The organism is Cohnella sp. LGH (assembly GCF_017671885.1).
Taxonomy (GTDB): Bacteria; Bacillota; Bacilli; order Paenibacillales; family Paenibacillaceae; genus Cohnella; species Cohnella phaseoli.
In genome coordinates, this window is sequence record NZ_CP072117.1 from 5702511 (window position 1) to 5760181 (window position 57671).

A 57671-nucleotide genomic window follows, 5' to 3' on the forward strand; every position below is an offset into this window, starting at 1 on the left:
CTAACCGCAGCGTTTAGTGAAAATTGCGGCCAATTGGTCGTGGGGGAAGAAACCGTCGATTCGGCGATTTTGACCGTTTTGGCCAGTGAATCCCACAAGGTCAACTTAAGCGCTTCTCCGCTTGCCATTTGAGATCTGTCAAAATACATTTGAATCGTGTTAATGGAAGAGACATTCGGTCCGGTACGGAAAGTTTGTCCGAGCGGCTGCAGAGGCGTGACATATTCGCCGGCCATCGGTCGAAAACCGAAAAGCCCCTCCGCGGAGCTCGGAAGCAAATTCGCGTAAACCATATGCGCAGGATCTTTCGCTTTCAGCCGTTCCTGGGCCTCCTGCAAGCGCACCATCAGATCGACCGTCGGTTCGTCCTTCAGGTTGTAGCCGAGCAACGCGGGGTGAGATTGATAAAAACCGACAAGCGTATCGAGATAAGCGTCGGGCGTTCTGCCCCCCTGGCCGTATGCGGAAGCCAACTGCGAATAACGAATTTCGAAATAAAGGTCTTTAGCCTGCGGCACACCGTTCAAATAAGCTTGACCGCCCGGATAAGAATCGTTCGGACTGGCGGCGATGAGTGCGCCTTCCTTGGAAGTGTTCGTTTGCAGTTCCATGTAATAGGTTTTATTCGCGTCAATATTCGTATACGACGCATACGTCGGATTCAAGTTCGGCGCGATCTGGAATTCTATGAGATCGTTGTCGAGCGGTCCCGTTACCGCGTCGCAGCCGACCGTATTTACTTTACTCGGACTATCGTATACGCAAAGCTTCAATTTAACGTTGCTCGGCAACGTCGATTGATCTACCTTAAGCGCGACATGTTCCAGATACCATCCCGTTCCCGACGCGGGCGACGCGAAGGTCTGCCCGATGGTGCGATCGGATCGTGCCCTCCACCCGTCGCCGGCGATCGTTTGCACGGCCAGCTCGCTCTTCAGCTCCAAGCCAAAGTCGTGAACGAGAAGCTTCAGCCCGTGAGCCGCGGCATACTGTAACGCCCGCTCGTTCGAGGCATGCGATACGACGTTGTTGGTGCCGACGATGAACGTCGCGTTCAGGTTTGCGATGTCGGCGTACGCGGCATCGTTGGTTTCTGCCGGCTCCGGCGGGTAAAAAATGCCGATCGGAAACGGGGAAACCGTTGCAGAGTTGGCTGAAGCCTTGTTCAAGCCGACACCAATAGAGCAGGAAAGGGCTAACGTACAGATAATCGACATTGCGGCCATCTTGAACTTTTTCACAAGAATCATCTCCTTATTAATAGACACGATAATCTACGGATGAATCTTTACCCTTTCAAGCCGCCGGTCGTAAAGCCGGAAACGAGCTTATTCTGGAACAGAATGAAAACAAGCAGAATCGGGATGACGGAAAGCGTCAGCGCCGCGAACAGCGTCGTCCAATCCGCCGCATACTGCTGCTTCACCGTCATGTCGTACAAACCAACGGAAATCGTGTACAGCTTGGCATCTTGCAGAAACATGAACGGGAGAAAATAATCATTCCAGATGGACACCATCGTCACCAAGCTGACGGCGGCAATGCTAGGCCCGCTCAACGGCAGCATGATGCGAAAGAAAATTTGCCAATGGCTCGCTCCGTCGATGAAAGCGGCTTCCGCATATTCCCAAGAGATCCCCCTATAAAAACCGTATAAAATGATGAAGTTCATACTCAGGCCGCCCGAATACAAGATCAGCAGCCCGATATGGCTATTGAACAGATGCAGATCGATCATCAGCTTATATAGCGCGGCGAGCGATCCGATCTGCGGGATGAGAAACGAGCTGACGGCGAAGAAGAAGATAGCGCCTCTTCCGGTAAACTTGTATTTGGCCACCGTGTAGGAGGACATCGCCGAGAACATGACGGCCAAAAACGTGCCTCCGGCCGTAATGAACAAGCTGTTAAAAAAATAAGTGCCGAGACCGCTTTCCTGCCATGCCTTGGCGTAATTGGACCAGAGCAGCTTTTCCGGCCAGGACCATACGTTCGCGTAAAACTCCGGGTTCGATTTGAAGGCGTTGATCGCCATCCACAAAAACGGGTACAGAATGGTCGCGGCATAGGTGAAAAGCACGATTTGAAGCAGCAGAGCGTTGCCTTTTTGCGGGAATGTTTTCATGATGATCGCCTCCTGGTTCAGTATTCGACGACTTCTTTGCGATCAAGCGCATACTTGACTGCATAGGTAATCCCGAAGCCGACGAGGATTAACACGATGCCAAGGGCCGAGGCAAGCCCGTAATCGCTCTTCTGAATCAGAACCGTAATTTGCAGCGCCACTGTATTGGTCGTCGAATTCGGTCCGCCGCCGGTCAACAGCTTGGATTGCAGGAAGATCGTAAAAGCGGAGCTTGTACCGATTAAGATGAGCGCCGAAATGTTCGGCCAGATCATAGGAACGATCACTTGAACGAGCTCCTTTCTTTTCGAGAGCCCCTCCAGTTTTCCCACCTCGAAAATATCCTGCGGAATCCGCGCAATCGCTCCCATGATCATCGTGGCGTAGAACCCGATTCCCGCCCACACGCAGTAGAAAAAAACGGTTGGAAGCGCCGTTCCTGTCTCCCCTAACCAGGAGCGTTGCCAGTTCTCCAAGCCGATCCATCCAAGCAGCGGATTGACGATTCCGATGATGGGATTCGTCGCGAATGAAAACACCATGGTCATGATAACGATCGAGATGATCGTCGGCAAGAAAAACACGGCGCGGTAAAACGAATGAAATCGTACTTTTTGCGATAACACGTAACCGACAGCTACGGATAAAGGCAATAGAACGAGAACGTTCAGCGGAATCCACAGCAGCGTATTTTGAACCGCATATCGGTAAACCGGATCCTCGCCGATCAGGTTGAATATTTTTTCGTAATTGGCGAAATTGACCCAGTCGATTTTCCCGGTATAGACGTTCCAGCGTTGAAAGGAATAAACGATCGTTTGATAATTGACGTATACGGTAAAGACAAGGAAATGCAATACCGGATAGGCCAGCATCGTAAAGATGAACAGCTTCTGTTTCCGCTTCATGCAGTCGTTCCTCCAAATAAGGCTGCTTCCAGTCCCTGCTTCGGAACTGGAGGCAGCATTTGCTTCGGGATGTCGGTTAGCTGGCTAAGCTCACTTCATTCCCAACTCTTCGGCGTATTCGTTCCATTTTTCTTTGGCGAATGCATAATCGTCATTAAACTGTTGTTCCGCGGTTTTGGTTCCGGTCGAAATGTTGCCGTTGAACTCGCCGGAAGGGTAAATCCCCCCAAACTTCGCGTACATCGGGCTATCGGAGTTGAACGTAAACGGCGTCGAGCTTTGCATGATATCCACGACGCTTTGGGTGAATTCGCTTACCTCTACTCCGTCCATGTCGTACTTGAACGGACGAAGGGCGCCGGTCAACTCGGTAAATTTCTTGTTCATTTGCTTCGTCGCGGCAAACCGGACGAATTCTTTAGCCAGATCCATTTCCTTCGCTTTAGCCGGGATGACGGTAATGTCGCCGCCTACCATACTGAAAGCGATATTCGTTTCTTTGGCGTTGTCGACAAGCGGAACCGGCATCATTTTCATGCGGAATCCGCTCGGAATCGATGATTTCATTTCGTTTTCGAGCCAATGGCCGTTCGGAATCATGGCAGCCTTGCCGGACAGGAACAGCATTTGCGCTTCCGTATGATTGACCGCCTCGGAGCCTTTCAGCACCCAACCGTTTTTGAACAGCGCTTCGTATTGCTCGAGCGCCTGCTTCTTCGCCGGATTGTTAAGCGGCTCGGGCGACTCCATCTTCAGAAGCTCGTTCAAGTAATCAAAGCCCCCGGCCTGCAGAATCATCGGCGTCACCATGAAGGTCATATAGCCTCCGGGAATTTTACCGGGGTAAACGATCGGCGCGATGCCTTTTTCCTTCATTTTATCCGCAAGCTGGGCGAAATCCTTCCATGTCTTCGGTACCTCCCATCCGTTCTCTTCGAACATGCCCGCGTTGTACACCATGCCAAGAAGGCCGTCCGACCACGGAAACGCGTATATTTTATCTTTGCCCTCCGCGAATTTTTGAGCTTCCACGTTCATCGAATCCTTGAACTTGCCTCCGTCAAGGCTGTCCCCATTGTAGATGTCGGACAAATCGGCCAACATACCTTTGCCCGCCCAAATCTGCCATTTGTCCGAGTGAATGAGGAAGGCCACGTCCGGCAGATTGTTGCTCGATTCGAAGCGCGGATCAAGCTTGTCCATGATGGCCGCATCGCCTTCCAGTTCAACGGTGACATCTGGGTGCACCTTCTCGAACTCTTTCTTTAATTCCAGGAACCAGGCGTCTCCGTACCCGCCCTTGAAGAAAGCCACTTTCAGCGTTCTAGGAGCGGAACCGGACGATTGCTGCGGTTTTCCCGACTCGCTACTCGAAGCGGTTCCGCCGGCTTCGCCCGCATTCCCGCCGCCGCATCCGGCTAGCAACGAGATAAGCATGACCGCAATAAGGAATCGAAAAGCGTAATTCGGTTTTTTGTTTTTTGAGTTCATCTTTGGTTGGCACCTCACTGTTGATTTTTGAAGCGGTTACATGAGTGACTGTAAACCTTCTCTGTTTTCCCCCTTGGGTTACAATTATGAATTCAGATACCAGATGAAATTTGCAATATTCCATTCCATCTGTCACTCATTATAGGCTATAAAATGAAGAAAAAAATACGAGGAATAAACCTTATTTTTGCATTATTTAAACTTATAATTATTTGTTCTTCGCGCAAATTGATCGACTTCCATTAACAAGAAAGAGGATGTCCCGATAGTCATAAAAGATGACTAGAGACATCCCCTGATCTTATGTTCACGACTTCCTATCCCAGCAAATGATCGATAATATAGCGATCCAGTTCCTCGTAATCGCCGTCCTCTTGCCTTGCCGCAATTTCCGCTGTATTTAACGAGCGCACTTTGTCCGCCAGCCGTTCGGCGACGAACAGGGAGTTCGCCAGATGCTTGCACGCCTTCTCGTCGGATTGCGTCCGCAAAGCCTTGACGTCGAGGCCGACGTATTCGCCGCCGCTGCCGTATCCGCTTTCCATCAACACGCGCACTTGATTAAACGCCTGCCGCAGGTTCACCGAACCGAAAGGACGATCCTGGTCAAACTTCAAGCCGTTCTGATCGTTCAGATGAACGCCCCACAGCTTCCGATGCGCGAGAGCAAACGCCATGTCGTCCGCCGGATCGAGTCCGGCCAGCAAGGAATGCGCCGATTCGATCAGCACTCCGACGCGGCTCGGATCGGCTGTCGCGTACCCTAAAGCAAGCGCATGGCCCACGGTCGGCACGAACGACTTGTCGACGGGTTCATTCGGCTTCGGCTCGATCATGATGCGGATTTGTTTGTCCGCCTCCAACATCCGGTTGATCGCTTCGGTCAAATAGTGAAGAGATCGGGTGGTCGATTTGTTCTCGGGAACAAAGTTGCCTTCCCGCGCAAGCCACAATACGATGTTGTTCGTGCCCAATTCGTTGGCCACTTCAATCGCCTTTTTGCTTCTCTCATCCGCATAATCGCGCAGCTGCTTCAGATTAGCCGTATACGCGCCGTCCCTTGTTCGCGCATCCTCCCACAACCTCGGCGCGACAAATTCCGGCACCAGCCCGGCGTCGTCCAACTGACGCTTAAGCTCCTTCGCTTTCGTCCGCAGGCTGCGGCTGTCGCACTCGTTCAAGTCGGGCACAGCGTCATCGTCATGCAGTTGGATCGCGTCGAACCCGATCTCTTTCATCAATTCCAGCTTGCGGGCAAACGGAACCTCGGCGCGAACGGGCGGGCCGAACGTATCTGCGCCGGTATGAATATTCCAAGGCCCTACCGAATAACGAAAAGTTGCTGTCATGTTCCATCAATTCCTTCCCATGGCTTTGTGGATCGCCTTAATGGCGTCGTCGCAATCTTCATCTGTCAAGCTTTGGTGCAAGCTGATCGATACCGCCCGGCTCAGCCAATCGAGCGTATTAGGACACATATCCGGCGAATACTCGACATTGCCCGTATAACTGGCGCAATTCCATGGCGTATCGCGTTCCGATGCTCCTTGCTTTTCCATAATATAAGTCCAGTTCTTGTAAATATGCCGATCGGCAAAACCATTATTGTGGATGGTCCCGTTCGGTATTCCTTCCTCGGCAAGGCGTTTCGAGAAGCGCTCCGCCGTCGCCGCATCCGGCAAAAAGAAATTCAGGCTGTACGATACGTCTCCGTCCGGATCGGGAATGCGCTGCAATTGAAGCTCCGGAATATCGGCGATGCCGGCGGCGATCCTCTTCTTCACGCGCTGCAGCCTAGAGACGAGAGAATCGATCCGCTCCGATTGCGCCAGGCCAAGCGCCGCATTGATTTCGCTCATCCGATAATTTTCTCCGGGGAACAGCTTCACATCGGGATATTGATTCAGCCCCCAGAATCCGTAAGCAGAGTCGTGATAAATGCTGGCTCTGGCGTAAATGATATCGTGATTCGTGGCGATCATTCCGCCTTCGCCGGCCGTAACCAGCTTATACTGCTGAAAGCTGAAGCATCCCGCATCGCCGATCGAGCCAAGCGCTCTTCCCTTATATGTGCCTCCGTTCGCCTGGGCAACGTCTTCGATGACGAGCAAGCGATGTCGGCGCGCAACTTCCATGATTTCATCCATTTGGCAGGGGATGCCCTTCATGTGGACCGGTATGATCGCCTTCGTATGAGGCGTAATCGCCGCCTCCAGCGCTTGCGGGTCCATCGTTAACGTGTCGTCCACCTCGACGATGACCGGTACGGCCCGTGCAATCAAAACTGCGGACGCAGTGGCAATGTACGTATAGGCGGGTACGATCACTTCATCGCCCGGGCCGATTCCCGCGCCGATCATGGCGGCAATTAAAGCGGAAGTACCCGCATTCACCGCCAAGCAATGACTGACGTTCAGCCGGTCGCGATACAGCTTCTCCAGCCTGGCCGCATCCGACTCCTCCTGACTGCCGTGAAACCGGAAGCTCCGCTTCTTGTCGATCACCCGCAGCACGTATTCCCTTTCCCGGTCGTCGAATTCCTCCGAGCTTACGAAGACCGGCACCCAAGGCTTCGTTCGCACAGGTGACGATTGATGATTCGTTGTCATGGTTGTAATCCTCCTCGTTCCATTTGTTCGTCAATCCCGAATCGGGATGCCCAGCTTGCTTTCCACAAAATCGCGGCAAATTTCCAGACTGCGGTACGGCGTGCTGGTCGATTGGTCGATTTCCACCGTTACCCACCCGGTGTAGCCGATCTCGGTTAACGCCTCGATCACCGAATGGAAGTCGATCTGACCCAGCCCCAACTCGCAAAATACCGGCAGCGCCTCGTTGCCCATCAGCATCGGGAAATCCTCGCGCGTCGCCCCCTCCGGCGTCAAATCCTTCAGATGGACATAGGCGACCCGCTCCCTGTAGCGCCGGATGACCGCTGCCGGATCGATTCCCGCCCCGGTCAAGTGCGCCGTATCGGGAGCCAGGAACACCGCTTCAGGATCGCACAGCTCCATAAGCGCATCCAGCTCATCCCCGTCCTGCAGCTCCGTCCACAGATGCGGATGAAGGCAGGATTTAACCCCCAACTCCAGCGTACGTTTGGCCGCTTCGTTAATCGTATCGGCCGCGATCTTCAACTCCTCCCGCGTTGCCTTGCCCAACCGGGGGGCTCCAGGACCGAATACGAGATGCCCTGCCCCGCAACCTGCGATTACCCGGGCCAATCGAACGTTGTAATCGATAATGCTTTGTCGCTGGGCGGCATCGGTGAACCTGCGGCCGTTAATACCGGAAGCTCCGCCGTACAAGGCGCTCATGACAAGTCCGTAACGCTGCAAAATCTCCCGCAGTTCGTCGGTACGATCTTCATACTCCAGCGCGAACGACGGCCAAGGTTCGATCGCCCGATAGCCTAATTGCGCCGCCTCTTCCATAGCCTGCAGATGACGGTCGCCCCACGTAATCGCATGAACCGCAATTTTTCCTTGAAAGTTAATCTGATTCATTTTCATTTCCTCCTCTATTTCGCTAGCGCTTTCAGCAGATCGTTGCATGCCGCCGCGAATGGCCCGCAAGCCTGATCGCTGTAAGGCGTAGTGGATATTTCGTAACCGCCAAGTCCGTCATGAAACGCTTCATAAGTCGGCAAATAGCCGGTGTAGCCGTTAGCCACGCAGGAAAGCAGCGTAGTCTGAAACGGAGAGCTTTGCCGAATCGGGCCGACGTAACCGTTAAAAATTTCGCCGGATACCGCCAGCAGCGCCAGGTCTCCGATCCGTACGCCGAGCAGCGCGACATCCATCTCGGTACGATGGTACTCATGCGCGGCCGGCAGCGAAACATTCGTCTGCAGCGTCTGTACAATTTTCACCGGAACGAGAGCTTGCGAAAGTTCGTCGATTTTGTCATAGATGCGCGACGTATATTTCTCTCCGAAATGGACCGGCGCGCTATGCGTATGCGTGGCATGTACCGTGACGCACGATTCCGCCGTTTAGGCCGCTTCCGCCCATGATCGTCTCGTACCTGCCGGCAGCGTATTGGCAAACCCTCTGTAAATCAACCGCCGGCATACAGATCGTCCAAAATATCCGTTGCCGGGTCGGCGACATAGAGCTCCGGGTCGTAGCCTTGCAAAGGAACCGTCTCTTCCGGGGTAATCTTAACCTTGCCGAATGATGCCCTCAGCGTATCGTCCAACGCATCCACTCTCCAGATTTTCGTAATAAGTTAATTTATATTATGAATTATATCATGTGATTTGGTATTTGAAAATTCATTTTTTAAATAATTTATCATAAAAAAGCGAGAGAGAACTGCTTTTCAGACGCAATCCCCTCTCAAATAATTAAATTAATAAATTAATACGTTCAAAAAAGTGTATAATAGAAGGTATCGCTAGGGTTTCGGAAAGGATTTTAAACTATGACACTGAATTCTTCAGAAAAACAAATACTAGAGTTGATCAGCTTCGGACAAGGACGATCTCGTAAAAAAATCGCCGAAACGTTGAATCTAACGCAAGGAACGATTACAAACGTAACTAAAAACTTTTTGGAACAGGGCTTAATCGTGGAAGGCGAACGGGTTAGCAGCGGAATGGGGAGAAAAGAAGTGCTTTTATATGCCCATCCGCACAAATTTACTTATATGGGGATCGATATCGGCGGACATTCCGTTCGTTTCTCCTTGGGCAATAACGGATTGGAGCTGCTGCATACGCACGAATGTCTGATGGTGGATTTGACTCCCGAGGAAGAGCGCGGAGAGGCGCTGCTGCGCAAAATAGATGAGTTTCTAGCCTTATGCGGAACGGACGCAGCCGCCATCGATGCCATCGGCATCGGCATTACGGGCATCGTTGACGCCGCGCAGCAGACTGTGTTGAATATGCCGAACGCCGAACATTGGGACAATCTCAACCTCGTTTCCCTGCTGAACGAACGGTACCGTTGCCCCGTATTTCTCGATGAGAGCGGACGTACGATGGCGCTAGCCGAACAAATGTCGGGCGAGGCCCGCGACATCGGCGATTTCATCGTTGTTCAGGTGGGCTACGGCATCGCTGCAGGCATCATGATCGATGGCCGGCCGCTTCGGGGCGTCAACAATGCGGCCGGACTGCTCGGTCACATTACAGCCGACCCGAACGGGCCGCGCTGCTCATGCGGCAACTATGGCTGTCTGGAAAATATTTTGACGTTCCCCATGCTGAGAAACGAATTTATCCTAAGAGGCGGCTCCGGCACCCTTGCAGACGCTTATCGGCTCAACGACAAAGTCGCCCTCGATGTGTGCCTTGAAGCCGGCCAAGCCTTGGGCATTGCCTTAAGCAATGTCGTTAATCTGTTCAATCCGGAAACGATCTATATCGGCGGACCGATGTTCGATGTCATGCCGCTGCTGCTGGACGAGACGAAGCGGACCATTACGCTTCGAGCCAACCGCTTCTCGACCTTGACGCTCAAGCTGGAACGAACGTCTTTCGGTTCCCGGCAAGGTCTCATCGGGGCGCTGGCTTTAGCGAAAATTCGCCTGATTCAAGGCTTGTAGCGGGCACCTCAGCAAAAACAGCCCCGGCCATAAATTGACCGGGGTTCGCGCTCAATTAGAAACGCCTTGCTGTCTGATGAGCTGACAGGGACAAGGTGAGCTATACTGCCCCAGCTCGATCATCCCTATTCATTCATACTCTGCCGAAATCGTCCCGCATCCGTTGAATAATGCAAAACGTTGAAAACAATAGTTTAAGGCTGCTCGCATTGGCTTTGTCGGCTTTATGCCTTTCTCGTACCAGATGTTTTTCACGATAAGCGTCCCGGTTTTTCGCTCTGCCGTGACCTCGGCTCGTCCGATAAAGCTCTCTCCGTACAATAGAGGCAGCACGTAATAGCCGAATTTCCGTTTCAATGCGGGCGTGTAAATCTCCCAGGTGTAATCGAAGCCAAACAGTTCGTTGATCAGCTTTCTGTCCCATATCAAGTTATCTAGCGGGGCAATCAGCTGGCAGCGCAATTTCGGCGCCGGATTTTGCAGGACGGCTTCAACAAGGGGCAGATCCTCTGCTCGGCAATAAAGCCTATCCTTCATTTGCTCTACGGCAACAGCAACAATGCGGCCCTCGTGCAGCAGCTGGCGGAAAACCTCGTTGCGCTGCCCCGATTTCAATCCCCATATGTTCAACCACGCATCGGATGCGCGATTCCACAACAAGCCAACAGCGCCGATGCGACGCAGTACCCGCCACTTATGATGCTCAAGCTCATCCGTCAGCGGCTCCGGCGCATTCAGTAGATTAGGCTGTATGTATTTCCCGGCGATATCGTAATATTTGCGCGTTCCTTTTTTGCGCTGGATGATTAACTCGCCCGTCGAGTACATCTGCTCCAGCACCGACCTCGTTGAATTGTTTCCGCTGCTCCAATGAATCGCCGATTGCCAAGCGAAATTCCCCTCTAATTTGAGATCGTCCGAGCTTAGCGCGCCATGATTTTGAATGTGAGCTCGCACTTGCTCCGTCAAATCTTCCATTTCGGGATAGCGCTCGGCATGTCGCCTTGCGGCCTGCCTGTACCGTTCAAAATACGGCCATTCCTCGACAGGGATAATAGCCAGATTCTTGTCGGGATAATCGACCAGCAATCGATCTGTATATAGCAACTCGTCGAGCATGCTCTTGGTAAATCCTTTGATTCGCGACTGCAGCACCAGCTCGGCGTTTTTTCCGCAAACATCGATGGGATCGAATTGAATACAGCCGACTTGCCGTATATAATCCAATACTCCCTGCTTTCCGGTAAATCGATACTCACCCAACAGCCCGTGCTTCAATAGCAGAAATTGCCGCGCCTGGCGGTTCGTCAATTGAATCATGTACGCATCGGCTCCTTAACGAGATACACAAAAAACAAACGTATGTTCCTGTATTATTTTACCATTGATTGGAGTATAAAAACAAGAGTTAATGTACCTACGTCTAACGTTCCTTGAAACACCCAATTTCAGGATGCTACAGTTAGATAGTGCATGATCTAATTAGGGAAGGAAGGCAGATAAGATGGCAATAAGAGGGTATTACTTTGCATTGGAGGACAAGCTTGTGCAGCAGATCGCTGCAGGCGACATCGCCTTGAAGAGCTTGAAAATAGACAACTATCCGGGACTGAGCATTGATAGAACTTGGGAAGCGATCCACTACTTGCTCTGTGGAGATATTGCCGATGGAGAGCCTCCTCTTGGCTATGTCGTTCCGCTGTCGTCGGACAAAAGCGTCGATTTCGGCTCATTCGGAGCGTTTCCCTTGCGCGCCGATCAAGTTGCTGCAGCGCATCAGGCCATAGCTGAGCTGGATGAAGCGCAGCTCCGTTTGCGGTATGATTTCAAAACCATGGTCAAGGAAGAGGTTTATCCGCTTGAAGATGGCATGGTTTCGGATGAGGACGAGGAGCCGTTCTTTGCTTTTATGCTCCAGTATTTTAATGAAATCCGGCGCTTCTACAGCCAAACCGCAGCCGAGGGCAAAGGGCTCGTCTTCTATATTTACTAAAAGATCTTTTATTTTAGTCAACCGTCGATCGACAAAAAGCCGCTCCTCCATCCATGGGAAGAGCGGCTTTTTATTAGAACTTCTACCTGATCCCGCGCGTAGGAATCGCCGACCTGACAGGCGTAGCGAGACTCTCGTTGCCTTTGTTATCCACTGCCGTAACCTTATAGTAGTGCGTCTGGCCGATAGCGGCAGTCGTATCCGTGAACGCCGTGCCGCCGACCTTGGCGCCAATCGTCACGAATGTGCCGTTCGCAGCGTCCGAGCGCCACACATTGTAGCCTGCCGCGCTGCTGACCGCGCTCCAGCTCAGCACCACCCTCCCGCTGCTCGGCTCGGTATCCGCCTGGAAATTTCCCGGTGCGGCAAGAAGTACCAGATTCGGGTTGATCGGAATGACGACATTCGGGTTGATCGGCGTAATGATATCGCGAATTCCGGTCTTCTCCAGTTTAGCCGCCTGCACCCGGGAATCCTTACTTTCAAAATCCAGGTTATTCACCGCTGTCACCTTGTAGTAGTACGTTCTGCCATTTTCAACCGCTGTGTCTGTGAACGTCGTACCGCTAACTACAGAACCTATCGTTTCATAAACCCCGTCTGATGCATTTGCACGCTTTACATAATAACCTGTCGCGCCCTGCACCTGGCTCCAACTTAGGACAACTTTCCCGCTGTATGGCTCCGCGATGAAGTTGTCGGGAGCAGGAGGTTTAATCAGTTGGATGGACTCCGGTATTTCCCTAATGAGGATATCCGGGTTGATTCGCAAGTCAAGATCCGTCAGCTTACCTTTATCCACCCAGGCCCAGTTGCTCAGACCGCTCTCCCCATTAGAATCTACAGCCGTGACAACGTAGAGATAGCTCTCATTCCATTGGGCGTTCGTATCCGTGAACTTGGCATCCGTCAGGTTCTTAGCAAGTATCATCAAACCGCCATTTACCTTATCGCTTCGCCTCACGTTATACGTAATCCCGTTGTGTTCCATCTGAAGTCCCAGCGGGCCGCCGCTATTGTCCGCAAAACGCATTCCATCCAGACGATCCCATTGGAGCGCAACCCCCGACCCGTCTCTTTTTGCCTTCAGACCGGTAGGCCGCGGCGGCGGTAGATCGACGATCTTAACCGGCAACACCTGGGTTGCTCCCTCGCCATGTTGATTCACAGCAACAACTTGATAATAGTACGTTTTGCCCCTTGCAGTTGAGGTGTCCGTATAAGTGACAGTCTTAACGTTGGAACGCACAGTCTTGAACGGACCTCCCGGAGCGTCCGCACGCTTCACCATGTAGCTCGTTGCATCCTTGGCGGCACTCCAATTTAGCTGAACGTTGATGCGATCGGTGATCGTTATGGCCAACTGCGGCGGATAAAAGATTTCACGTATGAGCTGAGCCTTCAAATTCCCTGGCGCCGGCGGCGGAGGACAGAGCAGCTCATGTTCAAATAACGGATAGTTTAAGTTGATCAATGTTTTACTGAGTTTCCCTTTGGCTACCCACACATCATAACCTGCGATCACATCCAGCTTGAGAAAGGCGTCCACCCGAATTTCATCGCATCGCCCTTGTTCATAATAGCGATAGAAGCCTGCCTTGATTCCCGGATACAGCTCGAGACCGGCATAAGCAATATCTAATAGGGTCAGCGTCAATTGCACATCCGGACCTGCGGCAAGACTGGCATTCAACTTGGAATTCACATCAAGCGTTGCCGTGTTCGTCGTCTTGTTGATCGGTTGGAAGCCTTTGCTCGACGATAAGGAGAAGCCTTGCTCCAGATGAAAGCGATCTTCGAATTTGATTTCGAGCGAAGCTTTGAAGTCAGGCTCAATCTTCAAAAAGAGCTGCCCTTTAATAAACACGCCCGTAAAGACAGGTACATAGTACGGAGTCGTCAAAGGAATGTACACGGGCTTGGTTATCGCTTTGTTCGCTCTTACATTCACGTTCGTTGTAACGTCCCCGGTTAATACCAATTTTGCATAGAAATCCAGATCCACATCAAACCAATCTACATCCACATCAAGTCCGATATCCGCATCGACGCCCAAGTTGCAAAAGTTCATCCGCGCATCCATGGCAAATCCATCGTATTTCACATTATCCATCTTGATCATGAAGCAGGGCAGCTTCAGCGCCACATCCTGTGCGGAAGCAAGCTTCGCGGTTGAATCCGGTACGTTCGTAATAATTTGAATCGAAGGATCAGCCGGGGTAAGCAGCTTCGGATCAATCGCCTCGGTCGTATGCACATCCAGCTTGGAGAAAACCTCTCGAACTTTGGGCACGGACGTTGTCACGACTAGCTCGCCATCCTCCTTGCGAACGGACACGACCTTCTTCGCAATACCGCCGAAAAATTCATCATTCGGAGGCAGGACGAACACATCGCCAACGTTCAATATCAAATCCGGATCGTGGATGACCCATGTATTGTCATCTTTTCTCGCATACTTTTTGCTTTTGCTCATCTTCACTTCCGGCAAGTATTCGACGATTTTACGCGTATCTCCCGAGTTCGACGATGACGATGACGCTGACGGTTGCTCCGGTGAATAATGAAGCGCGCGCACAGCCATAGTCGCCGCTTCCGCCCGCGTAGATTTGTTACCGCCTTTGAACGTGCCATCCGGGTAGCCTCTAATAATTCCCGTTCGCAGCGCGGCTTCGATCAGGTCGCGATGGCTCTTGAGCTCTCCCTGATCCTTCAATTCGCCGAGCATCTTCTCTTCCGTCTGCGGCGCAAGCTGGAGCGCTCTCACAATCCAGATCGCCATCTCGCGACGCGTAATCGGCAGGCTCGGCTTGAAGCCGTCCGAGTATTCCTCGACAATCAGAATGCCCTGCTTTACCCCCGCAGCAATGTAAGGGGCAGACCAACGTTTCTGCTCCACATCGCGAAACGGAACCTCCCTGGGACCCGTCGGAAGCTTTCTTAAATCAACGAGTATTTTCAGAAACTGTTCCCGCGTTACATCGCCATTCGGCCGAAAGGTTCCATCCTCGAAGCCCGAAACCATGCTTTGTGCCGCAAGCTCCATAATATCTTTGTACGCCCAATGAGACTGAATGTCCTTGAACGTAACGGTTTGAACTTTACCCTGGCTGTCGTTTACCGCAGCTTCGGCAACATATGGTGGGAACATGCTGAACAGCATCAGGAAAATAGACGCCCAGAGGATAACTTTATTGAATCTCACTCTCCGCAAGTCTCTCACCCTTCCCGGTCATGATCAATATTAAGATATCATTGTCGGGAAGGGTGACGATACTATCCGAAAGTCGTAATTCAGTAGTAGTGTTGGACTCCGTGATTCCGATTATTGCTCGAAATATCGTACAAAACCGGCGACTTCTCCCCCCGAACGCTGCTTCCTGTACGATTTATTGTACAAAAAAGCTCAAGACACTCGCTTTATCCGATCTTTTGTACGACATTCAGTACAAAATCAATCACGCTACCCTAAACCAAGTCCGGACTCTGTGTTGAACCCAAATATTCGTACCGATAGATTTTACCTGAGGTTCCTGACGGTATCGCCCGAAACTTCCCTTTATCTACAAGACTGCGGCAATACTTGATGACGGTTTCCTTAGTTAATTCGAGCTCTCGCGCAGCTTTCGAAGGAAGAACCGCTCGCTGGTGACGAATAGCTAGGCGCATCAGTTGTCGCTCTATTTTGCCGTAATTATTCGTATCTCTTCCCTGCACAGTAGCTGCCGCTAAATAAGGCGCCAATATACTTCGTAGCATGGCCAATACAAATTTCGGATTCTCCTTCAATTCATCCAAAGAAATCTCGACATAATGGAATCCTTGCGATTGCAAAAACAGAGCGCGATTCAAGTCCATACGATACTTGGTCCGATCTGTGCCATGCGTGCCATAATCCATAATCTCGAAAACAAAATATTGTCCGCCTACGACCCACATTAAATCTACAAAGTAAGATCTCCCTCGCCAATCTCCAACCTCGTATTCCGGATGCAAACCATTAAAATGTCCCATAAGCAACCACCAGATTTTTTCCACAAACAACTGGTTTCCAAATCCGTGTCCTCTTCTAAGCGCATCTTTCCGCTCGCCATGGCGCTTGGACAAATGCTTCTGTAACCACTTTTCATGCTCAACTTCAAAACTCAACATTACTCCCCCCCTTATCGGTCGATTAAAATAGAAAAGCCCCGTTTTCCCTCCATAACGGAAGGAATAACGGGGCGTGCTTCGCCACTATGCATTACCTGTGACGTTATTGTATGCCAGACCTGGACAATTTGGCAACCTTAACTTTTCCAATTGCAGGATTTGTACGGTTTTTCGTACAACGGTAAAGACTTTTGGCCTCGAATTCCGATTATTGCTCGAAATATCGTACAAAACCGGCGACTTCTCCCCCCGAACGCTGCTTCCTGTACGATTTATTGTACAAAAGGTCTATTCCACTCGCTTCATTACGCAGTTCAAACCGGCGTTTCCTGATGCGTTGTCACTGCTTTCATCCAATGCAGAGGTTCCCTCATCCAGCATAGCACTAAGGTATCGGGACATATGCTACTTGGAGCTCGAGCCCTCTCCCGGAAGCTGTGCCGCTTCCTTTTCTGATACTTCACTGTTGCTTTGATCAACTTCAAAAATATCAAGCAGGAACATAAAGATCGGAATCCCGATAATAAGTCCCCAGATCCCCATGAAATGCTGGGAGAAGATAAGAATAATAAAGGTGTAGAACATCGGCAGCTTTGTTTTATGAGCGTACAACTTAGGATTTAAGAAGTAGGTCTCCACTGCATGAATAAGCAAAATCATGACAATCGCCCAAATAACCGTTGAGGTACCGCCTATTTGGTAACCGATAATACTGATCGGAATGAAGGAAATAATCACACCGACTACCGGCACAAGGCTCAGTAAAAATACCATAATCATTAGAGCGAACAAATACGGGTAGCCCATAATCCACAGCCCGACAATCGTTAGAACCGTGTTGAATACGGCAATCATCAGTTGAACCTCAATCACTTTGCCGAAGGAAGAGGTGAATTTTTGGCCAAAGTATTTAAACTCATTGTAGGCCCAACTGATTTTGCTTTTGCTCAACTTTTCCGTAAAATTATTGACGGTATGCTTCTGGATTAAATAGAAGTAGCTCAATACGATAACAAATACAATAACCTCTGCCCATTTGCCAATCTTCAAAATATAGTTTAAGGCATGGCCCCCGTATTGCTCTAATTCCAGCTTGCCAAGCGTGGTGGAGACCAGCTCAGCCATTTCATCCGATTGAGGTGTATTTATGAATTTAATAATGGAAAAATATAAATCGGAAATTTGACTAATAAGCTTTGGAATATAATTTACAATTCCATATACGAGTCCAAATATTAATGCGGCATATAATATCGTATTAACGACATTAGGCGATATAGGAAACAACTTGGATATTTTCTTCGTAATGAAGCCCTCCAGGCGTCCCATGACGAAGGTAACAAGAAACAGCAGCAACAGTAAATTGAGCATGTCTCTTAAGCTGTACAGCAACAAAACGACAAGTAAAAGAAACAGGATTCTTCGTACTATACTGTTGGCAAAAAACTCCCGCAAAAAATTCATACGCTTCCCTCAATTAATTATATTTTTAGTAGCCATTGGCAGCCTAACAAAACTTCGGTTCAAGTTATTATATATGAAAAATTTCCGTATTCAAAACTGTCCGCACTAAACTGCATTCCAATTGTTAGACATTGGCTAACAGCTGGAGGGGCGTTTTTTTTTCCTCTTTCGTCCCCTTTCACTTCCTGCAATTGAATAAAGCCGCTCCCGACAACGTCTGCCAACGTCGTCGATAGCGGCTATTCTCAAATCCGATGCTAGCTGGATCAGGTCCGATTCCTTCAATCCTTATGCGAAATCCGTACTAGTCGGCTATACGAGCTACTAACCGTTCTACTATTGCCGCAGCCTCTGCACGGGTAACAACTCCTGAAGCAGCGAAGCGATTGTCGCCGCGACCTTGCAGTAGGCCCCCCTCGACTGCCGCCGAGATATAGCTCTTGGCCCATGGCGGTATGCTGTCATCATCCGCAAATCCGGTATTTTCGCGACCTCCGACAGACAATTTTGCCGCTTTCGCTAACACGGCTGCCATCTCGGCACGCGAGATTCCTGCAGTCGGACGGAAGCTGCCATCCGCATAGCCCGTGAGCCACCCGGCTTGAACGGCTTTGACTATACTGGACTTCGCCCATACTCCAATGCTCGCTTGATCGATAAAGCTGATCGCCTCCCCATGGCCTTGCGGCTGCAGCGCTCTATCCAGCATCGCAATAAGCTCTTGGCGACTGACCGATTGATCGGGTCGGAAGGTCTGATCGGAATATCCTTGTATAATTCCGAGCTGTACGGCCCGTTTGATCTCAGCCTGCGCCCAGTGCCCCTGTACATCGGCAAACTCCGGCATTATCGGCTGATTCGGCTCAGTCCCTTCCCTTTCTCCGTCGACAGCCAATACAGCGTATAGGCCAAGCTGCTCCAGTTCAGTTGAAATGAGGCCGTCCTTTACTGTGCCGCCTACCTGTATCCACTGCTTTTTCTCGTTATCCAAGCGCCAAATTGCCGCAGTCTGGCCCTTACCCAGCTTCTCCGAATCAAAGGCGAAGCTGACGACCCCCGGCTTCTGCAGTTGAACGAGCGGCTTGCTGCTTAATTCAAAAACGGGACTCAACGACTTCAGCGTCGCATCGGCCTTCCCTTCGGTTATCGTCAGCTGCGTTCCTGTTTTCGTTGAACCTGAGGGAAGTACAAGCTGAATCCGATTTCCCAAGCTAATCTTACCCGACTCGCCTGCAGGCAAATACAGTTCGCCTGTCGTGGAAATGTAGGCGCCCGCCGCAGAACCTCCAGTTGATGCAGGCGGATTATTAGTTGCCTTAGCTTCAATGGAAATCGTCACTACAGCTGTATGGGAATATTCATAACCGTCGTTGACGCGGAAGGTGAACGTATCCTCCCCGGATGCCGAAGCATTCGGCCTGTATTCGAATTCGCCCGTCAGGCTATCTATCATCGTCACGCTTCCTTGCGCGGCAGCATCTATGATCTCATAACGAAGAGTCGTGCCTTCATCATGCTCCGCTTGTAGGAATCCTTGAAGAACAGTACCTGCTACAGTTTGATAGGACGCCGATTGGGCAATCGGAGCCGTCCACGTCGCTTCATCGGCCATCCACTGCATCGTTCTGTACAAGCTTGGTTTTTTCTCAAGCCCGATGCCGGATGCCCACTCGATCCAGCCTTTTCTGCCGCTGCCGTCATTGTCATTAACCAGCAAAGAAAAATGGATACCGTCAGGCTGTTTATACTGAATTGGAGCAAGCTCGGACCATGGCAGCGCCAGTTCATACACCGTCAGCTTCTGCTCCTCCTCGCGCGTAATCTGTAATTGCCCGTTGGATACCGGCCCTCTCACTACCCCTGTCGGAGCATTCCAGCGATAGATTTGCGGCCCATTCGCCGTATCGGATACGCCGTACTCATACCATTCCGAAGCGCTTCCCGGTACGCCTTGTGCAATAGCAAATTGAATGCTGTCGTTTTTCCAAATATCCGCCCCTGCTGCCTGATAAGCATGCACATCATCCGTCACTTTTGCAGTTAAATAGAGATGATCCCGATCGAAATGAAACCAGAATTGCCCATCCAGATCCGTCGATCCCTTATAATCCGTCATTTTGACTGTGCCATTAGACAAATGAATAGTTGGCACGCCAGCCACTATACCTTCATCCGGTTTGCCGTCGACTTCAACGGTGCGTATGTGGATAGGGTTGAAATCAAAATTGCCTTGATATTCATAAGGCTCCGCCTCTTCGAAAATAACCTTCATCTGGACAGGGTAGCTTACCTCCCTATTCAGATTCTCTAACTCAATTTCTACGACAGCGGTGCTGTCCGGCGGGATCTGAACCCTGTCGCCCTGCAATCCTTGCTGGCTCCCGAGCTTCCATTCAACCCCGTTAATAACTAACGGCTTCTGCTTGGAGAAATTTTTAATTTGCAGCGCGACCGCTTTATTCTCCAAGTTAGCGGCCTTCAAAACGGGATAAACCTTTACCTCATAGGGGTGAAGAGATTGCGCGACATATTGCAGCTTGCCTATTCTTTGGCCCCCGTCCAGCAGGAAGCCCGTCAGAATCCGAGAACCGCTCTTCATAATTGCCGATTGCTGCAGCAGCATTACCTTAGACTGGCCGCTTGCCGCCTCCAACTCATAGCGATTCCCTTCAAATTCAAAGCCGACTTTAGCGGGAGCTGCGCCCGCATTGTTCATCTGCAGCGTTAAGGCAACCGGTTCCCCGGCAACTACAGAATCGCCATAGATAGAAAACATAGACGATTCGGCAATCCCCCGAATCGAGCCTTTAATATAATGAGGCTCGCCGGACAACGTTAAAAACACTTTTCCCTGGTAAGGCGAATAGGTCTCGGTATTGCCCATCATATCCGTAATTTGAATGGGAACGTCCGTATCGATTGCTGCCTGAAGCGGTTCATTGGACCAGACGACGCGCAGCTCTTCTCCGGACTTATTGAATTTATAGCTGAAAATATCGGTTCCGGCATATTCCTGTTCTACAAAATCCGCACCGATTAATTGTCTTGTCATCGTCGCATAGGAGGCATAAGACGGCTTTGGCGTAAATGCCCCTTTCTCATCCGCCCGATTGCGAAGCAGGCCAAGGTGATGCTCATAATAGTCCTCTTGCATGCCGTCATTCATGAGATCGTACCAGAATACCTTTTCTACGCCTTCCGCAAGAGCTTGCACATAAGTGCGGACGACATAATTCGCTTGCGAATTTTCCGGAATGCCTATGCTTGCTTTGGTCGGCCAGCCAATCTCCGTATACCATATGGGAATTTCCCGACCATTATTGTATTGGCGCATAAGCTCCTGCGTGCTGCGCACAGCTTGAACCATTCCATCCGGCGGACGTTGACTCTGATAAGGATGGATCGACATCGCATCCATATAGTTCAAGCCGCCCAGCTTAAACACTTCTTCAATCCAATCTAGAGGCGTTCCCGCTGTCGCCATACCGACTACCGTCACATCCGGATTGGCCGCCTTTATTTTCTCGTAAGTCGTTTTAAGCAGTTCATAATAGCTATCCGGTCTTGAGCCGGCAATGCCGTTGCCTCTGGAGCCAAAGCTGCCGTTAAATTCATTGTACACTTCGATAGATTTAATCCGATCGCCGTACAAATCCAAGAGAGCAACGCCGTAGTCGGCAAAGCCTTCGCGGCCTTCAGCCGTGTATGGCGTACTGTTCTGATCATAGAAAGGATTCGTATAATTCAATATAATAAACGGATTCAAATCATCCTCTTGCGTTCGCTTCATAAATGCATCCCGATTGGCCGGCTTGCGATATTTTCCCTGCTCGTACTCGAGCGACTCCCACGTGATCTCATCTCGGAAGCTTTTCGCCCCTGCGCGCCGAATCAGCTTGCTTAGCTCCGTGCTCCAGCCTTCCTTCGCCCATGCCAGATGCGTGGAAATGCCAAAAGGCGAATCCTCCGCCAACGTCGGGTCCTCCGCGGACAAACGCGCCAGAGACAGTTCCGTCTCGGCAATCGTTTGTCCATCCTTCTCCGCGTCGATCGTGACGGTATAATAGCCATAGCTCTGAAGCGGAATCGTCAAATCCAGCAAATGATTAGCAACGGTCTCGCTGCCGTCCAGCACCTTCTGCTCCAGATGATCGTATACGCTCCACTGAACGGTCGTCCCCTGTGTCGCGATCTGCAAGGCTACCGGCTCATAATCCAGATAAATATTGCCCAACTGCTTCTGTTGGACAGTCAGCTCTGGAAATTCAGAAGTCATCTCGACTTGATCCAGCCAAATATCCCCGCTCAACTTGCCGCCTATTAAGCTGGGCTGATCCATTAGCACCTCGACGCGCTGCACCGGATCATGCCACTTCTGATCGTTCGCGCCGCCGAAGGAGAAGTAATCCTTGCCTCCGTTGAATTTCAATAGTTCCACCTTGGACCATTGTCCGTTTGGCGTAAGGGGGACCTTCTGTTGATGCACCTGGCCTGAGCCGTCCTTAATACGCAGCGTTACCCACTGTGCATCCGACGTTTTAGCCCAAAACTCCAGCTTCTTCATAGAAACCGGCGGCAGGTCTCTCCCGAGCGAAAGGTATTTGCCTCCATTGCTGAAATTGCCGGAAAGCTTGCCGGAATAGGCGCCGGACTTGACCTCCGCAGTATCGCGAATGAAATCGCCGCTCGCCCCCGGAAACTCCATGCCAAAGGCAAGCTCCCATAAATCGATTGCCTGCTCGAAGCTTCCGATCTCGGTCTTCCATAGCTCCTGTTGCGGAACGGCCATAGCCTTAATCTCATCGATCCACACGGTGCCGCTCGTTTTCCCTCCCGTTAAACGAGATTTCTCCAAAAGAAACTCGATCCGGTCCGCAGGACCGTTCCAGACGCCCGGGGTTCCCGAGCCGAAGGACAGATAGCCTAAGCCGCGATCAAATGCCGTTACTTCGACCTTCTGCCAATCTTCCGTAGCTTGCAGTTCGATCGTCTGCTGATGGACTTGCCCCTTAGCGTCCCTTAAGCGGATCGTTATTTTATTAATATCCGAAGTTTTGATTTGAAAGGAAAAGCTCTTCATGTCTATGGGGATAAAGCTTCTCCCAAGAACGACAAATTTGCCTCCCGTGTCGAAATTGCCGATTAGCCGACCGGAGAAAGTACCTGTAAACGAAGCCGTCTCGTCCCTGGAATAGCCCCCTTGTGCGCCTACCCCATCGCCTAGTCCGAATTGCCATACCTCCTCCTCGCTCTCAAAATCGCTAATCAAGGTCTCTTCGAGCTGCTCGGACGCATATGCGGTCGCTCCCGATACGAATAGAAGTTTTGGCGTTGGAAACGCACATAGCAGAAATACGATCAGAGTGCTTGCTATCCACCTGTTTGCCATCATTTCATTCACACCCTCTCGTTTATTTTACCCCCCTTATTGTAAGCGCTAACTTTTTTCCTACCGATGATGACTTCTCCGCATTCTATGATCTATTCTCCGAACCTTCTGGGCAATCTTATGAGCGCCCTTAATCCGCCTTCCTCTCGCAGCTCATAGGATAAACCGTACGATAAGCCGAATCTCAATTGAATTCGCTTATTCACATTGCGAATGCCAAAGCCTTGGTCCGGATCGGCCTTGCCGGTTAGAATATCGCTCAGCTTCGACAAGTTCACAGATCGAAAGCCATTGTCCTCCACCGTAATTCGCACCTCGTCGGCAGCCTCTTTAATCCGAATGCAGACTTCCCCTTCTCCATCCATTTTGCCAATGCCGTGCAAGATGCTGTTTTCCACCAGCGGCTGAATTATTACTTTGGGCAGCAAACAATTTTCGACAGCGGGATCGACCTCCAGTCGAAACTGAAAGGAATGCTCGTATCTCTTTTCCTGCAAATGCAAGTATGCCTCTACATGCTCCCGCTCCTCGCGAATATGAATCAATTCCTTGCCGCGGCTTAACCCAATCCGCAGGACGGTAGACAAATCCCTTACCATCTCGGCTACCTCCGGCACTCCGCCTCGAATGCCGTACCAATATACGGAGTCCAACGTGTTGTACAGCAAATGCGGGGTTATTTGCGAATGAAGCAGAATCAGCTCCGATTCTTTTTGTTTGATCTCCATCACATATTTTTCTTTCACCAATTGATTCAAGCGTTCTGTCATGGCAAAGAAGGAGCTGTAGAACAAACCGATTTCATCCTTGCGCTCCCCCTCCTTGAATCTGGCCATCTTTTTGCCCGGCTCATACATGCGAGTGAAGGCGGCAAGCCGAGCCATTGGACGAACAATCGATTTACTGAAATAAAAAATAAACAGCAAAATGACCGCGAAATAGCACAGCGCCGTAATTTTAATAATGTCCTGCACAGCTGTATGCGAACCCAGTACCGATTTTAACGGAATTTCGTACACGAGTCGGTTCATGTACATTGGACTATCATGATAAACGTACATCGAGTCGTTCGTCATCCATACATTGGGCCGAAGTTCCTCTCCTTGCTCGGGAAAAGCAAAGCTGCGAAATTCGGAGTTCCCCCCTGCCAGCACCACTCCGTCTTGATCGACCAGGAACTTCCGCGACTGCTCGGGAAGATTGATCGCGTTAAGCGCTTCTTGAATAACCGTCTCAATTCCTGTGGCCACAAGGACATTCCGGGTTCTCTTGCCAGTGGTCAAGTCCGATACCGCCCTTAAATAAGCAAAGGTCTGCTTGGGAGAGATAGCAAAACCAAGCTGATTAATCGGCTGAACAATTCCCGCCCCGCCGGCGTTCAGGGCATTATCCAGCCACTTTCCGCCTTCCCGATCTAAAAAGAACACGCCTGAATCCGAAATATCGGGAGGCGGAACAAAATAATAATCCGCCGCGTCATGCTCCAATAGAAATAAAGAATACTTTTCTTTGACCGAATAATTCGCCAGCAAGTTCTCCGTAGCTACATATTGCTTAACGCGCTGCCTTTCCGAAATTGGACGAGGCGTATTCCATTGTTGAATCAGGCTTGAGCTCATCATGTTTACGATGTTCTGATCTATGGCATCCATCACCCGATCGATGGTCGCGTGATTCTGGATATTCAGTTCCACCAGCGCATTGCTTACCTGCTGTTTAATCGCTAGAGTAGCCTGATTGGAGGCCACCCAAAAAATAAGGAGCGCGGGGAGCAAAATAAATACGAGAACGAATAGAATCCCCTTCCCCGTCAGGGTCATCGATTTAGATTTTAATTTGCCCAACACATCCAACACCCCATTATCCGCGGACCGCATTCGGACTTTCTCCGTAATAACGTTTGAAGACTCTGCTGAAATGCTCGGGGGATTCGTACCCGACCTCGTCTGCGATTTCGTATCTTTTCTTCGATGTATTCAGCAGCAAATGTTTGGCCTCTTCCATTCGCAAGCGGGTGACGTATTCCCACACGGTCTCGTTGGCAATGCGTTTAAACAAAAAGCTCAAATAGTTCGGGCTTAGATAGACATGATCTGCAATATCCTGGATCTTCAATTCTTGATTCCGGAATTCCGCTCTTATATAAGCAATGGTTTGCTGTACGATCGCACGGTCATGATCGATCATCGAGGGGGACCATTTCGTCGCTTCGGAGGCCTTGCGATAGCTATCCGGAAGAGCCTGCAGCCCCATTTGAATCGGACTGATCCCCACAATGGCTTCCATATTCAAGTACTGCCCGATATTTTGAACGATGGTTTTGCCAACCATGTTCAGCTTTGAAATATTGTCCGCTTTGTTGGTCTCATAGTCATCCCATTCCAGCTGCAGAATCGTTACCACTTTATTGCCATAACTGTAAAATGAAATCGCATCCCAATTCGTTAGCGTTTCTTCAATGATATTGACTGCCGCATACTTCAATAAATTGCGATCGCGCAGCAGCATAATCGCTTCTCCTTCGATGCCCGCTCTTTCCCATTGCAGCTCTGTTACGAATACGGAGTAATACGGCCCGCTTAACGTAACGTCAATCTGCTCGCAAATAAATCGATAATCATCCGCATGCGCGAGCGAGCCCGAGATCATCTCATTCAAAAAATAAGTACGCAGGGAAGACACGCCGGTCATCGAAAACTTCAGCTTAAGCGAGTCCTCCGCTCGCAGCTTGTATTTTTCCGATCGTCTCGTTAGCTCCTTATTCACAACTTCTATCAGTTGACTCAGCAATACCGGTTTAATCAAATAATCGCGCGCTCCAAGACGAATACATTTCTGCGCGTAATCAAACTCGTCATGCGCGGAGATAACGACGACGGGCACATCCGGATTTTCCGATAAAATAGATTCCATCAGCACAATTCCGTTCATCCCGTCCATCTGAATATCGGTTAGCACTAAATCCACATTTTCCATCCGCAAATAATCAAGCGCTTCATAGCCGTTGGATGCCGTTAACACTTGCTCAATAGGCAGGTCGGACTTCTCTAGAAATTCTCTGATACCCTGACAAACGATCGCTTCATCGTCTACAACCAGGATCGTATGCATGCTGTTCCTCCCTATGTGATGGAGCTAGCTCCATAATTCCGACACGTAAATCACGGTGTTCATCTGCGAAGGTAAAGACGATTTTACGACTGTCGGGACTGAAGGACGGATGCGGATGGCCCGGATGGCGGTTCCAGCGGTTGACGCGGCAGAGCAGCCGCGACTTGCGCGTTGCAAGATCGACAAGCACAATCTCGCTGCCCTCCCCCTCATCAAGCAGCGTATCCGCGACCACGTAACGACCGTCCGGGCTCGGACAAGCATGCCAATAGCGATGTTCCCCGTTAATGAATTCAACCGAACGGCCGTCGCGACTTACGCGGCAAATGCCTACGGGCGCCGTTGGGCTATGCGAATATTTCACAAAATAAAGCCACTCGCCGTCATAGGACCACATCTCATGTCCGACATATTCGCCGTTCTCTCCTCCAGGCAGCCTCCGCTGCTCATAGAGATTGCAAGCTTCGCCGGTCTCTGTAGCAACAGACCAAATACGGTCGACAATGTGCTCGGTATTGCCCTCGTGGGCATAAAACAGCTGCTCCGGATAAACAGGGTTAATCATCGCATGATTAGCGATAGTATAAGGCTTTGCAAAATCCGGGCATATAACGGTTTGAACCTCCCCCGTCGCCGTATCTACCGTACCGATCGCATACCTCCCCGCTTCTTCCCAATAAACCCCGAGGCGTTTACCCTCGTTCGTAATCGATAGCGGCTCAAGAAAGGGGCACCCCTTCGGTTGCTTCGCGATAAGCTGTCGCACACCCGTCCTCAAATCCAGCGCCATAAGCTCTGCACCTGTACTGTAGCAGAAAACGTCGTTAGCCGACACTAATCCGTTATAGCATAGCATGTCTTCCTGGATCACTCTTGCAGAGCCGGTCGCGGAATCGATTTCCATTATCTTACCGGCCATAGTCGCAGGATCCACATCCGCTCCGATCAGGATAAAGCGGCTATCTGCACGCCAGGACATCACGGTAAAATAGGAATGAACCGTGTTGCTGCCCTTCCGTCCAAACCCGGTATAGACAAGTCCCGTTTCCAAGTCCGTTACTTCGCGTATTTCCAGCATACCTTTCCGCCCTCCGCAACAAATAGCAAAGCTATCTCCCTGCAGAACGTTCCTGCAAGAGAGATAGCTGCTGTTGCTTATTTTTGAATGGTCACCTTGGAAAGCACTTCATTATCGAAGTTTGCGGCGGCCTCGTCCAGCAAAGCTTTTACATCCGCCTTCTCATTCGTGAACACTTCTTGCATCACGTTCGTAATCGCTCCGTAAAACTCCTGCCCGTTATACGCCGGCTCGGGAATGCCGACCATGGCTTCAATGACCTTAGGGTCGAGCTTGTATACGTTGTCCGGATACTCGTTAAGCAGAGCTTCAAACTTTTGGCCGAATTCGGAATCGGCTTTGTAGTAGTAAGCGGCACTGCCGTACGCTTTAATCTGGCCTTTGGCTTTGCGGTCCTCCAGCACTGTTTTTAACACATCGATTTCGCTGTCCTTGAACATATCGAAGGTGATGAAGTCAAAAGCGGCCTGCTGCACTTCTAACGATTCTTGCGGATTTACGATCATATAATTGCCGCCCAGCACCCCAACATGCGGGCCGCCTTGTTCCATCGACGGCATAGGAAGAATCATCAGATCCTCTTTGTTCATGCCGCCGTTATTGACGGCATCCTCGATTTGCCCGCTTTCGCCAAGCACGATTGCCGCGCGTCCTTGCTTGAACAAGTTGTATACATCGCCATAATTTAACGCCCAGTTTTGCGGCAATGCATTGCCTTCCCATCTCAGCTTTTTCATAAACGTCATCGCTTTCACGCCTGCGTCGGAGTTAAACGTGGACACAACCTTATCGGCTTGCACCTCCTGCGCAGCGCCGCCCGCTTGATACAGAAAGTTCGTCCAGTTCCATCCGCCCTCGTTCCCTTTGGCCATGATCGCGAAGCCGGCAATTCCTTTGGCCGGATCGGCGGTCGCTTTCGCCGCCTCATAGAACTCGTCCCATGTCCAATCCAAGGAAGGAATAGGCACATTCTTCTCTTCAAACAGCTTCTTGTTAATGATGATGGAGGAAATGTAGGCATTTTTAGGAACTGCATATAACTTGCCGTCCACCGTAAACTGCGAGGTCAGCTTTTCATTAAAGTCATTGGCAAACTCGTATTTCTCCAGGAACGGATTCAAATCTGCCGCCCACCCATGACCAACTAGCGTACCGCCTTCCGTAGCCGGGACATAGAAGCCGGATGGTGCTTGGTGAGCCGCCATTTTGATGCCGATCTCGTCGGACTTGTACCACCAGTCGTTTTTAACCATTTTGACATGGGGATATTTCTCGCCAAAGCGTTTCATTTTATCCTCGTAGATCGGAATTTCCACTACATTATCGGACTTCGGAAATTGAACCGTCAGCGTAATCTCGTCTTTCTCCTTCTCGACAACCGGCGACGGGCTCGCGCTCGCGGAAGATTGCGTGGGTTGCCCCTCATTGCCATTCGTTCCTTTGTCGTTATTGCCGCCGCAAGCAGAGATCACTGTCATCATAGCGGCAATAGCCAGTATGCCCATTGCCTTTGCATTCTTTCTCACTTTCCTTGCCCCTTCCTCTATGCTTTAGTATTTACTGCAAACCAAGCATATCCTCATCGGCTTTGACGAACGATGATTTATTCAATGATTGTGATGATCAATTCTCCGTGCTTAACCTTTTATACCCGATAGATTCAAGCCGTGCATAATGTTTTTTTGGAAGATCAAAAAGAACAGAAGCGGCGGAATCATAATGATCGTCAACACGCTGAACTTAATATTCCAAGGAATAATGCTAGACTCGATGATGTTGCGGTAAACCATGGAAGCAATCGGATATTTCGCTTGTGTAGTCAGCACTAACGAAGGCCAATACCAATCATTCCAGGTCGATGTAAAAGCAAAAATAAGCAGCGTCGAGAACACGGGAATGGACAACGGAACGGCCATTTGGAAAAAGCAACGCACCTCCGAAGCTCCGTCGATTCGTGCCGCATCGAACAGCTCTTTGTGAATTCCGTCAAAAAAGCTCTTGAGCAGCATAATATGAAAAGCATTCGCGGCGGCCGGCAGCCAAAACGCCCAATAGGAATCGATCAGCCCCAAGCTTTTCAGGTTCAAAAAATTCGGGATTAAATAGGTAGCGCTTGGAATCATCAGAGTGCTCATAAAAAACAAAATAAGGCCTTTGCGAAACGGCAGCTTCATCTGGGAGAGGCTGAAGGAAGCCAGTCCGATCACAATTAGCGAAAAGATCGCATTCCCTGCAAATAACAGCAGCGTATTCGCAAAGCCCCGGGTTAAATTTACAAATTGCAGCCCTTCCTTATAATTGCTCCATTCCAACTGCTGCGGCAAGAAGCTAGGCGGAAAGGTGAAGATTTCCGCTCTGGTTTTAAAGGAGGAGAAAATGGTCGTGCCAAAGGGGTACAGCATCATAACCGCTAGAACAGCAAGTGCAAGCAGCATAATCGCGTAGCCGATCCGCACGCTTTTTTTGGTGTAATCAAAGGAGGACAGAATGCTCCGTTCTTCGCCTCTCATGCTTGCTTGCTCCTTCCTTGAATGGAATACATCACAATCGATAAAGTCGCCAATACAATGAACATCAGGACGCCCATCGCGGAAGCTCTGCCATAGTTGAGATTCGTGAACGCTTCATTAATAATCTGATACATATAGGTCAGCGTCGTATTGTTCGGTCCGCCTCCGGTTAAAGCCATATGCGTCAGGAAACCTTGCGAAGTCCCGATAAGCTGCAAAATAAACAATAAAACATAAAGATGGCGAATGCTTGGAATCGTAATGTAGCGAATGCGCTGCATGACGCCGGCGCCATCCATTTCGGCCGCTTCGTACAGGTCTTTCGGAATGCTCACAATCCCGGCCAAATAGATGAGCGCGGCTGTTCCAAAAGACTGCCACGTCTCCGCAATGACAATCGAAATTATAGCCATGCTTTTGTCCGTAAGCCACATGATCTGGTGCCCGCCAAACCATGACACGATCTGATTAGCCGGTCCTAGTGGATCATACAGCCATTGCCACATTCCGTATAAAACAACGGCAGGCACAATATTGGGCAAGTAGACCACTAAGCGCATAGTCCCTTTAAACCATCGCAGCTCCGAGATCGCAATAGATACGATGCTCGGCACCCAGAAGCCTATCAGCACGCACAACAGCATGTAGTAAAGCGTATTAAGAACCGACTTGGTCAGCACGCTGCTCGCAAAAATTTCACGGTAATTGGCCAAACCGACAAAGCTGTTGCCTCTAACAAAGTCGACATTCATAAAGCTGTAAAAAATCCCTTTAGCGATCGGCGTCCACAAAAACACGCAAAATACGGCAATCGCCGGAAGTAAGAAGACAAGCCCCCATCCGTATTCCTGCAGCGCTCTGCGCCATGAGCTAACGGTTGACCGGGAAGTTCGGGCATTATTCTGCTGTCGCATCGCAGCCGCCCCCTTCGTACATGGCCGCCGCCATTGTCAGTAAAATTAAGGTCAAACCTTGACCGTATTGCGATGGATAGCACGGAACGCTATTATAGGCAGCTATACTCTCCAGTACAGGCGTACCTCCGGATACCTGCAATACGGTCCCGTCAGCGGCAATATGGCTTATTATGCCTTGCAAAGCCTGTTCGACAGCTTGAAGATACTCATCCTTCAGCCATCCCAGTTGTATACCCGACAGCAATCCCGCTGCTATGCCGGCACTGCCCGAGGTTTCGCTATAGTAGTCAGGGCGATCCAATACCGTCGGCCATAGACCGTCCGCTCCTTGGTTTTCGACCAAGCCCTGGGCAAGTTTGGTGTATCTCTCCGTTATTGAGGCAGGTAGAGCGATGAGTTCGTCGATTTCCTTAGCGATCCATGGCGTAGCCAGCACAACCCATGCATTCGCTCTGGCCCAACGGGCGGCGGACATATGATGGCCTTCACCGCAATTCCAGCCGTGGAATAACAAGCCCGTAGCCTCATCCTGAAGCAGGCGCAAATGAAGCTCCAATTGCTTCGCCGCTTCTTCGGCATATTTCACCTGCCCAGTCACTCTAGCGAGCTTAGCCATAAACAGTACCGACATAAAGAGGGTATCAGCCCATACTTGCTCTGGAAACGCGGCGGCTTCCGTCACCGTATGCTCCAAGGCGCCTTCTCTCGTTCTTGGCGCTTCCCGCAACAGCCAATCTCCTACCGCGGCGGCCTTGTCCAAGTACCGCTTCTCTCCGGTAAGCTCATACAATGCTGGCAAAACGGTATAGGGTGCGACGGCGTTAATAACAAGCTCTCCTCCGGCCAAGCGCTCATTGCGTTCCATCCAATGGTGAACATACTGTACTGCTTCCGTTTGCTCCAACTGCTCTCCATAGTACATAATCGCGATCAAACCGACCCCCGGCACCCAATCCCAGCAGTCGATCGCCATTCCCCAATCCCCGGATCCATCCGTAGTCATCCTATTGTAAACAGATGCGGCGGCAGCTCGAATTTCTTCGTATTGTTGCTGATCTCTCATCGTCATCACTCCTTCTCTCAGTATAGAAGGACGGGGCATCGTTCCCCATGACGGCTCCTCCGCATTTTGTGATCAATCCTCTGGTTTAATGCTAACATGCACACATAATAGAAAAGCCCCGTTTTTCCCTCCATACCGGAAGGAATAACGGGGCGTGTTTTGCCACTTATGACGTTATTGTAATAAGGGAACATGATTCTCAAAAATATCCTGATTGCGAAACAGTTCAGCCGGGGTCCTATTGGCATACTTGCGGAACTCCCGGTTCATATGGGATTGATCATAATATCCGCTAGAGAGAGCCAGATCAACACTCGGGTTTACCCGCTCTTGCCTGATCATTCGAAATGCAAGCTGGAATCGCACAATGCTTCCATAATTTTTAGGCGTCAGTCCTACCTCTTCCTTAAAAACACGAATAAATCGTTCCGTACTCAGATTAGCCATGTCGGCGATCTCGGCAATAGAAGGCGCAGTCGCGGGGGAACGCTCGAACATTTGCAGCGCATAAGCTACGGCTGGATGTCCTTTCGGATCCCTCATTTTCTTCTCCAGACGTCGCAGCAAGTATTGCTCAACGATTTGAAACCTTTCCTCCGCAATTAAAGTCTCCTGCAGCTTTTCCCGTAAATCCGCCACTCGGGAAGATCGGCCCAAACCATACTCAAGAGGCATGTCGACATCCTTAAGCGAGCCTACCAAATCACCGAGAAAAGGCAGCGCTCCTCCCGGTTTGAATTGAATGCCCATACAGGATTCTTGACATACCGTGTCCAGGTAGTAGTAGGATGAGCGCGGACCGGCGATAATACTGCCGGGCAGAAGCATAGGACGCCCCATCCGATTCCCCCCATACACTCGGATCCGATCCTCTTTGAGATTAATAATCCATGCCAAAGAGGCATCGGGAAGTTTTAATTCAAACCGATGGCTGGGGTGGTAGCCTTCGCATATCCACAAATTATCAATCCATCGCTCTAAAATAGGTCCGGGTTTGCGAGCATAAAATTTCAAGCAATCCCCTCCTAGACTTAAAAGAATATCGATGCCAAGATTATACCAGCTAATCCTACGAAATGAAGATCAACTTTGTACAATACGTTCCGATTTGATAGGGCTATACTGATTAGGAAAAGATAAATCCACTAAAATTGAGGAGGACAGGCAATGACAACAAGCTATAGACCGCAAGGATATTCCACTGTTACACCGTATTTCATCGTTGCAGGAGCAGATCGATTTATTGAATTTCTTAAAAATTGCTTTGATGCCGAGGAGCTTGAGAAGCATACCCGGCCCGACGGAAGCATCCAACATGCCGCGCTTCGCATCGGAGACTCCATCGTAGAGATCGGCGGAGGAACGAATAAGGATTTTCCGCCGATGAAAAGTGCGACCCATCTCTTTGTGGAAGACGCGGACGAAGTGTACAACCGTGCTATGCAAGCAGGAGCGCGTTCCTTATACGAACCGCAAGATCACGATTATGGGGAACGCTCGGGAGGCGTGGAGGACCCTTTCGGAAACCATTGGTATATCGCCACGAATATTAGCAGGTAACGATAAAAATCCCTTCCTAACATCGAAGCTCTTGTTAGGAAGGGATCTTAAATTTTTTAAATCAAATCCGATGTTTGCAAAAGTCTTTGAATAATAGTTGCAACTTCAGCACGGGTGATGTGCGCTTTCGGCGCAAGCTTGGCTGCGCTTCGTCCAGATACAAGGCCGGCCTGCACGCTGTCTGCAACGCTGCTGAGTGCCCAGGCGGATACGTTGGACGCATCTTCAAACGGGCGAAGCGTTGCGTCTTCGGATTGAGCGGACAGCTTGGCCTTCAGTCCGGTAATCGTCATCGCTCTAGCGAGAATCGTCATGGCCTGTTCTCGAGTGAGCTTGTCGTTCGGTCGGAACGTGCCGTCCTCAAACCCTCCAATCAGCTGATACGCATAGGCCGTGTTAATCGCGCTGCTGAACCAATCCGACGTTTTCACGTCAGAGAACGCCGTTGCCCCCTTTTCCAGCTTCAATCCCAATCCGCGTACAACGATGGCTGCAAACTCGGCTCGGGTGATATCCCGATCGGGACTGAACAGATTGCCGCCCGTACCGTCAATGACCATCCGCGATCCCATATCGTTAACGGCAGCTTTCGCCCAGTGATTGGCGACATCCAGGAACTCGAGCGGATGCCACACGACGGAATAAGTGCTGTTGGTCAAGCTGTTGATCTGCGCGTAATACTGGCCATCGATGACCGTAATCTTGGTCGGTACGTGGCGAACCGTTCCATCCGGATCGACAACGACGCCTGTCGTAATCTTGTTCGGGTCGACTCCGGCCGGGATGGCGATCGTTCTCTCCACATAGGCGTTAAACTTCGATACTTCAACGCTCGTATTTCCGTATATGGCTCTAATCGTAAAATCCAGCGGCGGAACCATAATCGCGAACGTGCCTTTAACTGCCGCATTCTCCACAATCTTCGATGTTTCCGCGGTAGGCGCGGCGATTTCGATCTGTACCTTGATGTCTTGCAGGTCGATCGATTTGCCCAGTTTATCCGCGATATCGCCGATCTGGATTTGTTGTGCCGGAATCGTATAGGTCGCCTGATCCGTTTTGATCGCAACAACGGCTTGCTTGTTTTCCATGCTTTTAACCATCTGACCGTTGAGCTCGCCAATCACGACATCCGACTTCGTATGGACCGGAATCGTCACAACGGCTCCTTGCCCTTCCGCCGCAAGTTTATCCTCCAGTTTCTTCTGGTCGACGAGAATCGTCGTGACGCTCTGATCGTTTCGTTTGCTTGTTGCGGCGGTTCCGGCATTTTCTACTTTACCGTTTACCAGTATGTCTACACCCTTATGGGTTGTCTCCGGTGTCGCGGAAGCAGGGGGAGAAGAAGTACCGCTCTCTCCGCTTGATGACGACCTCGGTACGACGGAATTCGATTCTACAGAGGAGGAGCTTTTACCTGCTGCCGTAATCGCCTTTACCGTGAAGGTGTAGCTCGTCCCGTTGCTTAAACCCGTTACGACAATCGGACTTGACGAACCGTATACGACCACATTTCCCGGAGCTGCCGTCACCTCGTATCCCGTAATCGGATTTCCGCCGTCGTCAGTCGGAGGCGTAAACGTAACGGTAGCTCGTCCGTCCCCCGCAACTGCCGTCACATTCGTCGGCGCTTGCGGAACTTTGGCCGGAGTCGCGCTTGCCTCATTCGACATTGCGCTCAAGCCGCCTGCGTTGCCGGCCTTCACCGTAAAGTAATAGGTCGTACCGTTAATCAAGTTCTGAACGCTGTAGGTAGCAGACGTGACCGTCACCGCTTCGCTCTCGTTATATTGACCTGATGCCGTCGCAATATAGAGATTGTAATACGTCGCACCCGTTACCGTATTCCAATTGAGATTAACCTGACGATCGGCTCCGACAGCAACCAGGTTTTGCGGATTGGCAGGAGCGTTCGGCAAGTTGACGGATTGCATGACGGTAAAGGTGACAGGCGTCATCTGATCCGCCGCTACCGTAACCGTTGCCGTGTAGGTTCCTGCCGGCAAGCCGTCTCTTGCATGGATATCAAAGCTTGTCGATGCGCCACTTGTTAAAGAATTAGAGTCTAACTGGGTCATCATGAAATCATTGGCATTCGTACCGCTCACCATTACGGACAGGTTGTTCAAGCCGACGTTACCTGTATTCAAAATCGTGATAGATTTACTATCCTGCGTGCCTGAAACGTAACCTTGAGTAAGCGCCGTTAACGTCTGATTCCCGATTGCAGCGATGGAATAGACAGGAGCTTCGGTAACCGTAATGACGGCTTCTCCCTTCTTGCTGCTATCAAAATTCGAAGTAGCGGTAATCGTATAATTGTTCGGCGGTGCGTCCGCTGCAACCGTTACCTCGCCCGTGCTGCTCACTGCAACTTTTGCAGAGTTGCTGCTTGTCCACGTGACCGTCTCATCCGCATCTCCGGCCGCATCAACCGTGACATTTAATTGCTTGCTTGTTCCTTGCATTACAGTTTCCGTACTTGGGCTGACTGTAACACTCCTAATTTCCGGAGCGTGGGTCACCGTAATGACGGCTTCTCCCGTCTTGCTGCCATCAAAATTCGAAGTAGCGGTAATCGTATAATTGTTCGGCGTTGCATCCGCGGCAACCGTCACCTTGCCCGTGTTGTCTACCGCAACATTTACAGGGTCGCTGCTTGTCCACGTGACCGTCTCATCCGCGCCGCCAACGGCAGCTACCGTGACTCCCAGTTGTACGCTGTTTCCTTGTACCACATTCTCCGTGCTTGGATTGACGGTTACGCTGTTAATTGCCGGCGTTTCGACGACCGTGATCGTAGCTGTTCCTGTCTTGGTCCCATCAAAGTTCGAAGTGGCCGTAATCGTATAGTTGCCCAAATCCGTATCCGCCGCAACGGTTACTTTCCCTGTGCCGTCCACCGCCACATCCTCGTCGCTCGTTGACCATGTGACAGTCTTATCCGCTCCGCCCACGGCATTTACCTGGACTTCGAGTTGCTTCTCTCCTCCTCTAACCAGGTTCACACTGGCTGGAGTGACGGTTACGCCGTTAACTCTTGGCGGCACCGCAGTAACCGTAATGGCGGCCGTTCCATATTTGCTCCTGTCTACCGTCGAAGTTGCCGTAATCGTATACGATCCCGGAACAGCATCCTCTGCCACAGTTACTTCCCCTGTCTGGCTCACCGTCACCTTGCTGTCACTGCTTGTCCATTCGACCGTCTTTTCCGCTCCCCCAACCGCAGCTACTGTCGCCGTAAATTGTTCGCTTCCTCCTTGCTCCACGCTTGCCGTAGGCGGGTTGACGGTTACGCTGTTAATGGCAGGCGGCGCTGCCGTAACCGTAATCGTAGAGGTACCCCTTTTACTATTATCATACGTTGACGTTGCCGTGATCGTATAGGGTCCCGGAGCGGCATCCCCAGCAACGACAACTTTTCCTGTGGAGTCTACCGTTACCTTGTTGTTAACATCGCTGCTCTTCCATGTTACCGTCTTTGGTGCGCCCCCATTTTCACTGACGAAGAAACTAAGCTGTCTTTCTCCTCCTTGAACTATGCTTGCTGCATTTGGGCTCACCAGTACGCTATTAATGGAAGGGGCAACAACCCTAACCGTGGCAGTTGCAAACTTACTGCTATCTACCGTCGAAGTTGCCCTGACCTCATATTGTCCCGGCGTGGCATCCACCGCAGCGGTTATCTTCCCTGTCTGGTCCACCTGCACTTTATTGTTAACGTCGCTGCTCGTCCACGTTACCGTATTCGCTGCGCCGCCTTCGGTCAGCACAGTTGCACTAAGCTGATCGTATTTCCCTTGGAAAATGCCTACGGAAGTCGCACTGAGGGTTACGCTAATAATGGCAGGCGGCAACTGCTTCGCCACTCGAATTTGATTGACATTTCCGCTTTTCTCTTGCCATGCAACGAACAGTTGGTTGTTTAGCACGGCTACAGTTGGATATAGTGCAGCAACTTCAGGATTTTTGTTCAAGCCGTTAGGACCGTCTCCATCAGCGCTTGTCCACTTTGTACCGTCATATTTTTTAACTCGAATATGTTGGACTACTGTCGATGCTTTAACTTCGTGCCATATCGCAAATAAATGATTGTCGAATACAACTAATTCTACTTCAGCCGCTCTCAGTCCGACATCTCTGTTTAATCCATAAGGACCGCCGCCGTCAATGCTTGTCCAACCGGGATCGTCATACCTCTTCACTCGGATTTGGTAATCCAAGTAACCAATATTCTCTTCCCATCCCACATATAGTTTGCCGTTATAGATGGCTAATGAAGGTACAACTGCCTTTTTCAAAGGATTGATATTCAAACCGCCCGGGACTCCATTGTCCAGGCTCGTCCAACTTTCTCCGTCATACTTCTTGCCTCGAATGTTAAGAGCATCTGGATCTGAACTCGATTCAGCCCACATCACATACAAAGCGTCATTAGAGGCAACCATGCCAGGATAAGCAGCTGTACCAATGGTGTTCAATCCTGCTTTCCCTTCCTCCTCAGCACTCTCCCACTTTTCCCCATCATACTTCTTAATGCGAATTTTCCCATTTTCAGACCATGACGCATATAGAGCATCGCCAAAAACCGCTAGACTGGGGGCAAAAGCCCATTCTGCGGGATCTACGTTTAGTCCGTTCACATTTTCAGCGACATCCTCCCATAATATTCCTGAGTTGGTATATCTACTGATGCGAATTTTATCCGTGCCTTTATTTTCATAGGTACTCAGTTCTAACCAAGCCGCATAGACAGACCCGTTGAATACGGCAAGAGTAGGATGACCTGCCATTTTCGAGGGATCTATGTTAATGCCGTTCGGTCCGCTGATAGTCGTCCAAATAGAGCCATTATACTTCTTCGCGTGAATTTGATTAACCGCTACGCCATTGACTGTATTCGTTTCCTGCCAAGCTGCATAGATTTCATTATTAAATGCGACTATGGCAGGATCATTGGCTGCTCTAGTGGGATTCACATTCACCCCGGTTGCTTGGCCGCCATCTACAAAAGTAAAACCTCCAACCGACGCCGTCGCCGAAGCCATACTGCCTCCTTGGAATAATAAAGGCATCGTTAGCGCAATGGCGAGCAATAGATGAATGGTTTTTCGGATGCTATCGTGAGTTTTTCTTCTTCTCATTCCCGGGATCAATTGTCATCTTCCTTCCATGGTCGTAGTCGTATTTCCTATGTCCCGCATCTTCCGCCCATCATATCCGATCGCACCTTAAAAAAACCTTAAAAACCGACACGTTTCGCCACATAAGCAAAAGAGACTGTCCCATAAGCCAAGCAGCTTAAGATGATCGATAAAAAAAGAAGGGGTATGTACCTCCTGTAGATGCCTCATACGCTCCTGAAATCACCTTGTCACGGGTTTCCCCATTCAGATTTCGGGAGCGTATAGCATCGGAAGGAGGTACATACCCCTTTTTACATTTCGTATCGATTATCTTTCACAGCAACTTGTAGCGCTTATGGGACAGACAGCCCCTTCGTGAGGCAAGATGCGTCAGAGCCGGGAGACCGGAATGCGAATGGAGACTTCGGTCCCGCAGCCCGGCTCGCTCGCAATCTCCAGCGAAGTTCCGTATTCGTATTTCAATCGTTTGTTGATATTCTGCAAGCCGACGCCTTGCTGTTCCGCTCCGTCGGTTCGTTCAAGCAGCGTCCTCAAGCGCTCGGGCGAAATCCCGACGCCGTCGTCGGATACGACGAATTTCCACTGTCCGTCCGACTTCGCCACCGTCATCCTCACAGTTCCGCCCTCGATGCGATCGCCGACGCCATGACGAATGGCGTTTTCCACAAGCGGCTGCAGCAGCAGCGGCGGGATTCGCAGGCTATAAGCCGTCTCTTCGATCTCGTATTCGAAACGAATGCGATCCCTGAATCGGGCCCGTTCAATCTCCACATACGTTCGGATCAGACTGAACTCCTCCGCGAACCCGACACGATCCTCCGCGTTGCTGAAGCGGAAGCTTCCCCGCAAGTAATCCGCGAGCGCCGTAATCATCTTCCGCGCGCGCTCTGCGTCCGTATAGCTGGATGCAACAATGCTGTTTAACACATTGTACAAAAAATGAGGCTTGATCTGCGATTGCAGGAACGCCACCTCCATATGAACGGCTCGGGCCAACGACTCCTTCATGGCGAGCAAGCTGCCGATTCTGGCCTTCAGCTCCTCCAGGTCAAAAGGTTTCGGCAAATAATCGTTGGCGCCCGCCTGGAATGCCGCTACCTTATCCTGAGGTTGAATAGCTGCCGTGACCATCAGAACGGGAAGCTCCAGCAGCGAATAGCGTCTGCGGATCTCCTGGCACACCTCGTATCCCGACATTCCCGGCATCATCAAATCCAGAATGACGAGATCGATTCTGCCCGATTGGTCGATCTGCTCTAACGCCTCATATCCGTTTTTAACCGCGATGACGCGATAATCCAGCTTCTGCAGCGCATCCAATAAAACCTTCAGATTTACATACTGGTCGTCGACGATCAACACCGTACGTTTGCCATCGGCATTCGTCACATATGGCGTTGCAAAGGAATATTCATTTTTCTTGGACACGGCTGAAGACGCCGTCGAATAGGACAAGGACAGAGACGCTTCTCGCCGTTCTTCGGCAACGGGAAGCGTGAACGTAAAGCAGGTACCGGACCCAGGTGTGGAACTTACCGATAGCGTACCTCCTTGCAGTTCAACCAGTTGCTTCGCAATCGACAGCCCCAGTCCGAAGCTTCCCTGCCGCGCTCCCTCCGTCGATTTGAACGGCTCAAAAATATGCGACAAATCCTCCGGTTCGATTCCCACACCGGTGTCCCGCACCTTGATTTCGAGCATGCCTCCGCGTTCTTTCCCGTCAATGGCAATCGTGCCGTTATCCGTATGCTTGATGGCATTGTCCAGCAAATTCCCGATGATCTGACCCAGCCGAATTTCATCGGCATACGCATAAGACAGCCCCGCAGGCACCTCGTTGATCAGTCGAATTTCTTTTTCTGTACACAGGTAAGAATAGAAGCGCACTTGAATCTCCGCAACCGCGCGAACGTCGATCGGCGCCGGCTCGACTCTGAGCTCGCCCTGCTTCAGCTTGGACAAGTCCAGAATGTCGTAGACCAGCTGCGACAGCTTCCTCATAATGTCGGTCACGAGCTGCAGCTTCTCCCGTTGCCCGGCCGTTGGCGGATTCGCGACATCGTCCAGCAGGGACTGGGAGATATTCATTACGCCGTGCAGGGGCGTCTTGAATTCATGAGAGGTGCGGGCCAGAAAGTCGTCCTTCAGCTTGTCCGCTTGTAGCAATTTCCCGGATAGCTCCTCGATTTTCTTGAATGCGTTCGAAAACCGGAGGGACATCAGAAGCGCCAGCATCAGCAATACGAGAAAAGGCTCGACCGGCGCCAGCGAATAGATCGGCACGCCGAAATACACGTTCATATTCTGGTTCAGCACCAGTGCATTCAATGCCAGAGCCGCCACGGCCAAATACCAGCTGCCGGTCACTTTGTGCAACACCGCGTAGACAAACACGTACGTAGCGTACAGAAGCGCAAACGTCACATATAGCGATGTCAGCAGACGAAACGGTCCCGTCGTGATCTGGGAGGCGAAACCGAAATGCAGCAAGATCAAGACAGAACCCGCGATCAGGCCGCCTTGCGTGAGCCATTTGAAGGTATATGGCCGGAAAGCGGTATATACGTACAGGAAGAATCCCGCGCCTACGCCAACCGTCAATATCATCTGAATGCGAAAATAAAGCCAGAACGGAAACGCGCCGAACGCATCGAACAGTACTCTCTCGCCGCTGACGCTTGTAAACGCCGCGATAAATACGCAGACAAAGCCGAAGACAACCAGAGAGTGGTCATTTCTGCGTTGGGAGAACAACCCAAGGAAATACAGCCCCATAATTAGAAAAGCGGTTAAAGCGACCCAGTCATGGGCTGTCGCCCGGTCGCGCAGCTTGGCGATTTGCTCGGCCTTGCCGAAGTGAAGCGATTCGCCGATTCCGCTGTTCACCCGAAGTTCATAGTTGGCCACTTCGATAAGAATTTCGTTCCGGCCCGGCTTCAGTGTGAAGTAGCTGACGTATGGCTTGTTAAGGGCTTGATAATGCTCCTTCTCGTCCGGATTGCCGCTGGAGCCCACGACCTGGCCATTCACGATAAGCCGGTTGGAGATGAGAATCGCAGCCGTCTTTAAGCCGTACACTTCGCTTGCATCGTCGATCAGGAGTTCCAGTCTGTAGGTCGCCATGCCCAGCGTCTCCATTTGTTTGGACCACGACCCGGGAACCTGAATCATCTCGGGAGCCGCTTTCTCTACGGTGCCGGTTGCCGAGGAATTCTGTCGGGAGAGCAGCCGCTGGGGATAAAACTCCCATTGCCCGTCCAGCCGAACAACGCCTTCTTCATGGAATTTCCACCCGGTCAAATCGATAACTCCGTTGTCGGCAACAGGCATAGGTTTCTTGAGATGAGAGGAGTAAGTCAACAGCAGCCCGTAGGTTGCGAACAACAAAGCTATCGTGATAAACACCGCCGCTATTTTCCGACTCATAGGGAGGATCGCTCCGTCTTCTCCCTCGTTTGCCGGAACAGCCGCTGCGTTTCTTCCTCCAGCTCCGCGCCTAATTGAACGCGAACCGCGTGTTCTAGCTGCAGACAGACGCGATAAGCTTCATTGCGATTCCCCAGCTCCAGATGGAGTCGGATCAACTCGCGCCCGTCAAGCTCGGAATCCGGCGCTAGCGATATCAGCTTCTGCAAACTGTCGATAGCAAGCGCCGTCCGGCTCCGGCCTCGAAAATACGCATACCCTTGGCGTAGCGCCCGAATATACAAAGATTTGAGTTCCAGTTGTCTGGAGGTAGCCCAGCCGAAATCGCACCCTTCCATATATTCCCCCTTGTACAATCCTTTCAACTGATCGTAAAGAGAGTCGTCCATCCTGCCTTCAACCAGAACCTTGCCCAGCAGCCGCTCGAATTCGGATATGTCAACCGCAAGCCCGTCCAATTCTAAGGCAAAGCCTTGATCCGCTTTCCGAATTCGGATCGGGATCGCTCCTTCTACCAAGCTTTTTCGCAGATAGGAAAGGCAAGTATACAAATACGTCTTGGCCTTATTCACATCGTGACCCGGCCACAGCGCCTCGATAATCGTTGCGGCATTTACCGGCCTGCCTTCGTAATGAATCAGGAGCGCGCACAGCTCCCTTTCCTTTTTCGTTTTCCATGTCAGCGTTTGGCTCATTACGCCGGGCCATTTAATATGGAAGCCCCCCAAACAAAGAACGGTCGGGACAAAGCTTGCGCTCGGAGATAATGGGGCCGCAGGCTTGGGCAATGAATTTGGAATGCGCGCCATCGTGTTCTGCAGCCGCTCCTTCGTAAACGGCTTCAACAGGTAGTCGGTCGATTGAATTTCGAACGCTTCGACCGCATATTCCACATAAGCCGTTGTAAAGATAATCGGCATCAGAGGAAAGATCTTTCTTATTTGCCGAGCCGCCTCCGTCCCCTTCAGCCCCGGCATCTCGATATCCAGGAACACCGCGTCTGGCGCTGTACGGCCCAGCTCTTCTAACGCTTGAATCGGATTAATATACCTTCCCGCTATCTCAACGTTCCCGATTTGACCAAGCAAAATTTCCAACAAATCCAGCGCATCTTCTTCATCGTCGATCAGCATGACACGAATCATCGGCTTTTGTCTCCTTTACGTTTCATGCCATTGATAGATTGAATAAGTAGCTTCAATATATCTTCCTCCTGATACTATACTACAATCGAGATATCGAAGGTGGTAGGTTAAATTCGCTTGCATCTACAGTTACTGGAGGTTTTATAATGGTGACAAGAGGAGGTGCTTCAGATGGACGGAGCAACCTATACCATCGGTAAATTTGCAGAACTGAGCGGCATTCCCATACGAACGCTTCATTATTATGAGGAGGTTGGGCTATTGCGCCCGCGTCGCCTGCCAAGCGGACATCGGATTTATGGTACTACCGATCTGATCGACTTGCAGAAAATTATGGGATTGAAGTCGCTCGGGTTTTCTTTAGAGCGTATTCGCAGGTTTATCCATCATCCCGAATCGGAGATGAATTTGGCGGAATCACTGAAAATGCAGCAGCAAGCCCTGAAGTCTGCCCGTGCTGAACTGGACAAATCGTTGGAGATTGTAGGCAGAATGCTGACCCTCTTGCAGCGTGAAGGGGAACTGGAGGATGATATGATATTCCTCCTGCTTCGCAATATGTTAAGAGAGGACAAGCAGCGCGGATGGGTTGCCGAGCACTTGTCAGAAGAAACAGCGACGGCCTTGTTCGATATCTCTCAAGATGCCGCAGCCGAATTGGATCGCGAGACGCTCGCCTTTGCCCATGCGGTTAAGCGTTTGGCGGCAGGAGAGCCGGATACTGCTGAAGCCGAGGATATGTTAGGCTTCTATATCCAAAGGCTGCTGCGCGTCCTTGACGACAAGGCGATAACGAACTTTGCCCTTATTCCGGAGGAGGAGCATAAGCATTTGAACCAGTTGGTGGATATGCCGTTTGACGAACGGGAAATCGCCTGGCTGGATGCAGCCTTGGCTCACTATGCAAGCAAATACGGACTGCATGGGATAGATAGGGAGTGATGGTATGTATTCTACTTTGATTTTAGCATTGATCCTTGTCGCAATTTGCATGCCCGGCGTATGGCTAATGAGCAAACATGCAGCTACTAATCTTGTTGATAAACCCGATAACCGATTACCTAAACAATCTCTCTTTATCGTTATGTTCCTGCAAACCATAATCATCGTCAATTTGGCGGTATCGGCAGGGATTTATTTTGGCCGTAAGGCGGGACTAACAGATCCTTTTCTCGAAGGGCTCGGCAGTGGAAAACTGAACGTGACAAATTTGATTCAACAAGCGGGGATTGGCATAGTCGCCGGAATCATATGTGCTGTGGTATGGGTTGTGAGCTATTATGCCTTCATTCGACCTAGATTAGATACTGCTACCGTACTAGCCTCCGAGCAAGCCCGACAACAGCTCGGACTTGCGGCGCGAGTTGCTTCCGGCGGAATAACCGAAGAAATTATTTTCCGCTGGGGCTTGCTGAGCCTAACGATGTGGGCGGTTCTATGGATAACGACTTCTCAGACGATTGCATTCTGGATTTCCATTGTCATAACCGGCGTAATATTCGGCCTGGCTCACTTGCCTGGACATATTGCCCAAGGTTGTGTTCGTTCACCTTTGTTAATTGCCTCCACAGTACTCGGCAATCTATGGGTTTCGATAATATGCGGCTATCTCTTCTGGCAGTTCGGGATTATTGCGGCTATTATCGTCCACATGCTATTCCACATCATATGGTATCCATGGGAGCTTAGGTATAGAAACCGTTAGTCTATATTTATTTCGATGTACTTGAAAAACATCATTAGCCGGAGAGTGCATTTTCAATGGAACTGTTTGAAAACATCCTGCTCATTGTCTCTGTTTATATCTGGCTCTATCTGATATGGTCAAATTCTATATATCGTCCTCTAATCGGTTTAATTATCATGGGTTCTTTGCTTGGAGTACTGATTCTTCATTTGTTGTTCGAACAGTCGCGTTGGCTCATGCTGCCTGTATACGGGATAGTAGTTATGGTGATTATGCTTTACATTTCCAGAATTTGCAGCAGTGCCTCGCATCCCCCAAGACGACTAAGATCTATCCTATTTAGTCTACTTGCGTTGCTTGCGGGTATACTTTCTTGGTTATTTGCAGGTCTGCTGCCGCTATTTCAATTCTCCAAACCAAGCGGCCCCTACAATGTCGGCGTTGTCGATTACACTTGGACCGACCCCGATCGAACGTTCGCAAATAGAGCCAGCCGGCAACTGAATGTGCGCATTTGGTATCCAGCCGACGATCAGCCAACGAAGCCAGCTTCCTATATTCCTCAAGCTGAATTATTTATAAAAGCGGTAAAGAAGCAATATGGCATGTGGTCGCAGCTGTTTCGCAGCCATCGACGGCTCGAGATTCCCGCCCAGTATGCTGCCCCTTTTTATCCGAATGCCGACACAGTCCCTGTTGTTGTCTATTTGCACGGCAATCAGCTGGGCACCCGCTTTACAGGCACTTTCCAAGCGACTGAATTAGCGAGCCACGGCTACATCGTCATCGCGCTAGAACATCCGGGCACAGCATTCTTAAGCGTATTCGATGACGACAACTACATCGCATTTACTGATTTCTCCAAAAATTTACCCGACACCTTCAGCGCTCATAATACAGCTTCTATTCCGATTATTCGAGAGGTTCAGGCTGATGTTCAATTTGTCCTTCATTATCTTGACCATATTGCCCGCCACGAACCGGATTCGCTACTCGCCAATCGGATGGATCATAGCCGGATCGCTTTAGTTGGGCACTCTTTCGGCGGCGCCGCTGCAGCGCATATCCTGGCCAACACAACAATAGCCAAAGTCGCAGTCAATCTCGACGGCTATCTTTATGGCGAATATCCGGACGAGCCTCCGGAAAAGCCGCTGCTCATTTTAAATGGCGGCCTTCCGATCAAAGGCTTGGAGGAAACGATGACCGGACTGGAGGATGAACGCGCTTTACGCAACCGCCTGCTGGGCAAGAAGGGGCTTGAAGTAACTCTGCCGCAAGCAGGGCACTTGAGCTTCACGGATCTGCCCCTCTACTCGCCGCTATTGAAGCCGCTTGCTCCTGATGTTAAGGAGCAGCACCGCTTGATCAACGAGCAGACCTTGCGTTTTCTGCAGGAGCATCTATAGAACCGAATGAGGAGGAACGGGAATGGAAGCAGATAGGAAGGAACGGGCAGCGCGATTGTCTGCACTCATGGAGCATATTAAAGAGCAGGAAGCTTTTAATGGAGTAATATTAGTGGCCGATCAGGGCATTCCTCTTCTATGCGAAGCGATGGGGAACGCAGAATTTGGCAAGGATGGCTTGCGTCCGCTTACCACGGATTCGATGTTCGAGCTAGCTTCGGTCTCCAAACCGATTACGGCATTGGGCATCATACGCTTACAGCAGCTTGGCCAATTGGACTGGGACGAACCCGTGTCCAGATGGCTGCCCGAATTGCCCTATCCGGGTATTACAGTGCGCCACTTGTTGTCCCATACATCAGGGCTGCCGGATTATATAGAATTGTTCTCCAAAAAGTGGAATCCTGCACATTGTGCTGTCAATAGCGATGTTGTGGACATGCTCGTCGTTCATACCCCCGCCTCGCTGTTTGCGCCAAATGACAGTTGGATGTACAGCAATACAGGCTACATTATACTGGCTATCCTGATCGAACGGATCAGCGGTCAGTCCTATGCAAGCTTTTTGTCCGAGCAGATCTTTCAGCCTCTCGGCATGACGCGGACGCGAGTATACAATCGCCGGCTTGATCCGGGGCCGGTCCCTAAGGATTACGCCTGGGGCTACGTCTATCGACTGGAACGCGGCGGCTATGTGCTGCCGGATGATGTGCCGGAATTGAGTTATGTACACTATTTGGACGGTTTGCAGGGCGACGGAATGGTGAACAGTACGGTCGAGGATCTGTTGCGTCTGGATCGCGCGCTTTATGATGACAATTTTATAAATCCGCAGCTGCGAGAGGTCATGTTCGCACCCGTGCAGCTAAATAACGGAGAATACTTTGACTACGGATTTGGATGGCTGATCGAGCAACATCTTCAGCTCGGTAAAGTCATGTGGCACAACGGCGGCTGGCCGGGATACGCAGCCCTGTTTAAACGTTATGTTGATCATGATGCCACACTGATCCTCCTGCAAAATGGGGAACGGGAAATAGGGTATACAGAGCATTTGGTCCAGAGTATTGAACAAATCCTTGCCGGCGAGCCTGTTGAAGCGCCTCAACCGGCGGTTCTTCGCAAGATTGTCCCGCACTCGGCAGAAGAATTCGAACCGTATCCGGGCAGATACCGATTTTCCGACGAACCGGGCAAGTCGCTGATTGTGGAGGTTTACGTCAAGCACAGCCAACTTTATGTTCGACTGGATAACGGAATGATATTGTTGTTGCTGCCAATCGGCAATGGACGATTCTACGAACAGCAAACCGCGACCGAACTGGAATTCGTCGGAATCGAATCGGGTAAGAGCTCCCAATTGATCTGGTACGATCGCGAGAGCCGCAACGTAGCAGATCGAATACAAGAATACCCCGTGTAGTCTTGCCATCGGATAAGCTCAAGCACCGGTCGATAAAGCCCGGCGCTTGAGCGGTTTTATGCATGTAAATCGATGTGGCAATGTGAATGCCCGGCATTACAGATCGGATTTCTTCAGCTCCGCATATTTTTCACCCATTAATTTTGTTGCCCAATCATAGAATTCTGCCGTTGCATATTGTCGATAAACATGTTCTTGAGCAACGATCATTAACAAATAAAGATCATACCACAGAATTCTTCTTTTCTCCCTCTCTGTCAGTTGTTTAACTCCATAACCTCTTAGAAAGTCCGGCGATTGGGAATAGGATCTAAATCCAACCTCCATTAGCGGATCGCCCCACAGGCAACGTTCCCAATCGATTAATCCCGTTACCTTCCCATCATCTACAAAAACGTTGCCGTCCCATAGATCCCAGTGAACTAAACGAGGAGTTACGACGTCGAGAAATAGAGCTCTATCCTTCTCCAAATTTTCCAACAGCTCCTGCGAGGGGACCGAAAGATCGATATTTTCTTTAGCGGCATCCTCAATAACAGCCTTCAGCATATTACTGAATACGTCATGCCAGACTTCGCCCTGATATTTTTTTTGGCTAGGATAACCGAAGAAAGCGTTCTCCACCCCGTTGATTTCTTTCGTTAAGGATCCTACAGTAAAGAAAATATCGCTTAACTCTTGCGGCGTTACATTCGGGCGTTGAGAAGCCAGGCTTTTACCGGTCAGCTTTTCCATAAAAAAGAATGGAGCGCTGCACAACTTACACGACGGATCATAATATTCCACTTTCGGCAACGGAACGGTTGTTTTATGTGCCACTAATTGCATGCAACGAACTTCTGCGTCCATAATATTCTGCTCATGCGCCATCAATGTCACCGAAGGATGAGGCGCTATCTTTAGAATACTCTTTGTTCCATCCTGAAAGGAAACCTCATAGGCTATATTAAAATACCCTTCTGTCAGTTCTTTCAGATATTCAAGTTTCCTTTCTGGGAATGCATCCTGAACCATCTGCGAGAGTGTTGATTCGCTTTGCTTATTTTTTGTTAAGTTCGCCATATTTCCCACCCTTTATAGATATGAATCATCCCATTTTTTACTATTTAATATAGTATAATTTCAAAGCAGGAAAAAAGCTATTCAACCTTTCAAAATCTGTACATACATCTGTTATCAACCCAGGAAAGCCCTTTTATATCATTACCGTAAATGGGTTGGGGTACAAGTGTAATCCCTGTGGCGCAGTACAGTAACATCATTCTTTTTTATCCTTATCCTGTCTATCTTTCCTATCTATTTTATCTTTCTTATCTTTCTTATCTTTCTTATCTTTCTTATCTTTCTTATCCGTCTTATCCTTTTTATCTTTCTTATCCTTATCTTTTTTCCCCTTATCCCCTTTCATATTTTCTTTAGGACCGTTCCCTTTGCTTATTTGCCCAGTCGCAGGACGATTAAACTCGGAGATTGGAACACCCTCTAAAGCCAACGACATCATCTCTTTGAAAATTAAAGCCGGATATTGTCCACCTGATGTGGTCAAATAATGCTTGCTATCCGTATTGTCATAACCAAGCCAGACCGCCCCAACCAATTCCGGCGTATACCCGACAAACCAAGCATCTTTAGAGCCTCCGGTAATCCCTGCGAACGTTTTTTTTGCGGAAGCTGTGTCGTTCCCGTCTTTCCTGCCACCGGACGATTCATAGCCGCGTTCTTTCCTGTTCCTTCTCGCACAACATCGACCAAAAGCTCAGTCATGGCATGAGCATGTTCCGGCAACATCACCGCTACCGATTCAGGCTTGGCTTCAGCTAAAACTCGCCCATCCGTCGTAGTGATTTTGGTTATGGTATGGGCCGTAACCTTGGTCCCGAGATTCGGAAAAACACTGTAAGCTTGCGCCATTTGAAGCGGAGATAGCCCTTGCGAAAGACCTCCCAGCGCCAAACTTAAGTTATTATCTTCTTCGCTCAGTGGGATATCGAGCTTCTCAACAAACGTTTTTCCGGTTTGCAGACCGATCTCATTCAGTAACCAAACTGCCGGAATATTCCTCGAATGAATAACAGCATCCCGAAGCGATACCTGCCCTAAAGTTCGATGATCTGAATTATTCGGTTTATAACCGTTAATATCTAACGGACCATCGTACAGCATCGACTTCGCCTCATAGCCGTTTTCCAAAGCAGGCCCGTAGACCATCAGCGGTTTGAATGCCGAGCCTGGTTGTCTTACAAGCTGCGTCGCACGATTGAAGCCGCGAAATACATGCTCTCCCCGTTGCCCCACGATTCCACGAACTCCACCCGTAGAAGGGTCCATGATCACCGCTCCGCTCTGCACGAGTTGATCGGAGGCGCTTTCGGGAAACAGGGAATCGTTACGATACGTATCCTCCATCGCACGCTGAACGACCGGATCCAATTCTGTGTATATGAGAAGATTTCCGGCCAACAACTGGCGCTCGGTAAATCCGTACAATTCAATGGCTTCATCCATCACTTCATCTGTATATGAAGCGTATTGACCCAGTAAGCTATTTTGCTGATCCGAAGGAACTTCCTTAAGTACATGAACAGGCTCAACGATCGCTTGGTTAAACTCCTCATCCGAAATGAACCCTTCATCCCGCATTAAGCGTAGTACAAGGTCTCTTCGCTCCAATGCGAGTTCCTTATTCTTAAGCGGAGAATAACGACTGGGAGCTTTCGGTAATGCGGCTAATAAGGCGGATTCGGATAACGTCAAGTCCTTCGTCTCTTTGCCGAAATACCGCTTAGCGGCTCTCTGTATTCCCCATTGGCCTTCTCCAAAGTAAATTTGATTCAAGTACATTTCGAGAATCTGGTCTTTGTTATAAGTAGATTCGATCTTGAGGGCATAGGCCGCTTCAGTCAGCTTTCGCGAGAACGTTTTTTCCCCTGTTAGAAAAACGTTCTTGGCGAGCTGCTGAGTAATCGTGCTTCCCCCTTGTGCTGCGCCGCCTTCCTTCACGTTGCGGAATGCAGCTCGAATGATGCCGAAAGCGTCCACTCCAGTATGATCGTAATATCGCTTATCCTCTACGGCGACGATGGCTTGCTGCATATGTAGCGGAATTTGGTCGATCGATACGGACTCGATTTTGACGGAAACCATCTGGGAGCTCGGCTCGCCATTCTTATCTAGTAATTGAGTCGGTGCAAATACTGGAATGACAAGCTTCTCAATATCAAGAGAGCTGACCCAGTAGGCTGCGAAAGCCACAAGCGATATAAGTCCAAGATGGATTACAAGTATCCAAATCCGGAATCTCACAAGAAATTTAAAGAAACCAGAGAACGCCGCTACTTTGGACGCTCCGCGATTATTGCCTTGTTCCTTAGATAATGTTGTTTGTTCTGTCATAGATGTCTTCTCCAACTGTGGTAATAAGTATCATTAACCAGAAAAGATGGTTTCAAGTCTAAAATAATAATGAAAAAAACTCGCCTTATAGTCAAATGAAGATTTTCTCAAGAACACTGGAGCGGTCTGAAGCGCATGGACATGATAAGCTCCGGGAACCCCGATTAAAAAGCCGCTTCCGCCAACGTCTTCAAACGTCGGCCGGAAGCGGCTTTTCTCATATCCGATATTAGATTAGACCCGATTCCTTCAACAGGCGGCTGACGATGGCTGCGACCTCTGCCCGGGTCATATAGGCCTTCGGAGCAAGCGTCGTGCCGTTTCTTCCCGTCACGATGCCGGCCTGCACACTGTCGGCCACTCCGCTTCGCGCCCAACCGGACACGGACGAGTTGTCGGCGTAGTCTTTCAACAGGGTATCTACGGACTTCGCGGGAAGCTTCTCCTTCAATCCGGTTATCGCCATCGCTTTCGCAATGATCAGTAGGGCTTGTTCCCGCGTAATTTTGTCATTCGGACGGAACCTGCCGTCCTCGAAACCGTCGATCAGGCCGTATTCGTGAGCCGCTTTTACCGCGCCTGCATACCAGTCGGATGCCGCTACGTCGGCGAATGGCGTCGTGACTTTGTCCAGATTGAGCCCCAGTCCGCGAACGACAATCGCCGCAAACTCGGCTCTGGTGATGTCGCGGTCCGGGCTGAACGTGCCGCTGCCCGTCCCCTCGATCACCATACGCGAGCCCATATCGTTCACGATTTCTTGCGCCCAATGACCTTCCATATCGTGATAGGCAAGCGGATGCCATACGACCGAATACGAGCTGTTGGTCAAGCTGTTAATTCGAGCATAATACTTGCCGTTCTCGACGATGATCTTAGTTGGCACGTGGCGCACCGTACCGTTGGGTTCAATGACGACTCCCGTCGTAATCCGGTTCGGATCTCCCCCCTCTGGAATCGCGATCGTCCGTTCCACATAAGCGTTAAACTTCGCAATCTCGATGGTCTTATCGCCGTACGAGATTGTGATCTTAAAATCTACAGGCGGAGCAACCAGCGTGAAATCCCCTTTGGTACCGGCGCCTTCCGCCAGTTGTACCGTGCTTGCCGCGGATGCGGCAATTTCGACCCGTACCTTGATGTCCTTCAACGCCACAGAAGCGCCGATTTGTTTGGATATGGCCTCGATGTCGATTTGCAGCGCAGGTACGGTATAGGTCGCGCGATCCGTTCGGATTTCCAGGATCGCCTGCCGGTCCTCCATATTCTTGATCATTTGGCCGTTCAATTCCCCGATGACGACATCGGAATCGCCGCCGACCGGAATGGTTACGATCGCACGGTCTCCTACCGCGGCTAGACGCTTGTCCAGCTTGTCCGCGTCAATCGCAATCGTCGTCACTTTCCGATTGTTTATCGTAGTCGTCGTTGCCTTGCCTGCGCTCTCTGCTTTACCGTTGACGAGAATATCCGCATTGCTGTCCCCGGTTTCTGCGACTGGCCCCGTCGACGGTGCGGTTCCCGGTGATATCGATCCGCCTCCCGGTGAAGCGGAGTTCACAGTAACGTTCACCGTGCTCGTCGACGTCGAGCCAACGATGTCCACCCATTCCGAGCCGTTCCATCTTTGCTTCTGGAACGTTGCCGTGACAACGAAGCTTCCTGTCCCTGCAGTCAAGTACGACGAGACGTAGCCGTTGACGTCGTCGTTCCATTCGAACGCGCCGGACTTGGAATCTTCCGTGGACGTCCACGTCGTCGGAACGTATCGTTCGTCCCCGTTCACGGTTCCATCCGCCGCTTGCCGATCGCCTGTCGCGCTCAATGTAATGGTTGCTCCCGCCTTGACCGTCAAGGTATTCGCGGTTACGCTGTTGCTCGAAGGATTCGCCGCCGCGCCGTCTACGGTCAGCGTCGCCTCGGACGACGTTACTAACTCCCCGCTGCCGCTGACAACGACCCGATACCGTGCCCCGCTATTTGACGCCGACAGTTGGACGAGCGTCAACGTCGAATTCGTCGCGCCCGGCACATTCATAAAGCTGTCCAACAAAGCCGAATACACTTGCCACTGATAGGTCAGTCCCGTTCCCGTCGCCGAGACGCTGAAACTCGCGCTGCCATTGACTGCCGTCGTATCCGAAGGCTGAGCGGCAATCGACGGCAGGATCGGACCTTTGCGCAAAATCTGAATACGGCTGTTGTCCGTATCCGCAACATAGACATTGCCATAATTGTCTACCGCTATGCCGCGCGGATAATCAAATTGTCCTTCGTCGTCTCCCGACCTCCCCCACAACATCTGGAAATTCCCTTCGGAATCAAACTTCTGAACCCGACTGTTAAATGTATCGGCGACGAAGACATTCCCATCTCCATCCACGGCAACCCCGCCCGGTCTAAAGAATTGACCATCCATAAGGCCCATGCTTCCCCATTTTTTAACGAACTGACCGTTCGAGTCCCACTTTTGAATTTGATGATTTCCGGTGTCGGCGACATAGACATTGCCGGCGCTGTCTACGGCTATGCCAGAAGGATCACTGAATTGGCCGGCTCCGTTGCCCGGAACGTCGCCCCATGTTTCTTCAAGGCTGCCGTTTGCGTCATACACTTTGATTTGGGACAGATCTGAATCTGCGACATAGACTTTGCCGCTGACCTTGTCCAGAGCTACGCCGCTCGGACCGGTCAACTCGCCGTTCTCGCCCAGCATCCCCAGCAAACTGCCGCTATCGTTGAAAGAATACACCCGAGCATTCGTGCTGTCCGCCACATAGACGCTTCCGGTCACGCTTACGGCAACGCCGGCGGGCGCGCCGAAATCAACTTCCGAATTTGGGTCGGCTTGCTTCCACTCCGCCAGGAGCAAACCGTTCGTATCGTATTTGAGAACCTGACCTTCTCCAGAATCCGCAACATAGATATTCCCATCGTCATCGACAGCCACGTCCGCTGGTTCATCCATTCCGCCGGACACGAAGATTTTAAAGCCTACCTTCGGCGTTACGCTGCTGGAAGGAGCCGATGCCTCCGAGGTTCCCAATGCGTTCTTCGCCGTCACGGTGAAGGTGTAGCTCTGTCCGTTCGTCAAGCCCGTCACTTTGATCGGACTGGCGCTGCCCGTCTGTGTGCCTCCTGCAGGCTCCGACGTTACGGTGTATTCCGTAATCGGGCTGCCCCCATTACTTGCCGGCGGATAGAAGAAAACCGTCGCTTCGCCGTCCCCCGCGAAAGCCGTTACATATCCCGGGGCATCGGGAGCTTGAAGCACAGGCATTCTAGCGACTCGAACCTGGTTCTTGCCATCGTACTTCTCCGTCCATGCCGCGAACAATTTGCCGCCATATACGGCGAGCGAAGGATGATTGACTGTTGAGCCAATCCGGGCGTTGAGCCCGTGGTCGCTGTCTGCGGTCGTCCAACTGATGCCGTCGTACTTTTTCGCTCTGACGGTATTCGACTCGACCCAAGCAGCGTACAATTGGCCGTCGTATGCGATTAATTTCGGAACGGAAACGTTGCTTCCGGCGGTGTAATTCAACCCGGCATTGTCGTCCGCCCATTGCCACCCGTTCTCTTCGTCGTAAGACTTGACCCGAATAGCCTTACCGTTATCCGACCAAGCGACGTACATTTTGTCTCCGAATACGGCCACGTTCGGATGGTTGATATACGTGCCCTCATCGGAACCAAAGCCTCCGCCGTCTATCGACTCCCAATCTGTTCCTCCGACATAGCGGCTCACCTTGATCTTCTGCACGCCCTGTATACCCGATTCTTCGCGCCACACGGCATACAAAGAACCGTCATATACGGCCAATTGAGGGCTTCCTGCCCCGCTTCCGCTCAGACTTGGCGTCGGAGATACAACTTGCCATTCCGCTCCCGTATCGTCATATTTTTTAACTTGAATTTGATCATGTTCTTGCCATATCGCATACAGTTCATCGTTAAAAACCGTCAATTTCGGATCCCACGACGTTACATCCGTCAGATTCAACGTACCGCCGTCTACCGTCGTCCAATTCGTCCCGTCGAACTGTCTGACTCTGGTTTGATAGTTGGAGCCCATATCTCCTTCGTACCAAGAGGCATACATTTTGTCCTTAAATACGGCAAGCGAAGGAGAACCCGCCTTATTCCCGAAGTTTTCACCCGCGTTCGCATTTAGGCATCCGGTTGGCATGCACCCTGATGGACGCTCGTCCACGGCAATCCAATCCGTACCGTCATATTTCATCGCATGCATTAACGTATTGGAGACGCCGGCATTTTCCGACCATAGGACATACAGTTCTCCGTTATACTCGATGAGGTCAGTTTTATTAGTATCTTTTGTCCTGTCTTTGATAAGTCCACCATCGTCTACGAGCGTCCAACTGCTCGTATCGGACGCCGCTTGGGCGATATTCCCGCCCGTCAGCGCCGGCAGCGCCAGCAAAAATGCAAAAACAAGAAAAATCGCCTTTCTACTTCTATGACCGAACCTCTTGCCGGTCTCTTTCTTTTTACTTGTCGACATCTTGTCGCCTCCCATTCTATTCTTTGCTGTTTTTCGTCAATTTCCATTATAGTAGAGCACCCTAAACACAGACTAAACAGAGAAAGCCACGGAATCTGTCGACTCCGTAGCTCTCTTATGGCCATTTATGGCCATTTATGTCATGTCTTTCAGCCGTTTACAATTGGGAGAGAAACAGAGGAGCAACACTGTTTAGTACTTCCTTGTCAGTGAGCCCCGCTTGGCTTCGATCTGGGGGTTATGTATTCCTGCCAGCGCCCACTCGTATAGCCATAATTCTCTTAAAAAGAAGCGGAATGTAGAGTATCGATAGTTCACAGATCGACAGTGTCAAAATATAGGCTGCCACATCAAATTCTTTATTGATCGTTCCAAATCCATAAACGATAGCCGCAATCGGGGAAGCAACCATCAGAAGGACGATAATTACTGTTAAGCTTAGCTTTTTATCCGGCGTTAATCGTTGCTTATTTATCCATATATATAATAGTAAAACTACAATAATAATGACCAACACCAATAGCGACCACAAAGCGAAAGTATCGAACTTCGATAAAGCCCATTGGATAAATCGTTCCTCATCGTTAAATCGAATACGGGAGCGATCCAAGGACTTCACTAACGCATCACGAACCAGAAACGAGCCGACTATACCGGTAATCGCCACAATTGAACCCATACCCCTATACAAGCGTTCGATCTCTCTCTTTTTCCAGAAAGAAAGGAGCATCGTCACCACAATACCTATCCCTAAAACTTGTATAAAGATACCTATATTCAGATAAATCGTAATGCACCTCACTGGTTCCTAATAGTGATTGCTCGTCACTCTTACTCTACCAAACGAAGCGGTGTTTTTCTATGGGATCATAGACGCCCCGATCGGGCGCCCTTCACAGATTCTGGCTAAGGAAATCCAATAACTTGTTTAGCTGTGGGCCAATCTCCCGCCATAGTTTCATCACCATAATTTACGAGGGGCGTATCCATCTGATCTCAGTGAGGCATACTTGCTCGATCGCACGAACTCGCGATGGGCTTCCTGAATCGCGTTCGTGCGCATCAGCAGTTCCTCGGAACCGCCATGCTTCAGTTGCCCGGCAATCTGCATCAGCTTGAACGTGTTATAATAGTTCGCATCCGCTTTGCTGCGGCTATGCTGCAATTCGTCCTCATGCGCTTGGCGCTCCATCGAGAGGCGCATTGCCTGATCATGTAGATTGGGATCATGTCGCTGTAAGTAGTTCATTTCGTCGGTGCGCAGCTTCTTGCCCAGCATGAGGATATTTCGAATTGATCCCAAACGCGACTGATCCTTCGTCTCGCGCGCGTCCTTGTTTTGCTGCATCGCTTTGAAATAATTACTGACCGGCTGCACGGATTTTACATTCACGCCATTCCCTCCTTATTACAATCGTCACATGCAACGATGCCTTGGTCCAAGTATCTGGTTACAGAAGCTTAACGAAAACTTTAAGTTCATACTTACACCGAACCTCTGGCAACCAGCATATATCCCGTCCCCCGGATCGTCACGATTCTCTCAGGATTGGCAGGGTCGGCCTCGATTTTTTTTCGTAAATTGCTGACGTGTACAGCGACCGTTCTCGTATCCTCTAGGCTCTCCGTTCCCCAGATGAGCTGAAACAACGCATCGACACTGACGACACGATTCACGTTTTGCGCCATATAGGACAGCAGACCGAACTCTTTTTTCGATAAAAAGACGGTTTCACTCCCCATGATGACGGACTGTGCGTAGTAATCCAGCGTTAATCCCGGCAACTCCAGCAGCTGTTCCCTTCTGCCCGTCGACACTCTGCGAAGATGCGCCTTGATCTTGGCCATGAGGACTCCCGGACTGAACGGCTTGGTCACATAATCGTCTCCGCCATCGGATAATGCGCTGATTTTTACCTCGTCTTCCTCACGGCTGCTCAGAAACACGATCGGTGCATTCGTATAGCTACGTGCGTTCTTGCACCAATCAATGCCGTTTTCATTAGCCAGCATGACATCCAGTACAATCAAATCCGGCTCGAACGATACAAGCAGCTTCATGGCTTCTGTCCCGCTGTGGCAATAGGAAGATATGAAGCCCTCCCGCTCGCAATATACCTGAACAATCTCGCATATATGGGAATCATCATCGACGATCATGATTTTATGAGCGTCCACCACATCGTCACCTTCCTTCCACCG

General features: G+C 50.4%; 39 protein-coding genes (1 of these 39 only partly in view). 7 read left to right on the forward strand and 32 right to left on the reverse strand.

Annotated elements, in window-relative coordinates:
* The 9 genes from J4772_RS24115 to J4772_RS24155 all read right to left on the reverse strand — a co-directional run.
* Positions 1 to 1241 carry the 5' portion of a hypothetical protein gene (locus J4772_RS24115; RefSeq protein ID WP_209071727.1) on the reverse strand. The gene continues 934 nt to the left of window position 1, outside the view, so only the first 1241 of its 2175 coding nucleotides appear in the window; its start codon is at positions 1239 to 1241; its stop codon lies off the left edge, out of view.
* A 47-nt stretch (positions 1242 to 1288) separates the two neighbouring features.
* On the reverse strand, positions 1289 to 2125 hold the full coding sequence (locus J4772_RS24120; RefSeq protein WP_209071728.1) for a carbohydrate ABC transporter permease: 837 nt from the start codon (positions 2123 to 2125) through the stop codon (positions 1289 to 1291).
* A 17-nt stretch (positions 2126 to 2142) separates the two neighbouring features.
* Complete coding sequence (locus tag J4772_RS24125) at positions 2143 to 3033, reverse strand: carbohydrate ABC transporter permease (RefSeq protein ID WP_209071729.1); 891 nt, start codon at positions 3031 to 3033, stop codon at positions 2143 to 2145.
* Between the two features lie 90 nt (positions 3034 to 3123).
* Positions 3124 to 4524 carry an extracellular solute-binding protein gene (locus J4772_RS24130; RefSeq protein WP_209071730.1) on the reverse strand — a complete coding sequence of 467 codons (1401 nt, stop codon included), beginning with the start codon at positions 4522 to 4524 and terminating at the stop codon, positions 3124 to 3126.
* A gap of 317 nt (positions 4525 to 4841) precedes the next feature.
* Complete coding sequence (locus J4772_RS24135) at positions 4842 to 5873, reverse strand: TIM barrel protein (RefSeq protein ID WP_209071731.1); 1032 nt, start codon at positions 5871 to 5873, stop codon at positions 4842 to 4844.
* Between the two features lie 6 nt (positions 5874 to 5879).
* A complete protein-coding gene (locus J4772_RS24140) occupies positions 5880 to 7133 on the reverse strand; it encodes a DegT/DnrJ/EryC1/StrS family aminotransferase (RefSeq protein ID WP_209071732.1) in 1254 nt (417 codons plus the stop codon).
* Between the two features lie 30 nt (positions 7134 to 7163).
* The gene (locus tag J4772_RS24145; RefSeq protein ID WP_209071733.1) at positions 7164 to 8030 is read right to left on the reverse strand and encodes a sugar phosphate isomerase/epimerase family protein; all 867 of its coding nucleotides are present in this window, start codon (positions 8028 to 8030) and stop codon (positions 7164 to 7166) included.
* Positions 8031 to 8044: 14 nt separating this feature from the next.
* A complete protein-coding gene (locus tag J4772_RS24150) occupies positions 8045 to 8395 on the reverse strand; it encodes a hypothetical protein (protein WP_209071734.1) in 351 nt (116 codons plus the stop codon).
* A gap of 188 nt (positions 8396 to 8583) precedes the next feature.
* Entirely contained in the window at positions 8584 to 8724 is a 141-nt protein-coding gene (locus J4772_RS24155; RefSeq protein ID WP_209071735.1) for a hypothetical protein, read from the reverse strand.
* Between the two features lie 225 nt (positions 8725 to 8949).
* On the opposite strand from J4772_RS24155, the gene J4772_RS24160 reads away from it, so the two are divergent.
* Positions 8950 to 10077, forward strand: a complete 1128-nt coding sequence (locus J4772_RS24160) for an ROK family transcriptional regulator (protein WP_209071736.1) — start codon at positions 8950 to 8952, stop codon at positions 10075 to 10077.
* 129 nt (positions 10078 to 10206) lie between these two features.
* Here J4772_RS24160 and J4772_RS24165 read toward each other — a convergent pair whose 3' ends face one another.
* The gene (locus J4772_RS24165; protein ID WP_209071737.1) at positions 10207 to 11397 is read right to left on the reverse strand and encodes a winged helix-turn-helix domain-containing protein; all 1191 of its coding nucleotides are present in this window, start codon (positions 11395 to 11397) and stop codon (positions 10207 to 10209) included.
* Between the two features lie 184 nt (positions 11398 to 11581).
* Between J4772_RS24165 and J4772_RS24170 the strand changes: the two genes are divergently transcribed.
* Positions 11582 to 12070: a YfbM family protein gene (locus tag J4772_RS24170; RefSeq protein ID WP_116061393.1), complete on the forward strand. Its 489-nt coding sequence runs from the start codon at positions 11582 to 11584 to the stop codon at positions 12068 to 12070.
* 82 nt (positions 12071 to 12152) lie between these two features.
* Here J4772_RS24170 and J4772_RS24175 read toward each other — a convergent pair whose 3' ends face one another.
* The 12 genes from J4772_RS24175 to J4772_RS24230 all read right to left on the reverse strand — a co-directional run bounded on the left by J4772_RS24175 (position 12153) and on the right by J4772_RS24230 (position 32768).
* Positions 12153 to 15275: an S-layer homology domain-containing protein gene (locus tag J4772_RS24175; protein WP_209071738.1), complete on the reverse strand. Its 3123-nt coding sequence runs from the start codon at positions 15273 to 15275 to the stop codon at positions 12153 to 12155.
* A 263-nt stretch (positions 15276 to 15538) separates the two neighbouring features.
* Positions 15539 to 16222 (reverse strand): hypothetical protein, encoded by a 684-nt coding sequence (locus tag J4772_RS24180; protein ID WP_247740837.1) that lies wholly within the window; start codon positions 16220 to 16222, stop codon positions 15539 to 15541.
* Between the two features lie 405 nt (positions 16223 to 16627).
* The gene (locus J4772_RS24185; protein ID WP_209071739.1) at positions 16628 to 17686 is read right to left on the reverse strand and encodes an AI-2E family transporter; all 1059 of its coding nucleotides are present in this window, start codon (positions 17684 to 17686) and stop codon (positions 16628 to 16630) included.
* Between the two features lie 304 nt (positions 17687 to 17990).
* Positions 17991 to 23078 (reverse strand): S-layer homology domain-containing protein, encoded by a 5088-nt coding sequence (locus J4772_RS24190; RefSeq protein ID WP_209071740.1) that lies wholly within the window; start codon positions 23076 to 23078, stop codon positions 17991 to 17993.
* A gap of 89 nt (positions 23079 to 23167) precedes the next feature.
* Positions 23168 to 24952: a cache domain-containing sensor histidine kinase gene (locus J4772_RS24195; protein WP_209071741.1), complete on the reverse strand. Its 1785-nt coding sequence runs from the start codon at positions 24950 to 24952 to the stop codon at positions 23168 to 23170.
* Entirely contained in the window at positions 24936 to 26186 is a 1251-nt protein-coding gene (locus J4772_RS24200) for a response regulator transcription factor (protein WP_209071742.1), read from the reverse strand. The genes J4772_RS24195 and J4772_RS24200 overlap by 17 nt, the downstream gene beginning before the upstream one ends.
* On the reverse strand, positions 26158 to 27264 hold the full coding sequence (locus tag J4772_RS24205; protein WP_209071743.1) for a TolB family protein: 1107 nt from the start codon (positions 27262 to 27264) through the stop codon (positions 26158 to 26160). The genes J4772_RS24200 and J4772_RS24205 overlap by 29 nt, the downstream gene beginning before the upstream one ends.
* A 77-nt stretch (positions 27265 to 27341) precedes the next feature.
* On the reverse strand, positions 27342 to 28790 hold the full coding sequence (locus tag J4772_RS24210) for an ABC transporter substrate-binding protein (protein ID WP_209071744.1): 1449 nt from the start codon (positions 28788 to 28790) through the stop codon (positions 27342 to 27344).
* Between the two features lie 111 nt (positions 28791 to 28901).
* The gene (locus tag J4772_RS24215; RefSeq protein WP_116061377.1) at positions 28902 to 29774 is read right to left on the reverse strand and encodes a carbohydrate ABC transporter permease; all 873 of its coding nucleotides are present in this window, start codon (positions 29772 to 29774) and stop codon (positions 28902 to 28904) included.
* A complete protein-coding gene (locus tag J4772_RS24220; protein WP_209071745.1) occupies positions 29771 to 30688 on the reverse strand; it encodes a carbohydrate ABC transporter permease in 918 nt (305 codons plus the stop codon). Before J4772_RS24220 ends, J4772_RS24215 begins: the two co-directional genes overlap by 4 nt.
* Complete coding sequence (locus J4772_RS24225; protein WP_209071746.1) at positions 30672 to 31754, reverse strand: glycoside hydrolase family 88/105 protein; 1083 nt, start codon at positions 31752 to 31754, stop codon at positions 30672 to 30674. The genes J4772_RS24220 and J4772_RS24225 overlap by 17 nt, the downstream gene beginning before the upstream one ends.
* 174 nt (positions 31755 to 31928) lie before the next feature.
* Complete coding sequence (locus tag J4772_RS24230; RefSeq protein WP_371822730.1) at positions 31929 to 32768, reverse strand: helix-turn-helix domain-containing protein; 840 nt, start codon at positions 32766 to 32768, stop codon at positions 31929 to 31931.
* A 153-nt stretch (positions 32769 to 32921) separates the two neighbouring features.
* Between J4772_RS24230 and J4772_RS24235 the strand changes: the two genes are divergently transcribed.
* On the forward strand, positions 32922 to 33314 hold the full coding sequence (locus tag J4772_RS24235; RefSeq protein ID WP_209071748.1) for a VOC family protein: 393 nt from the start codon (positions 32922 to 32924) through the stop codon (positions 33312 to 33314).
* Between the two features lie 56 nt (positions 33315 to 33370).
* Here the strand turns inward: J4772_RS24235 and J4772_RS24240 are convergent, their stop codons facing one another.
* The 3 genes from J4772_RS24240 to J4772_RS24250 all read right to left on the reverse strand — a co-directional run bounded on the left by J4772_RS24240 (position 33371) and on the right by J4772_RS24250 (position 43032).
* Entirely contained in the window at positions 33371 to 38362 is a 4992-nt protein-coding gene (locus tag J4772_RS24240) for an Ig-like domain-containing protein (RefSeq protein WP_209071749.1), read from the reverse strand.
* A gap of 468 nt (positions 38363 to 38830) precedes the next feature.
* Positions 38831 to 41887 (reverse strand): ATP-binding protein, encoded by a 3057-nt coding sequence (locus J4772_RS24245; protein WP_209071750.1) that lies wholly within the window; start codon positions 41885 to 41887, stop codon positions 38831 to 38833.
* Positions 41884 to 43032 (reverse strand): response regulator, encoded by a 1149-nt coding sequence (locus tag J4772_RS24250; RefSeq protein ID WP_209071751.1) that lies wholly within the window; start codon positions 43030 to 43032, stop codon positions 41884 to 41886. Before J4772_RS24250 ends, J4772_RS24245 begins: the two co-directional genes overlap by 4 nt.
* 171 nt (positions 43033 to 43203) lie before the next feature.
* Between J4772_RS24250 and J4772_RS24255 the strand changes: the two genes are divergently transcribed.
* From J4772_RS24255 to J4772_RS24270, 4 genes are read left to right on the forward strand one after another with little or no spacing between them, the layout of a single operon-like run.
* Positions 43204 to 43974, forward strand: coding sequence for a MerR family transcriptional regulator (locus tag J4772_RS24255; protein ID WP_209071752.1), 771 nt, complete (start codon positions 43204 to 43206; stop codon positions 43972 to 43974).
* A 4-nt stretch (positions 43975 to 43978) separates the two neighbouring features.
* Entirely contained in the window at positions 43979 to 44737 is a 759-nt protein-coding gene (locus J4772_RS24260; protein ID WP_209071753.1) for a CPBP family intramembrane glutamic endopeptidase, read from the forward strand.
* 56 nt (positions 44738 to 44793) lie between these two features.
* Complete coding sequence (locus J4772_RS24265) at positions 44794 to 46128, forward strand: alpha/beta hydrolase family protein (protein ID WP_209071754.1); 1335 nt, start codon at positions 44794 to 44796, stop codon at positions 46126 to 46128.
* 22 nt (positions 46129 to 46150) lie between these two features.
* Positions 46151 to 47551: a serine hydrolase domain-containing protein gene (locus J4772_RS24270; protein ID WP_209071755.1), complete on the forward strand. Its 1401-nt coding sequence runs from the start codon at positions 46151 to 46153 to the stop codon at positions 47549 to 47551.
* A gap of 96 nt (positions 47552 to 47647) precedes the next feature.
* Here the strand turns inward: J4772_RS24270 and J4772_RS24275 are convergent, their stop codons facing one another.
* The 7 genes from J4772_RS24275 to J4772_RS24305 form a co-directional block, all read right to left on the reverse strand.
* Positions 47648 to 48613: a phosphotransferase family protein gene (locus J4772_RS24275; RefSeq protein WP_209071756.1), complete on the reverse strand. Its 966-nt coding sequence runs from the start codon at positions 48611 to 48613 to the stop codon at positions 47648 to 47650.
* Positions 48614 to 48809: 196 nt separating this feature from the next.
* Positions 48810 to 49097, reverse strand: coding sequence for a hypothetical protein (locus tag J4772_RS24280; protein ID WP_209071757.1), 288 nt, complete (start codon positions 49095 to 49097; stop codon positions 48810 to 48812).
* The gene (locus J4772_RS24285; protein WP_209071758.1) at positions 49094 to 50944 is read right to left on the reverse strand and encodes a transglycosylase domain-containing protein; all 1851 of its coding nucleotides are present in this window, start codon (positions 50942 to 50944) and stop codon (positions 49094 to 49096) included. The genes J4772_RS24280 and J4772_RS24285 overlap by 4 nt, the downstream gene beginning before the upstream one ends.
* Before the next feature lie 229 nt (positions 50945 to 51173).
* Positions 51174 to 55469 (reverse strand): S-layer homology domain-containing protein, encoded by a 4296-nt coding sequence (locus J4772_RS24290; protein WP_209071759.1) that lies wholly within the window; start codon positions 55467 to 55469, stop codon positions 51174 to 51176.
* A 238-nt stretch (positions 55470 to 55707) separates the two neighbouring features.
* Entirely contained in the window at positions 55708 to 56208 is a 501-nt protein-coding gene (locus J4772_RS24295; RefSeq protein WP_209071760.1) for a hypothetical protein, read from the reverse strand.
* Between the two features lie 222 nt (positions 56209 to 56430).
* Complete coding sequence (locus J4772_RS24300; protein ID WP_209071761.1) at positions 56431 to 56862, reverse strand: hypothetical protein; 432 nt, start codon at positions 56860 to 56862, stop codon at positions 56431 to 56433.
* 92 nt (positions 56863 to 56954) lie between these two features.
* Positions 56955 to 57629 carry a response regulator transcription factor gene (locus J4772_RS24305; protein WP_247741220.1) on the reverse strand — a complete coding sequence of 225 codons (675 nt, stop codon included), beginning with the start codon at positions 57627 to 57629 and terminating at the stop codon, positions 56955 to 56957.
* Positions 57630 to 57671: the final 42 nt, after the last annotated feature.

What these genes read in the sequence shown, in the direction of transcription:
- J4772_RS24185 (WP_209071739.1), bottom strand. Translation starts at nt 17,686, where the DNA reads ATGAATTTTTTGCGGGAGTTTTTTGCCAACAGTATAGTACGAAGAATC.
- J4772_RS24190 (WP_209071740.1), bottom strand. Translation starts at nt 23,078, where the DNA reads ATGATGGCAAACAGGTGGATAGCAAGCACTCTGATCGTATTTCTGCTA.
- J4772_RS24250 (WP_209071751.1), bottom strand. Translation starts at nt 43,032, where the DNA reads ATGATTCGTGTCATGCTGATCGACGATGAAGAAGATGCGCTGGATTTG.
- J4772_RS24215 (WP_116061377.1), bottom strand. Translation starts at nt 29,774, where the DNA reads ATGAGAGGCGAAGAACGGAGCATTCTGTCCTCCTTTGATTACACCAAA.
- J4772_RS24160 (WP_209071736.1), top strand. Translation starts at nt 8,950, where the DNA reads ATGACACTGAATTCTTCAGAAAAACAAATACTAGAGTTGATCAGCTTC.
- J4772_RS24140 (WP_209071732.1), bottom strand. Translation starts at nt 7,133, where the DNA reads ATGACAACGAATCATCAATCGTCACCTGTGCGAACGAAGCCTTGGGTG.
- J4772_RS24200 (WP_209071742.1), bottom strand. Translation starts at nt 26,186, where the DNA reads ATGCATACGATCCTGGTTGTAGACGATGAAGCGATCGTTTGTCAGGGT.
- J4772_RS24255 (WP_209071752.1), top strand. Translation starts at nt 43,204, where the DNA reads ATGGACGGAGCAACCTATACCATCGGTAAATTTGCAGAACTGAGCGGC.
- J4772_RS24135 (WP_209071731.1), bottom strand. Translation starts at nt 5,873, where the DNA reads ATGACAGCAACTTTTCGTTATTCGGTAGGGCCTTGGAATATTCATACC.
- J4772_RS24225 (WP_209071746.1), bottom strand. Translation starts at nt 31,754, where the DNA reads ATGAGAGATCAGCAACAATACGAAGAAATTCGAGCTGCCGCCGCATCT.
- J4772_RS24240 (WP_209071749.1), bottom strand. Translation starts at nt 38,362, where the DNA reads ATGGCTTCGGCGACGGCGTCGGTTGGAGGTTTTACTTTTGTAGATGGC.
- J4772_RS24195 (WP_209071741.1), bottom strand. Translation starts at nt 24,952, where the DNA reads ATGCGGTCCGCGGATAATGGGGTGTTGGATGTGTTGGGCAAATTAAAA.
- J4772_RS24130 (WP_209071730.1), bottom strand. Translation starts at nt 4,524, where the DNA reads ATGAACTCAAAAAACAAAAAACCGAATTACGCTTTTCGATTCCTTATT.
- J4772_RS24220 (WP_209071745.1), bottom strand. Translation starts at nt 30,688, where the DNA reads ATGCGACAGCAGAATAATGCCCGAACTTCCCGGTCAACCGTTAGCTCA.
- J4772_RS24145 (WP_209071733.1), bottom strand. Translation starts at nt 8,030, where the DNA reads ATGAATCAGATTAACTTTCAAGGAAAAATTGCGGTTCATGCGATTACG.
- J4772_RS24285 (WP_209071758.1), bottom strand. Translation starts at nt 50,944, where the DNA reads ATGACAGAACAAACAACATTATCTAAGGAACAAGGCAATAATCGCGGA.
- J4772_RS24260 (WP_209071753.1), top strand. Translation starts at nt 43,979, where the DNA reads ATGTATTCTACTTTGATTTTAGCATTGATCCTTGTCGCAATTTGCATG.
- J4772_RS24120 (WP_209071728.1), bottom strand. Translation starts at nt 2,125, where the DNA reads ATGAAAACATTCCCGCAAAAAGGCAACGCTCTGCTGCTTCAAATCGTG.
- J4772_RS24265 (WP_209071754.1), top strand. Translation starts at nt 44,794, where the DNA reads ATGGAACTGTTTGAAAACATCCTGCTCATTGTCTCTGTTTATATCTGG.
- J4772_RS24245 (WP_209071750.1), bottom strand. Translation starts at nt 41,887, where the DNA reads ATGAGTCGGAAAATAGCGGCGGTGTTTATCACGATAGCTTTGTTGTTC.
- J4772_RS24125 (WP_209071729.1), bottom strand. Translation starts at nt 3,033, where the DNA reads ATGAAGCGGAAACAGAAGCTGTTCATCTTTACGATGCTGGCCTATCCG.
- J4772_RS24235 (WP_209071748.1), top strand. Translation starts at nt 32,922, where the DNA reads ATGACAACAAGCTATAGACCGCAAGGATATTCCACTGTTACACCGTAT.
- J4772_RS24165 (WP_209071737.1), bottom strand. Translation starts at nt 11,397, where the DNA reads ATGATTCAATTGACGAACCGCCAGGCGCGGCAATTTCTGCTATTGAAG.
- J4772_RS24205 (WP_209071743.1), bottom strand. Translation starts at nt 27,264, where the DNA reads ATGCTGGAAATACGCGAAGTAACGGACTTGGAAACGGGACTTGTCTAT.
- J4772_RS24290 (WP_209071759.1), bottom strand. Translation starts at nt 55,469, where the DNA reads ATGTCGACAAGTAAAAAGAAAGAGACCGGCAAGAGGTTCGGTCATAGA.
- J4772_RS24305 (WP_247741220.1), bottom strand. Translation starts at nt 57,629, where the DNA reads ATGATCGTCGATGATGATTCCCATATATGCGAGATTGTTCAGGTATAT.
- J4772_RS24275 (WP_209071756.1), bottom strand. Translation starts at nt 48,613, where the DNA reads ATGGCGAACTTAACAAAAAATAAGCAAAGCGAATCAACACTCTCGCAG.
- J4772_RS24270 (WP_209071755.1), top strand. Translation starts at nt 46,151, where the DNA reads ATGGAAGCAGATAGGAAGGAACGGGCAGCGCGATTGTCTGCACTCATG.
- J4772_RS24170 (WP_116061393.1), top strand. Translation starts at nt 11,582, where the DNA reads ATGGCAATAAGAGGGTATTACTTTGCATTGGAGGACAAGCTTGTGCAG.
- J4772_RS24180 (WP_247740837.1), bottom strand. Translation starts at nt 16,222, where the DNA reads ATGTTGAGTTTTGAAGTTGAGCATGAAAAGTGGTTACAGAAGCATTTG.